Source organism: Mesorhizobium sp. WSM1293 (genome assembly GCF_000513875.1).
Lineage (GTDB): Bacteria > Pseudomonadota > Alphaproteobacteria > Rhizobiales > Rhizobiaceae > Mesorhizobium > Mesorhizobium ciceri.
Window position 1 is genome coordinate 1 of the sequence record NZ_AZUV01000019.1, and the last position, 55,845, is coordinate 55,845.

The following is a 55,845-nucleotide window of genomic DNA, read 5'->3' on the forward strand; positions in this document are numbered from 1 at the left end:
TGGCGGCACTGTTAGGCTGGGCGCAGGGCACCTTCGCCTCCAAGATCGTGCTCGACGGCGACAAGGCCAAGGTGACGCGCGAAGTCGATGGCGGCCTGCAGACGGTGGAACTGAAGATGCCGGTGATCGTCACCGCCGACCTTCGCCTCAACCAGCCGCGCTATGCCTCGCTGCCCAACATCATGAAGGCNAAGAAGAAGCNGCTCGACGAGAAGAGCCCGGCCGACTACGGCGCCGACGTCAAGCCGCGGCTGAAGGTCATCAAGACCGAAGAGCCGAGCGGCCGCAAGGCAGGCGTCAAGGTCAAGAGCGTCGCTGAGCTGGTCGACAAGCTGAAGAACGAAGCCGGCGTGCTGTAAGGAAATCCGATGAGGCCGGCCTGCAAACGGCTGGCTTCTCCGCTTCCGGTGCTCACGTACAGAAGTACGCTCCGCTCCGGTTCTCGAAACCAACCGTTTTCGACTCGGCCTGACCGGATTTCAGGGAGCCGCGAAGACGAAAGTCAGGAATATCATCAATGGCTATTCTTCTGATTGCAGAACACGACAACGCAACCCTTTCCGACCAGACCGCCAAGGCGCTGTCGGCCGCGCTGCAGATCGGCTCGGACGTGCATGTGCTGGTTGCCGGCAAGGGCGCCAAGCCGGCAGCCGACGCTGCCGCCAAGCTGAAGGGCGTGAGCAAGGTGCTGTTGGCCGAGGCCGACGAGCTTGCCGAGCGCCTGGCCGAACCGACGGCAGCGCTCATTGTGTCGCTGGCGGGCGCCTACGACACCATCATCGCGCCGGCGACCTCGTCGGGCAAGAATGTCGCGCCGCGCGTGGCTGCGCTCCTCGATGTCGCGCAGGTGTCCGAGATCATCGAAATCGTATCGCCCGACACCTTCAAGCGGCCGATCTATGCCGGCAACGCCATCCAGACGGTGCAGTCGAGCGACGCCAAGAAGGTGATCACCGTGCGCACCGCCTCCTTCCAGGCAGCCCCCGAGGGCGGCTCGGCAGCCGTCGAGACCGTCAAGGCCGCGGCCAATCCGGGCCTCTCCACCTTCATCGAGAACAAGCTTTCCGAGACCGACCGTCCGGAGCTGACCTCGGCCAAGATCATCATCTCGGGCGGCCGCGCGCTGGGCTCCTCGGAGAAATTCCAGGAGGTCATCCTGCCGGTTGCCGACAAGCTCGGCGCCGCGGTCGGCGCTTCCCGCGCCGCCGTCGATGCCGGCTATGCGCCGAACGACTGGCAGGTCGGCCAGACCGGCAAGGTGGTTGCCCCCGATCTCTACATCGCGGTCGGCATCTCCGGCGCCATCCAGCACCTTGCCGGCATGAAGGATTCCAAGGTCATCGTCGCCATCAACAAGGACGAGGAGGCGCCGATTTTCCAGGTTGCCGACTACGGCCTCGTCGGCGACCTGTTCGTCATCCTGCCGGAACTGCAAAAGGCGCTTTGACGCTTTCTGCCAAAGCGTATTAAATGGTGAGGGTGGGGTAGACGAAGTCGCCCCGCCCTTTTAGTTTGCACCGCACAAAAAGCAGGCCGCAAAGGCTGAAAGCAATCCAGCAAAGTGCGCAGCGGTTTTGCGTCCGGGATTGCGGTAAAATAAAAGGTGGAGCGCTTTCGCAGTTCAAGCGGAAGGGTTCAGGACGGGATCGGTGTAATGAGCAAGATCGAGACGATCGGCATCATCGGCGCGGGCCAGATGGGTGGCGGCATCGCCCATGTCTCCGCGCTTTCAGGCTACAAGGTATTGATCTACGATATCTCGCCCGACCGCATCGAGAAGGGCATCGCCACGATCAGCGGCAACATGGCCCGCCAGGTGGGGTCCGGCAAGCTCGACGAGAAGGTGCGCAACGATGCGATGGGCCGCATTTCGGCCGCGCCCGCGATGGCCGATCTTGCGGGTGCTGACCTGGTGATCGAGGCGGCGACCGAGGACGAGACGGTCAAGCGCAAGATCTACGCCCAGCTTTGTCCGCAGCTCAATCCCGAAGCCATCCTGGCGACCAACACCTCGTCGATCTCGATCACGCGGCTTGCCGCGCAGACCGACCGGCCCGAGCGGTTCATCGGCATACATTTCATGAACCCGGTACCGCTGATGAAGCTGGTCGAACTGGTGCGCGGCATCGCCACCGAGGACCAGACCTTCGAGGCAGCCAAAACCTATGTGAAGCAGCTCGACAAGACGATCACGGTCTCGGAGGATTTTCCTGCCTTCATCGTCAACCGCATCCTGCTGCCGATGATCAACGAGGCGATCTACACGCTCTATGAGGGTGTCGGCTCGGTCGACGCCATCGACACCGCCATGCGGCTCGGCGCCAACCATCCGATGGGGCCGCTGCAGCTGGCTGACTTCATCGGGCTCGATACCTGCCTGTCGATCATGCAGGTGCTGCATGACGGCCTGTCGGACTCCAAGTACCGCCCTTGCCCGCTACTGGTGAAATATGTCGAGGCCGGCTGGCTCGGCCGCAAGACCGGGCGCGGCTTCTACGACTATCGCGGCGAGCATCCCGTCCCGACGCGCTGAGCGGATCGTCGGCGCAAATCAGGGACAAGCCTTTCGGTTCAACGGCGACGGGTCTATCAGGAGGCCACCGCCAGTGGCTCTGTCCGGCCATCCACGATCTGTGCGTCGGGCGCCACGGAGACACAGCCACGGCCCGCCGCCTTGGCGGCATAGCAAGCCGCATCGGCCCTGGCGATGATCTCGTCGACCTCGCCACAATTGGCATTGATCGCAGCCAACCCGATGCTGGCGCCGATCACGTGAGGACGGCCGTCCCAGGTGAAGTCTAGCCCGCCGATCGCATCGATGATGGAGCGCGCCGCGATCTTGGCGCCGGCTGCCGAACCCGATTTCAAAACGACCGCGAATTCGTCGCCGCCGAGGCGAGCGACGATGTCGTCTGGACCAAGCACGCCGCGAATAGCCACGGCGACCCGCTTCAGCAGCGCGTCTCCCGCCGCGTGACCACCCGTGTCGTTGACCAGTTTGAAGTGGTCGAGGTCGATGAACATGAACTGATGTCCGGCGCCTCCGACCGACCTTGTCGTGTCGCCGACCGACCGTGTCGTGTCGGCGGTGCCGTCCTTGCGCGCCTGGCCGACGAGGTCCTCCATGGCGCGGATGAAGCTGGAGCGGTTGGCAAGGCCGGTCAGCGCATCGTGTGCCGCGGCGTGGGCGAGCTGGCGCTGCAGCGCGCGCGCATCGGTAAAGTCCTGGAAGACGATGACCAGCCCGCAGAATTCGTTGCGGTCGTTGACGATCGGCGACACCACCTGGCGAATGCTGCAGCGCGTGTCATCGCGCCGGATGAGGACGGCGCGGCTGTTCTGGTCGGCGGGCGCATGAACGCCAACCGCGGGCCGGGTCACGCCGATCCTGTGCCCCGTCTCCTCGTCGACCGCCCAGTAGACATGGCCAAGCATCTTGCCGAGAGCCTCGCCGCCGGCAATCCCGGTCAGCTTTTCGGCGACCGGGTTCATGAAGGTGATACGGTTTGCGGCATCGGTGCAGATCACGGCATCGCCGATCGATTGCAGCGTCACCCTCAGCCGCTCCTTTTCATCGGCAAGCATTGCCGCCGACACGGTGAGGCGCTCTTCGGCCTCCTTGCGGCGGGTGATGTCGGTCAAGCTGCCGATGGCCCTGATCAGCCGTCCATCCTCATCACGTTCGATGGCCTTGCCGCGGTCGAGGATCCACACCCAGTGGCCATCCTTGTGGCGCATCCTGAACTCGGCCTCAAAGAACGGTGTCTTGCCCTCGAGATGAGCGCGATCCGCTTCGGCGACAGTCTCGCGATCATCAGGATGGATCATCGTCAGCCAGCGGTCGGTGTCGCCATCGAGCTCGCCATCCGCATAGCCCAGCATCTTGACCCAGGTCGAGGAATAGGTCGTGCCGCCCTTGCGCATGTCGAGGTCCCAGACGCCCTGGCCGGCGCCGGCGAGCGCGAAATTCCAACGCGTTTCCGCTTCGGCAATGCGCGCCTCGGCCTGCTTGCGAGCGTCGATGTTTTCGATTTGCGAGACGAGATAGAGCGGGCGGCCGCTGGTCTCATCGCGAATGACCGAACCGGCAAGATGGGCCCAGACAGGCGTTCCGTCCTTGCGGAGATAGCGCTTCTCGAAATGGAAGGAATTGACCGTGCCCGCCTTCAGATCGTCCATCGTCTTCCGCCCGATCTGCTGGTCGTCGGGATGCGTGATCTGGAAGAAAGTCAGCGTCTCGATCTCTTCGCTTGTGTAGCCAAGCATGGCCGCGAAGGCCGGATTGGTCTGGCGGATGCGCCCATCGAGACCGACAACGACGATACCGATCGCTGAATCCTCCATGGCGCGGCGGAAGCGCAGCTCGCTCTCGGCGATCTGTTGGCGATCCCTGCTGATCCTGCGGATGGACAGGGCGGCGAGGAACAGCGCGCCCGCCGCCACCGCCATCGCGATCTGCAGGCAGAGTTTCAAGGCTTCGGTGCCCAGGTCCAGGTGCGACAGCAGGATCGAGGCCGCCAGCACGCCCAGGCCGGCGACGAGCAACGCCAGCCCTGCACGCCCAAGAGATTCTCGGCTGGTCAATCCTCGCCACATCACGATACGTGCCACCCCCGTGCGCAAACGCATGTTCTCGCCTCAACCTTGGCGGATCGATTTTAAGGAAAGGTTGCGTCAGGCATTCCGGTGCCATCGCTAACCGGCAAACAATTGCCGGCATGATTAAGGATCGGTATGCGCGAGCGGGCTAGCGTGGCGCAACGCTACCAGCGCACGAAAAACCGTCCGCCGAGCGCGCCAAGCAATGCGAGCGCTGCAATGGCTATCGTGTACCAGGTGGCGACGAAAAGCGGCGAATCGTCGAAGCAGTGGGCGGCATAGAAGGTTGCCGCCAGCCCGCCGGCGAGCAGGCCTGCCACCGCACCGGCAAGCACCGGCCGTGTCGGCGCCCCGTAGCGCAGCATCCACAGGAAGATGGCAAGCGGACCGAGGCCGATCAGCGGGATGAAAGCCATGCAGATCATCATGTTGGAGCCGACCATTTTGGTTCCCCACAGCGCCTCCGGCACCATGAAAAGCTCCAGAACCACCGCCACGGCTACCAGCACTGGCGCCGCAGCCATCCCAACCATTGCCCGGCCCGTTGATGCACCCGGCGTCGACAAGGCACGGATCAGGGCGAAGGCGCTGACGGCAAGCACGATGGTGAAAACAAATTTGGAAAGGAAGCGCATCGTGTGCGCGGCCGCCATGAAATCCGGACGTGGGCCGATGGTCAGCAGGAAAACGACGGCCGCGATCACCGCTGCCGCACCGGCGGCCAGCCACCAGGCCGATTGCAGCGGCATCGCCTTGCTGGTTGCATCGGCGTCCAGCGCCTTGATGAGATCGCCCGTTCTCATGTCATTCCCGCCCGAACCGCCCCTGCCCGAATCGCTTGGCTATCGCGGCAAGTCCGCGATGCAGCGACACCCGCACCGCCGTCTCGCTGATGCCGAACTTTGCCGCTGTCTCGCCGATGGACCGCCCTTCCACCGACACGGCCGAGACCACGGAGCGCTGAGCCGGCGACAGACCGTCCAATGCACGGTTGATGTCGCGCTCGCTGACGGTCTCGGTTTCCGGCTCGGCGAACGTCTCGGCGATATCGTCGACGTCGATCTCGATGCGCCGTCCGCGCCGCCTGAACGCATCGATCAGCTTGAAGCGGGCAATCGCATAGACCCACGGCAACACCGGCGCATCCTGACGCCAGGTATGCCGTTTCACATGAATGGCCAGCAAGGTTTCCTGCACGACATCCTCGGGATCGACCCCGCCCTGCACGATCTTGCGCCTGGCAAAACCGCGAACCAGCGCGGCAATCCGGTGCAGAAAGTCGGCGTAAGCCCTTTCATCTCCCGCGATCGCGGCCCGCATCAGCCGGGAAAGTTCGGCCTCGTCCTTGCCGCTCACAAGAGTTCACTCCCCGATTTTCGCGTCTCGGCGCTGATTTGTTACGTGGCCGGCGAAATAATGTCCAAGCCAAACTGTCGGCAAGTCACGAAAGTTTGCGGCACCGCCGAACCGTGAGCATCACGCGGAATTGTCCGTTCGGCACCGACCTTTGCACGTCAGCGACCGATTGAAGCACATCAACAATGTTGACTATAGCTGTCATGTATCGATAGGTGCAGCCGTGACAGACCTAGGACCCCCGAAATCGAGGACAATGCCATGAAATACGCTCTTTCCACCCTCGCCGGCGCCGCCGCGCTGGCAATCAGCCTCATCGCCGGTCCGGCAAAGGCGGAAGAGGATGGCATCATTGTCTACAACGCCCAGCACGAAAGCCTGACCAAGGCGTGGGCCGAAGGCTTCACCAAGGAAACAGGCATCAAGGTCACCGTGCGCAATGGCGGCGACAGCGATTTCTCCAACCAGATCGTCGCCGAGGGCGCTGCTTCGCCCGCAGACGTCTTCCTGACCGAAAACTCACCGGCCATGGCGCTGGTCGAAAGCGCCGGCCTGTTCGCGCCGGTCGACGCGGACACGCTGGCGCAGGTTCCCCAGGACTATCAGCCGGCCAGCGGCAAATGGGTCGGCGTTGCCGCGCGCAGCACGGTCTTTGCCTATAACAAGACCAAGCTGACTGCCGACCAGTTGCCCAAGTCGATGCTAGACCTCGCCGATCCGAGCTGGAAAGGCCGTTGGGCCGCCTCCCCCTCGGGCGCCGATTTCCAGGCCATCGTCAGCGCCCTGCTCCAGCTCAAAGGTGAAGCCGCTACCGCCGACTGGCTGAAGGCGATGAAAACCAATTTCACGGCCTACAAGGGCAACAGCACGGTGATGAAGGCGGTTAATGCCGGCGAGATCGAAGGCGGCGTGATCTACCACTATTACTATTTCGGCGATCAGGCCAAGACCGGCGAAAACAGCAAGAATGTCGCGCTGCACTATTTCAAGAACCAGGATCCGGGCGCCTTCGTCTCGATCTCCGGCGGCGGTGTGCTGGCTTCGAGCAAGCATCCGAAGGAAGCCCAGGCGTTCCTGAAATGGCTGACAGGCAAAGGCGGTCAGGACGTGCTGAAAACCGGCGATTCCTTCGAGTACGCGGTCGGCAAGGGTGCGGACTCCAACCCGAAGCTGGTGCCGCTCGCCGATCTGCAGGCGCCGAAGGTCGATGCCACGACGCTGAACTCCAAGAAGGTCACCGATCTGATGACGGCAGCCGGCTTGCTTTAGTTGCCATTCGTCCTAAAAGGACACCCGACCACGCTCCCGCGGGAATTCGCCTTCCGCGGGAGTGATTTTGTTTTTCGAGATGGCATTCGTCGATGACGACACGCTGTGTTCCCGACCGCGATCGCGGTCTTTCAATTGCTGCCGCTGGACGGCAACGGCACGGCGTCTGACCTGATGCAGTCCGCGGTCGATCTCGCGCATTCGGGCCTGCCTTCGGGCACAGGCCGAAGGGCTCGGCGACGCGCACCGCTTTGGCTGGTCCTCGCCGCCATCTTCGTTGCGCTGCTGGCGCTGGTGCCGCTTGCCTTCATCATCTGGATCGCGGTGCAGACCGGCTGGGAGACAGTCTCGGCACTGGTCTTCCGGCCGCGTGTCGGCGAGCTTCTGGTCAACACTGTCCTGCTGGTCGCGCTCTCGGTGCCGATCACCATCGTGCTGTCGGTTTCGCTGGCCTGGTTGACCGAGCGCAGCGACCTGCCGGGCGCCCGGCTCTGGGCCTGGCTGTGCGTGGCGCCGCTCGCCATCCCGGCTTTTGTGCACAGCTATGCCTGGGTCACCATGGTGCCGGGACTGCACGGCCTGTGGGCCGGCGTGCTGGTTTCCGTGATCGCCTATTTCCCGTTCCTGTATCTGCCGGTGTCGGCGGCGTTGCGCCGTCTCGATCCCGCCCTGGAAGACGCCGCCGCCGCACTCGGCCTTGGGCCCCGGCGCGTGTTCTGGCGGGTCGTGCTGCCGCAATTGCGGCTCGCCATCTGCGGCGGCTCGCTGCTGGTCGGCCTGCATCTGCTGGCCGAGTACGGCCTCTATGTCTTCATCCGCTTCGACACCTTCACCACGGCGATCGTCGACCAGTTCCAGTCGACCTTCAATGGACCGGCCGCCAACATGCTGGCCGGCGTGCTGGTCAGCTGCTGCTTCGTGCTGCTCGGCCTCGAAGTGCTGGTGCGCGGCGAGGAGCGCTATGCCCGTGTCGGCTCCGGCGCGGCGCGCCATCAGCAACGCACAAGCCTCGGACGCGCCACCCTGCCTAGCCTGCTCCTGCTTGTCGTCATCACGCTTTTGGCGCTCGGCGTGCCGTTCGTCACCATTGGCGGCTGGCTTGCCGCCGGCGGCTCCGCTGTCTGGCGCTTGGACGAGATCGGCCTGGCGCTTGGCCAGACGCTGTTCCTGGCGCTCGCCGGCGCGTTGCTCGCCACCGTCGCCGCCATGCCGATGGCCTGGATCTCGATCCGCGCGCCGGGGCCATTGCAGCGTCTTCTGGAGGGCTGCAACTACATCGTCGGCTCGCTGCCCGGGGTCGTCATCGCACTGGCGCTGGTCACCATCACCGTACGCATCGCGCTGCCGCTCTACCAGACCTTGTTCACCATCCTGGTTGCCTATGCGCTGATGTTCCTGCCGCGCGCGCTGGTCAGCCTGCGGGCGTCTATCGCGCAGGCGCCGGTCGAGCTCGAACGCGCCGCTTCCAGCCTCGGCCGGCCGCCGCTGCAGGCGCTGTGGTCGACGACGATCCGCCTGTCGGCGCCGGGCGCCGCGGCCGGCATGGCCCTGGTGGCGCTCGGCATCATGAACGAACTGACCGCCACCCAGATGCTGGCGCCCAACGGCACCCGCACGCTGGCGATGGCTTTCTGGTCCTACAGTGGCGAGATTGATTATGCCTCGGCGGCACCCTACGCCTTCATCATGGTGGCGATGTCGCTGCCCTTGACCTGGCTGCTCTATGTCCAGTCGAAACGGATGGCCGGACGATGAGCTTTCTCGAAATCAGCGGCCTGCACAAGCAATACGGCCCGGTGGCGGCCCTTGCCGGCGTCGACCTCAGCGTCGCCAGCGGCAGCCGCACGGCGATCGTCGGTCCTTCCGGTTGCGGAAAGACGACCCTGCTGCGGCTGATTGCCGGCTTCGAGGCTCCGGACCAGGGCCACATCACGCTCGACGGTGCCATATTGGCCAACGGCGGCGCTGCGGTGCCGGCATATCGCCGAGGCATCGGTGTGGTGGCGCAGGATGGTGCCCTGTTTCCGCATCTGACCATTGGCGACAATATCGGTTTCGGCATGGGCCGCGGCGAGGACAAGCGCGCTGAGCGCATCGTCGAGCTCGCCTATATCGTCGGGCTCGACAAGGCGATCCTCAAACGCCGCCCGCACGAGCTTTCCGGCGGCCAGCAGCAGCGTGTGGCGCTGGCCCGGGCCATGGCGATGAAGCCCAGGCTGATGCTTCTCGACGAGCCGTTCTCGGCGCTCGATACCGGCCTGCGCGCCTCGATGCGCAAGGCGGTGGCCGAACTTCTGGAGGCCGCCGGCATCACCACCATCCTGGTGACGCACGACCAGGCCGAAGCGCTGTCCTTCGCCAGCCAGGTCGCGGTGATGCGCGACGGCAAGTTCTCGCAAATCGGCACGCCGCGCGAGCTCTATCTCAAGCCGAAGGACAGGATGATCGCCGAATTCCTCGGCGACGCCATCATCCTGCCGGCCAAGATATCAAATGGCTTCGCCAACTCGCCGCTCGGCCGCATCGCGGTCGACACCCATGACAGCCGCGATATCGCCCGCATCATGCTTCGCCCGGAGCAGATCGCGCTGAAGAGAACGTCGCGCGAGGGTATGTCCGGCACCTCGGACATGCTGTTCGGCGAGGTGACGGAATCCGAATTCGCCGGCTCGATGTGCACGGTCGCGGTGCGGCTCTTGAACAATGCCGATCCGCCCGATGCGGCAGCGATCGGCAACACGCCGCTGGTCCTGCGCAAACCGGGCATGGACGCGCCGGCGGTCGGCGAGATCGTCCGGCTGACTGTATCGGGAAAGGCGCATGTCTTCGCCTGAACGCCGCGTGGGTGGAGCGTAGGCCTATCTTTCTGATTAGCCGACGCGCTTTCCGGCCTGATCGAACCAGTGCAGCTTTTCTGCCTTGGCAACCACGCGCAATTGGTTGCCAACCGTGGCGGTGGCGCGACCCGCGACCCGCACGACGATCCTGCTGCCACCTGCAGCACAGTGAAGGAAACTTTCGGCGCCTACCGGTTCGACTGCCTCGACCAGCGCCGGCAGAATGAGCGCGCCGGACGGTGCCTCGGCCCCGAAGGTGACGTCGGCATCCTCGGGGCGGAAGCCGAGCGTGACGGCGTTCGCAGGCGCAAATTCAATCGTCTTGCCATCAGCCAGCGCCGGACCAGCCGGGCCTTGCGAAAGGGGCAGGAGATTCATCGGCGGCGCGCCAATGAAGGAAGCGACGAAGGTCGAGGCCGGCCTTTCGTAGACGTCGAGCGGCGCCCCCATTTGCTCGACCAGTCCGGCATTCATGACGACGAGGATGTCGGCCAACGTCATCGCCTCGAGCTGGTCATGTGTGACATAGACCGACGTGACGCCAAGCGAGCGCTGCAGGTTCTTTATCTCGACGCGCATCTGGCCACGCAATTTGGCATCGAGATTGGAGAGCGGTTCGTCGAAAAGGAAAACCCTCGGATTGCGCACAATGGCACGACCCATGGCGACACGCTGGCGCTGGCCGCCGGAAAGCTCGCGCGGGCGGCGGTCGAGCAGCGCCGAAAGTTCCAGTATTTTCGCCGTCGCGCGGACCCGGCTGTCGATCTCATCTTTCGGCGTGCCGCGGTTGCGCAGCCCATAGGCCATGTTGTCGTAGACTTTCATATGCGGATAGAGCGCGTAGTTCTGGAACACCATGGCGATGTCACGCTCGGTCGGACCGGTTGAGTTTACGATCTTGCCGTCGATCGCAACTGTTCCCGAGGAGATGGTTTCAAGCCCGGCGATCATTCTGAGCAGCGTGGACTTGCCGCAACCCGACGGGCCGACCAGCACGCAAAGCTCCTTGTCGGGAACTGCGATTGAAACGCCCTTCACGGCCTCGAAACCGCTGGGGTAGACCTTCTTCACATCCTTCAGATCGACGGTCGCCATCAGCTTCTCACTTTTCGGAATCGACCAGGCCGCGAACGAACCAGCGTTGCATCAGCACCACGACCAGGATCGGCGGCACGATGGCCAGCATCGCTGTAACCATGACCAGGTGCCATTGCGTATCGGCATCGGCGAAGGAGACCATCTTTCTGAGCGCGATGACGATCGTGTTCATGTTGCTGCTGTTGGTGACGAGCAACGGCCACAGATACTGTGTCCAGCCATAAATGAAGAGGATGACGAACAGCGCCGCGATATTTGTCCGCGACAGCGGCAACAGGATGTCGAAGAAGAAGCGCCACGGCCCCGCACCGTCGACCCGCGCCGCCTCAACCAATTCGCCAGGAATCGTCATGAAGAACTGGCGGAACAGCAGCGTGGCGGTGGCCGAGGCGATCAGCGGGATGATCAGGCCCGCATAAGTGTCGATCATGCCGAGATCGACCATCACCTTGTAGGTTGGCAGGATGCGCACCTCGACGGGGAGCATCAGGGTGATGAAGATCAGCCAGAAGAAGGTCATGCGCAGCGGAAAGCGGAAGAACACGATCGCATAGGCAGACAGGATCGAGATGAATATCTTTCCCACCGCGATGCCGAGCGCCATGATCGTCGTGTTGAGCAGCAGCCTGCCGACGCTGACGCCGCCGATGCGGCCGACACCGCCGAACAATGCCTCGCTGTAATTGTTCCAGAACTGATCGCCGGGCAGGAGCGGCAATGGCGGCCTGAGGATCGTTTGCAGCGTCTGCGTCGAGGCAACGAACGTGTAGTAGATCGGGAAGGCGACGATCAATATGCCGAGGATCAGCATGGCGTGGGCGATGACGGTGCGGAGCGGTGACTGGCCGATCATCGCTCGCCCTCAGCCGTAATGGACTTTGCGTTCCACATAGCGGAACTGGATGGCGGTGAGCGAGATGACGATGATCATCAGGATGACCGACTGCGCCGCCGAGTCACCGAGGATCAGATTGACGAAGCCGTCATTGTAGACCTTGTAGACCAGCGTCTCAGTCGTCTTGCCCGGACCGCCCCCGGTGACGGCATGGACGATGCCGAACGTGTCGAACAGGGCATAGACGGTGTTGACGACCAGCAGGAAGAAGGTCGTCGGCGCAAGCAGCGGGAAGACGATGGTCCAGAATCGCTTGGTCTCGCCGGCGCCGTCCATGGCCGCCGCCTCGATCAAGGCTTTCGGCACCGCCTGCAGGCCGGCGACGAAGAACAGGAAATTGTAGCTGATCTGCTTCCAGGCAGCGGCGGACACCAGCAGGATCATGGCGTGGGTGCCATTGAGCAGTGGATCCCAGGCGATGCCGAAACTCCTCAGCATGTAGGCCAGCGACCCGATCGAGGGGTTGAAGAGGAACAGCCACAGCATACCGGCAATCGCCGGCGCCACCGCGTAGGGCCAGATCAAGAGCGTGCGGTAGAGACCTTTGCCGCGCACCACCTTCTCTGCCATGACCGCCAGCAGGAGCGCCACGCACATGGCGACGATAGCGGTCGCAAGGGAAAACACCACCGTGACCTTGACCGAGTTCAGGTAGGCCGGATCGGCAAGCACTTTCCTGAAATTGGCGAACCAGACGAACTTGGTCCTCAGCCCGAACGGATCCTGCCTGAGCATGGATTGGTAGAACGCCTGACCGGCCGGCCAGTAGAAAAAAACGAGCGTGATGGCCAGTTGCGGCGCCACAAGCAGGTAGGGAAGGACCTTGTTGGGGAACACGACGCGAGGGGTCACGGAGCCACTCCGAGGTGATGAGGCGGGGGGCACCATGCGGCACCCCTCTCCGCCAAGATGGCTTTGATGAGCGTTTCGGACTGGGCATCATCGACCATTGGCGAAATCGCAAAGGACGGCAAAACTCCCCTCACGAGGGGAGATGCCCGGCGGGACAGGTGGGTGCGCCGTAGAGCAAGGACCTGCGCTCGCTCTAATTCCCCAGCGCTTCCTTGATCGCGGCATTGCCACGCGTAACCGCATTGTCGAGCGCCTGCTGCGCGGTCTGCTGGCCGGCGAGCATCTTCTCGAACTCCTCGTTCTGGATATCGCGCACCTGCGGCAGATTCGGCAGACGTACGCCCTTGGAATTGTCGGTCGGCATCTTACCCGTCATCTGCAGGATCGGGGTCTCGCGGCCGACATTCTTGTCATAGAAACCGGACTTCTTGGTCGCTTCATAAGCCGCCAGCGTTACCGGCAGATAACCCGACTTCTGGTGCAGGTATTCTTGCACCTCGGTCTTCGACAGGTAGGCGAAGAAGGCCGCGACGCCCTTGTATTCCTCATCGGATTTGTCCGCGAAAACCCACAGGCTGGCGCCACCCGGCGTCGTGTTCTGCGGCGCACCCTTGGCGTCGCTGTCATACGGCAATTGGCCAATGCCGTAATTCATGCCGGACTTGACGATATCGCCAAGCCCGCCGGACGATTCGGTCATGATCCCGCATTCGCCCGCAAGGAAGATCTGCTTGGCTTCGGAGGTGCGGCCGCCATATTTGAAGGTGCCGTCCTTGGCGAGGTCCGCCAGCGCCTGGAAATGGTTGACGAAAATCGGCGCGTTGATCTTGAGCTCGACATCGCCGCCGGCCAGACCGTTCTGCTGGGTGGCCCATGACACGTCATTCCAGGCCGCGAAATTCTCCAGATGTATCCAGGTCAGCCAGGTCGAGGTGTAGCCGCAGGCGGCCGCGCCGCTCGCCTTGATCTTCTTGGCGTCTTCCCACACTTCATTCCAGGTCTTGGGTGGGCTATCGACGTCGAGACCAGCCTTCTTGAAGATATCCTTGTTGTAATAAAGGATCGGCGAGGAGGAGTTGTAGGGGAAGGAGAGCATGGTGCCGTCCGGCTTCGAATAATAGCCGACTATGCCTGGCAGATACTGGCTCTTGTCGAAGGTCATTCCAGCGCTGGTCAACACATCGGCTGCGGGCTTGATGGCACCTTCGGCCGCCATCATCACGCCGGTGCCGACGTCGAACACCTGGATGATGTCTGGCGCCTGGCCCGCGCGGTAGGCGGCAATGCCGGCATTCAGCGTCTCGGGATACGTGCCTTTGAACACCGGAACGAGCTCATAGTCGCTCTGGCTGGCATTGAAATCTTTGGAGATCTTGTCGACGACTTCGGCATTGGCGCCAGTCATGGCGTGCCACCAACTGATCTGCGTGACGGCAAAAGCGGAGGTTGAGGAAAGCGTCATAAAGGTAGCGGCAACACCGGCCGCGAAGCCGAAGGACTTCATGTTTCATCTCCCGTTTGTCATTGGCGAAAGGGGGCACTCCCGCGAAGGCAATATGTGTCGCTCATGACAATCAGACAACGGTTTTGTTGCAGATCGACGAACTTCACCCTTTACCTGACGCAACGCTCGCCTCCGCTTGGAGGCATGGAGAGCGATACGGTTAGCCGGCTTAGCGCGACGACAAGCGCGCCAGGAAGCACCGTCGGGACTGTCAAGCTGGCTTTCGGCGTGTCAGCCCTGATTGCAGCCGCAGCAACCCGAAGAGACACGCCAAGGTTGCAGCCGACTTTATCGATCCCTCAACGGCAACGCGCTACTCGATACTGCTGCCCTGTTTATTTCCAAAGCTCAGGTGAAATAAATGCTGACGGTCTACAATTGTATCGTCAACGAACACGATCTGAGACTGGTCGCACTCGCCGCGCTGATCTGCGGAATTTCCTGCTTCTCTGCTGTCAACCTGCTTCAGCACATAAGCCGTTCCACAGATCGGAACCGGCTTGCCTGGCTGATGATCGCGGCCACTTCGACCGGCTTTGGCATCTGGGCAACGCACTTCATCGCCATGCTCGCATTCACACCGGGCATACCCAGTGCTTATGATCCGGCACTCTCCGTGCTTTCGCTCGCTGCTTCGGTCACTTTGACGGCAGCCGGCATGTGGATCGCCACCTTGCGGGATGAGTTCGACTATCATCTCGTCGGCGGCGCCGTGCTGGGCGGCGGTATCGCAGCCATGCACTACATCGGCATGGCGGCGTTCGAGGTTCAGGGCCGTATCGAGTGGAACCTGTTGCTTGTCGCCGTTTCCCTGCTGGCCGGCGTAACGCTCGCGGCGCTGGCGCTGCGTGTCGTGCAGCGCCGCCCCTCCTTGAAGGCGACATCCGGCGGCGCGGTGCTGCTGACGCTGGCGATCTGCACTCTGCATTTCATCGGTATGGGTGCCGTCTCCATCTTCCCCGATCCCTCGATCGTCATATCCGAATACACGATCGAGCCGACCTCGCAGGCTTTCGCCGCCGCCGCCGCCACACTGGTGATCCTGGTTCTGTCGGCATCGGCGCTGTGGATCGATTTGCGCTTCCGTCGCCAGAAGCTCGAGGTCGACCGCATGCACGGCCTGGCCAATGCCGCCGTGGAGGGGCTGATCGTCTGCGACGGCAACCGCATCATCAGTGCCAATGACAGCATTGCGGCACTGACGGGCATAGCAACAGCGACGCTGAACGGAATGCAGCTTGGCGATCTCTTCGGATCCGATATGTCGGGCTTCGGCGAACAGCCGCAGGAGGCCGAATTGAGCGGTCGCGATGGCACGAGCATTCCTGTCGAGCTGATCGCCAGGAGCATCGACTACTGTGGCAAACCGCACAACGTGGTCGCGGTCCGCGATATTCGCGAGCGCAAGAAGGCGGAACAGGAGATCCTGCGGCTTGCCCATTTCGATCCCTTGACCGGACTGGCCAATCGCCGCAGCTTTTCCGGCCGGCTGGAGACGGAAATCGCTGCGATGGGCCGGACCAGGAAAGGCGGCCAGCTTGCGCTTCTGCTGCTTGATCTCGACCGGTTCAAGGAGGTCAACGACCTGTATGGGCACGGCGCGGGCGACGCCATGCTGCAGAAGGTTGCGCAGTGCGCGACCGGTATCCTTCGTCCAGGGCAGATGGTGGCGCGGCTGGGCGGCGATGAGTTCGCCATCATCGCGCCGAACCTGGCCGACCCGTTGGAGGCAGGCCGTATCGCCAACGCCGTGCTGACCGCCATGCGCGAGGAAAACCGGCTCTCGGTCGGCGGCGGCCTTGTGTCGGCAAGCATCGGCATTGCGCTGTATCCCTCGGATGCCGAAAACCAGGCCAGCCTGATAAGCCACGCCGATACGGCACTCTACCGGGCCAAGACCGAAGGCAAGGACACTTACCGTTATTTCGAAGCATCGATGGGGGCCGAGGCCCGCGACAAGCGCGTCATGGAGCACGAACTGCGCCAGGCGGTCGCACGCCAGGAGTTCTATCTCGTCTACCAGCCGCAGAAAGAGATCAGCAGCGGAAAGATGGTCGGCTTCGAAGCGTTGGTCCGCTGGCGGCATCCGACGCGCGGCGACGTGTCGCCGGCCATATTCATCCCGGTGGCCGAAGACAGCGGCGCCATTGGCCAGATTGGCGAATGGGTCCTGACGGCTGCCTGCGAGGAAGCCGCCCGCTGGGAAAATCCGCTGACGGTGGCCGTCAACGTTTCGGCGGTGCAGCTCCACAACACGAATTTCAGCCGCAAGGTCCACGAAACATTGCTGAATTCCGGCCTGGCGCCCGGCAGGCTCGAGCTTGAGATCACCGAGACGGCGCTTGTCAAGGACATGCCGCGGGCGCTGGCCACCTTGCGGCAGGTCAAGGCGCTGGGCGTGCGCGTGGCCATGGACGATTTTGGAACCGGCTATTCCTCGCTCTCCAACCTCCGCGCCTTCCCCTTCGACAAGATCAAGATCGATGGCTCCTTCATCAAGTCGGTCGACAAGAACGGCCAGGTCGCGGCGATCGTGCGCGCCGTCCTGGGACTTGGACGTGGTCTCGGCCTGCCGGTTCTGGCGGAGGGGGTCGAGACGCTCGGCGAACTGAAATTCCTGGACGCCGAAGCCTGCGAGATCGGCCAGGGCTATTATATCGGCAGGCCAGCTCTCATCGAAGAATTCGGCGATCTGACCGGTGTCGTCACACCCGCTGTCGGCAGCAAACCCGCTACCTTGCGCGACAGAAGCGTTCTGGCCTTCGCACCGGCACCTGCGCTAGCCACACGCTAGACTAGAGGCTCTCGGGCTTGAGTGCCGTCTCGACCAGCCGCCTGGCGTCCGGCCCCGACCATTCGGCCGGGCCGTTCATATGGGCGATCAGGCAGCCCTCGCCGTCGACCAGCATGGTGACAGGAAGGCCTAGCGCCAGGCCGCGCTTCTTGAGGTCGTTGAACAGCGCCATCGTCGAATCCCGGTAATAGCCAAGCGTCGCGACGCCGGTATCGCTGAGGAACTTCTTCGGCTTCACATCGTCGCCGGCATCGACATTGACGGCGATCACTTGAAAGGCGTCGCTGCCCTTTTCCTTCTGCAGCGCATCGAGCGCCGGCATTTCGGCACGGCACGGCGCGCACCATGTCGCCCACAGATTGAGCAGCACCGTCTTGCCGGCATGATCGGCAAGCGTCATCGGCTTGCCGTCCGGACCGTTGAAGGCAAGGCTCTTCAGGGATTGTGGCGGATCGGCGGGCAAAAGTGCCGCGACCTCACCGGTGGCCGAAGCCGCGACCTTCTTGGCGCGGTCGCTCTTGGCCGCGCAGGCCACGTCGTCCTTGCTCTCACCCACGGCAGCTTGTGCCGGTGCATTGTTGCCAGACCGGCTCTCGCTGACATATACCGCGACCGCGCCCGCCAGCGCGCCCGCCACCAAGGCGGCGAGGATCAGGCGCGGGGCCGGGAAGAATCTACTACCGTCTGCCATTTTCTCAAAACTGCTCCGAAGCACGGGTTATAGCCATGAGCGACAAGAAAACCAGCAACCAGATGTGGGGCGGACGTTTTGCCTCGGGTCCGGCCGCCATCATGGAAGCGATCAACGCGTCTATCTCCTTCGACCGCAAACTCTATGCGCAGGACATCAAAGGCTCGATCGCCCATAGCGAGATGCTGGCGCAAACGGGCATTATTTCGGCGGCCGATCAAGAAAAAATCGCTGACGGGCTGAACACGATCCTGAGAGAGATCGAGGCCGGCAGCTTCGAGTTCTCGACGCGGCTCGAAGACATCCACATGAACATCGAGGCGCGCCTTGCCGATCTGATCGGCCCGGCGGCCGGCCGCCTGCACACCGCCCGCTCGCGCAACGATCAGGTCGCGGTCGATTTGCGGCTCTGGGTCAAGGAGGAGTGCTTTCGCGTCGCCGAGGCGTTGAAGGGGTTGATTGAGGCGTTGCTGGAGCGGGCCGAGGAGCATGCGGCGACCGTGATGCCGGGCTTCACCCATATGCAGGCGGCCCAGCCGGTGACCTTCGGCCATCACTGCATGGCCTATGTCGAGATGTTTTCGCGCGACCTGTCGCGTGTCCGCGATGCGATCGAACGCATGGACGAAAGCCCGCTCGGTGCCGCGGCGCTGGCCGGCACCAGCTTCCCGATCGACCGCCACCGAACCGCCAAGGGGCTCGGCTTCCGCGAGCCGATGCGCAATTCGCTCGACAGCGTCTCGGATCGCGATTTCGCGCTCGAGTTCCTTGCCATGGCCGCGATCTGCGCCACGCATCTGTCGCGGCTGGCCGAAGAGATCATCATCTGGTCGACGCCGCAATTCGGCTTCGTCAGGCTGTCGGACTCGTTTTCCACCGGCTCGTCGATCATGCCGCAGAAGAAGAATCCCGATGCCGCCGAACTGGTGCGCGGCAAGACCGGCCGCGTCACCGGCCATCTGGTCGGCCTGCTGACCGTGATGAAGGGCATGCCTTTGACCTATGGCAAGGACATGCAGGAAGACAAGGAATCGGTATTCGACGCCGCCGAGACGCTCGACCTGATGCTGGCGGCGATGACCGGCATGGTCTCGGACATGACGGTCAACGCAGCCGCGATGAAGAAGGCCGCCGGCTCCGGCCACGCGACAGCAACCGACCTTGCCGACTGGCTGGTGCGCACGCTCGGCCTGCCGTTCCGACAGGCGCATCATGTCACCGGCCGGGCGGTAGCGCTGGCCGAAGACAAGAAGGTGGGGCTGGAGAAGCTTTCGCTGGAGGATCTGCAGTCGATCGATCCCGGCATCACGGCCGACATATTCTCAGTGCTGGCGGTGCAGAACTCGGTCAAGAGCCGCACCAGTTTCGGCGGCACCGCGCCGTCGGAAGTGAGGAAGCAGATCCGCGCCTGGAAAAAGCGACTGGCGAAAGCGTAATGCCGGATGTTGCGCCAGCAATATCCCGGACATGCGACCAGCAATATCCGGACGTTGCGCCAGATATTGCGACGAGCAATATCTCGGGGTGCAATGCGCCGAGAACTCGGCTAAAAGCGGCGGCTGACAAACGTTTCGGACGGATGGATCGATGACCGGAAGCAGGATTTTGGTGACGCTGACGCTGCTGGTGGCGATCGCGGCCGTCTCGGCCTGCGGCAGGAGGGGCGGTCTCGACACACCCTATGAGGCGGCCGTGCAGGCGCGCAAGGATGCCTCGAAGGCCCATCAGCCCGTGCCGCCGGAGCCAGAAAAACCGGTCAAGGACAAGAAGTTCATCCTCGACCCGCTGATCTAGGCCGACGAGAGCGGGGCCTTCCAACCCGATCTCATCGTGCCCCAACTTTCCGGAACCACTCCCGTGAACCATTTCGACTACCGCGACGGCGTGCTCCATGCCGAGGACGTGGCGATACCAGATATCGCCGCACAGGTCGGCACGCCATTCTACTGCTACTCGACGGCCACCCTGACCAGGCACTACCGGGTGTTTGCCCAGTCCTTTGCCGGGCTCGACACGCTGGTCTGCTACGCCATGAAGGCCAATTCCAACCAGGCCGTCCTGCGGACGCTGGCGAAGCTCGGCGCCGGCGCCGACGTGGTTTCGGAAGGTGAATTGCGCCGGGCGCTGGCCGCCGGCATTCCGGCCGGCAAGATCCTGTTTTCGGGCGTCGGCAAGACCGCGCGCGAAATGGACTTTGCCCTTGCCGCCGGCATCCTCTGCTTCAACGTCGAGTCCGAGCCTGAACTCGAGCTGTTGTCGGCGCGAGCCGTTGCTCTTGGCAAGGTGGCGCCGATCTCGCTGCGCATCAATCCCGATGTCGACGCCAGGACCCACAAGAAGATCTCCACCGGCAAGGCCGAGAACAAATTCGGCATCCCGTGGCAGAGGGCGCGGCAGGTCTATGCCCGCGCGGCAACGCTTCCCGGCATCAGGATCACCGGCATCGACACCCATATCGGCAGCCAGATCACCGAGCTGCAGCCCTTCGACGACGCCTTCGCCCTGCTTGTCGATCTGGTCGGCGCGCTGCGGGCGGACGGCCATGCCATCGAGCATATCGACCTCGGCGGCGGCCTCGGTATCCCCTATCGCGTCGACAACAACCCGCCGCCGCTGCCCGATGCCTATGCCCAGATCGTCAGGAAGCATGTCACCAAGCTCGGGCTGAAGGTGATGTTCGAGCCGGGCCGGCTGATCGTAGGCAATGCCGGTATCCTCGTCTCGGAAGTGATCTTCGTAAAGGAAGGCGACGCCAAGAACTTCCTCGTCGTCGACGCCGCCATGAACGATCTCATCCGGCCGACGCTCTACGATGCCTTCCACGATATCCGTCCGGTCGTGCAGCCGCCGGCGGACACGCCGCGCATGATGGTTGACGTCGTCGGCCCGGTCTGCGAGACCGGCGATTATATCGGCCTGGACCGCGATCTGCCCAGGCTGAAGGCCGGCGACATGATTGCCGTCTCCACCGCGGGCGCCTATGGCGCGGTGCAGGCCGGCACCTACAACACCCGTCTGCTGGTTCCGGAGGTGCTGGTCGACGGCGACCGGTTCCACGTCGTGCGCCCACGCCTGACCTATGACGACCTGATCGGGCTGGATTCCGTGCCCGACTGGCTTGCATAGAAGCGCCGGAAACACACCGACCCGTCACAGGGAGCAATCATGACGAACGGCATCACCGTCACACGCGAGCGCATTGCCGCGATGGAACCGCGCATCCGCCCCTATATCAGGCACACGCCGGTGCTGCGCGTCGACATGGCCGATTTCGATCGGCAGCCGCTGGCCGTAGACCTGAAGCTCGAATGCCTGCAGCATTCCGGCTCGTTCAAGGCGCGCGGCGCCTTCACCAACCTGCTGGAGCGTGCGGTCCCAAAGGCCGGTGTCGTCGCAGCATCGGGCGGCAACCATGGCGCGGCCGTCGCCTATGCCGCCATGCGGCTTGGCCACAAGGCGACCATCTTCGTTCCCGAAGTGAGCCCGGCGGCCAAGCTGGAACGGATCCGCTCCTATGGCGCCGAGCTGATCGTCGGCGGCGCCCGCTATGCCGAAGCGCTGGCCGCCAGCGAACGGTTCGCCGAGGAGACCGGCGCCTTGCAGATTCACGCCTTCAACCAGGAGGAAACGTTGGTCGGCCAGGGCACGCTTGGGCTCGAAATCGAGGCCGATTTGCCTCGGATCGACACGCTGCTGGTCGCTGTCGGCGGCGGCGGTCTGATCGGCGGCATCGCTGCCTGGTTCGCGGGCCGCATCCGCATCATCGCCGTCGAGCCGGAAGGAGCGCCGACGCTGCATCGCGCCTTCGAGGCCGGACACCCCGTCGATGCGCCGGCCGAGGGCATCGCCGCCGATTCGCTGGCGCCAAAGCGCGTCGGCGAAATGATGTTCCCGATCGCCGAGGCCTATGTCGAACGCTCGATCCTGGTCGGCGACGACGACATCGTCGCCGCGCAGAAGGCGCTGTGGAACCGAACCCGCATCATCTCCGAGCCGGGAGGTGCGGCCGCCTTTGCCGCGATCCTGTCGGGCCGCTATGCGCCGGCGCAGGGCGAACGGCTCGCCGTGCTGGTCTGCGGGGCGAATGCGGACCCCGCTACCTTCTAAAGGGCCTGCTGCCTTCTAAAGCGATGCAGGATGGAACTATAACGGTCCACTTCACGTTTTTTCGAACCGCCTCGCCTTTGCCGTGTTTGCTGGTATTCTTTGAGTCGTGAGGCGTCGGGCTATCTGCCCGCTCCACAGCATGATCCCGAAACATGGAATCCCTTTCGGAACAGATCATGCTCAAAGGGATAGGGCCGCATCCCGGTTTCGGGATGCCATAGGCTCAAGGAAGGGCCGATGACGCAACGACCCACCTTCAGCAGCGATCGCGGCCTCGCCGGGCGGCTGGCTTTGAGCAGGCTGGCCACGCGGGTCTCGATGGTGGTCGAGCGCGGCTGGCCGTTGCTGCTTCCCCTCGTCATCGTTGCCAGCCTGTTCCTCAGCATCTCCTGGCTCGGGCTATTCTCCCGGCTGCCGGATATGGCGCGCATCGGCCTGGTCGCTGCCTTTGCCATAGCAGCACTGGCCGCGCTTTATCCCCTGCGTTTCTTCCGCCTGCCGGGCGCCGGCGAAATCGACCGCCGCATCGAGGCAGCCAATCAACTGTTGCACAGCCCGGTGCTGGTGCAGACCGACCGGCCAAGCGGCCGGGAAAGCAGCTTCTCGCAGGCGCTATGGCGCGAACACCAGAAGCGCATGGCCGGAAAGCTCGACAACCTCGGCGCCGACCTGCCGCGCACGCGCGTGCCGGAGCGCGACCCTTGGGCCCTGCGCGCGGTAGCGGCCCTTTTGCTCGTTACCGCCTTCGCCTTCTCCTTCGGGCCGACGGGCGGCAGGATCAGCGACGGGTTCAATGCCCATGGCGCGCGCGATATCGTGCCGCCGCGCATCGACGCCTGGGTGACGCCGCCGTCCTACACCGGCAAGCCGCCGATCTTCCTGACGGCCGACGCCAACCAGGCCATCCCGACCTTTACGGTTCCCGAAGGCAGTGACGTTTCGCTGCGCGTGACGGGCGGCTCAGGCGAGGAAACGCTCGGCTACGCCGACAAGAATGGCAATTCCCGCGCCATCGACCCGGCTGCGCCGCAGGCCGCCGCCAAGCCGGCAAGCCCGGCGACGCCGTCCAAGGTGCGCCAGTTCACCAGCAAGCTGACCGGCGACGGCACGCTGACGCTGACGTCGGGCGAGGACCAGCTCGGCCGCTGGGCCTTCGCGGTCGTACCGGACAAGCCGCCGCAGATCCGCTTCGTCGGCGAGCCCAAGCGCGCCGCCAACGGCGCCTTCGAGCTCAACTACCAGATCGACGACGACTATGGCGCCGCCACCGCCAAGGCGGTGTTCGCGCTTGCCGATCCGCAGGCGCCGAATGCGCGTCCACTGTACGGTGCACCTGAAATGCCGCTGACGCTGCCGCGCCGCGGCGGCAAGTCGAACGCCGCCAGGACCTCGAAGGACCTGACCGAGCATGTCTGGGCCGGCAGCAGCATCAAGCTGACGCTGGTCGCCACCGACGATGCCGGGCACACCGCATCGAGCGAAACCAAGACGCTGCTGATGCCGGAGCGGCCTTTCGCCAATCCGCTGGCACGCGCCGTGATCGAACAGCGCCGCCTGCTGGCGCTCGACGCCAACGCCAAGCCGCGCGTGCTCGACCTGATGGACGCCATCACGCTGCGGCCGGAAGACACCTTCGACAACATGTCCCACTACCTGGCCATCATGAGCGCCCGCACCCGGCTGAAGATGGCCGACAGCGACGATCAATTGCGCAGCGAGGTCTCCTATCTCTGGGAAATCGCGCTCGGCATCGAGGAAGGCAATCTTTCGGCCGCCGAAAAGCGGCTGCGCCAGGCGCAACAGGCGCTGCAGGACGCCATCAAGAATGGCGCCAGCGACGCTGAAATCGAAAAGGCGATGAAGGAACTGCGCGAGGCGATGAACCAGTTCCTGCAGGAATTCGCGGAGCGCGCCAAGCAAAATCCCAACGCCCCGCAGATGCAGCAGAATGGCCAGGAACTGCGCCAGAGCGACATCGATCGCATGATGGACCAGATCGAGAACCTGGCGAAGTCCGGTGATCGCGACAAGGCCCAGCAATTGCTGTCGCAACTGCAGGACATGATGAACAATCTGCAGGCCGGCCGGCAGCAGCAAGGCGGCCAGCAGGACAGCGAGATGCGCCAGCAGATGGACAAGCTGGGCGAGATCCTGCGCCGTCAGCAGGAGATGATGAACGACACCTTCCGCATGGATCAGATGCAGCGCGGCGAGCGCCAGCGCGGGCAGAACCGTGACGAGCAGCTCGGCGAAGGCGGCCAGGATGAGGACAGACCCGGCGTCGGCGAAGACCGCGATCCGCTCGCCCGGCAAAAGCCGATGACGCCCCAGGAATTCGCCGATGCGCTGAAACAGCTGCAGCAGGGCCAGGGCCAGTTGCAGAGCGACCTCGAACAGCTGAAGAAGGGCCTCGAAGGCATGGGTATGGAGCCCAATGAAGGATTTGGCGAGGCCGGCAAGTCCATGGGCAATGCCGAACAGGCACTCGGCGAGGGCGAAGGCGATGCGGCCGTCGGCCATCAGGGCCGGGCGCTGGAAGCGCTGCGCAAGGGCGCCAAGGACATGATGAAGCAGATGCAGGCCATGCAGGGCGACCAGGGTGGCGGCGAGGAAGGCGGCCGCCAGCAGAACGCCGATCGCGATCCGCTCGGCCGGCCGCGCGCCAGCCAGGGTCCCGATTTCGGCGATTCGGTGAAGGTGCCCGACGAGATCGACGTGCAGCGCGCCCGCCAGATTCTGGAAGCGATCCGCAAGCGGCTCGGCAATGCGCTCAGCCCTGACATCGAACGCAGCTATCTGGAACGGCTGCTCGAGCTGAAATAGAGCAATTCCAGGAAATGTGTGAAGCGGTTTTCCGTCCGGAATTGCGAAAAAACAAGGGGATTGCCGCCCCCGTCCATCCCACCTGAAAACCCTCTCGCACGGTTGCACCACCATGCCCAGACTTGGCGCCGTCACACCCATCCTGCGCATCTTCGACATTGCCAAGGCGCGTGAATTCTATGTCGGCTTCCTCGACTTCAAGGTGCAGTGGGAACATCGCTTCGCCGACGACGCGCCGCTCTACATGGCGATCGGCCGCGACGGCTGCGTCCTGCATCTCAGCGAACATCATGGCGACGGTGCACCCGGCATCGCCGTGCGCATCGAGGTCGAGGACATCACGGCTCTTCATGGCGAGCTAACCGGCAAAAACTACCGCTTCGCCAGGCCAGGCGTGGAAGAGACGCCTTGGAAGACCCGCGAGGTATCGGTCGCCGATCCGTTCGGCAACAGGCTGCATTTCTACGAGGATGCCGCCGGCTGACTGAGCCTGTTGACGAAGGCTTCGCGGATCGCATCCTGCATGCCGTCGATCGCCTCGCCTGACGCGTTCGGGTTGCGGTGCATCACCACGTTCGAGGAATCGATGGCGCCGAATCCGTCCGCCGTGGTCAGTTCACGACAGCCGTCCGGAATGTTGCTGCGCGAGATCGGCGCGATCGCCAGTCCGGAGGTGACGGCGAGCTTGAGGCCGCCGGTGGTATCGCTGGTATAGGCGACGCGATAGGCAAGATCGCGCTGCTCCAACGATTTGATGGCGAAGTCCTTGCACCAGCCGGCCCGGTTGTAGAGCGCGATCGGCACCGGCTGTTCCTCATGCATGTGATGCAGGGACGATGTCACCCACACGGTCGGGTCGTGCATCAGCACTTCGCCGCCGGCGGGATCCTGCCATTCGAACACCACGCACAGATCCAGCTCGCCGGCAGCGAGCGCCGCCATCTGTGCCCCGGAATGGGCATAGCGCACGGTGACCTCGACCTGCGTATGACGCTTCGAGAAAGCGCCGAGCGCGCGCGACAGGATGGCGTGGCCATATTCCTCCGGAATGCCGATGCGCACCGGCCCGCCAAGCGGCGCTGCTGCCATCGATGCCGACGTCTCGTCGAGCAGCGAGACGATGCGGCGGGCGTTGACGATGAGTTCGCCGCCGCGCCGCGTCAACGCGACGCCGCGCGAACCGCGCTCGAACAGGCTGGCGCCGATCAGATCTTCGAGCTTCTTCATCTGCATCGACACCGCGGATTGGGTGCGGCCGGCCTGCTCCGCCGCCTTGGTGAAATTGCCGGTCTCGGCAATCGCCACGAAGGTGCGCAGGAGGTCGCTGTCGAGGGTCGGCCGCATGAAATCCGCCATAAGAGAATTTGATTGCTGGCATCATTCCAATTCGTTTGCAACATGTCAAACGGCGGATGATAGTCGCCTCACCCATTGGATATGCGGCTGCGAAATCAGCCGCGGACCAATCAAGAGTCCTCACTCGTGCCCGCTGCCCGAAACGGTGGCGGGTTCTTTTTACCCCGCAGGCGGCAGCTTCGGATCGTACGCGCAGGAGCCTGGATGCAGATGCAAAATCGGATGGTGGGCGGCATCCTGAGCCTGTGCCTCGGCGTGCTGGTCTTTTCGCTGCAGGATCCGCTCGTCAAAGCCGTGTCGAGCGGTTATCCAGTGACCGAGGTGATGGCGATCCGCTCGATCGTCGCTCTGCCGATCCTGATCGTTCTGGTGCATGCCGATGTCGGCTTGCGGGCGATCCTGTCGAAGCGATTCGGCATGCTGACGGTGCGCGCCTTCATCCAGTTCACCTCCTATACGATGTACTACCTGGCCATCGCCGCCTTGCCGCTTGCCGATGCGGTGGCGCTTTATTTCATGGCGCCGCTGTTCATCATGGTGCTGGCCGGGCCCTACCTTGGCGAGCGCGTCTCCTGGCAGACACTGGCAACCGTGCTGATCGGCTTGTTCGGCGTCCTCGTGATGCTGCGCCCCGGCGCAGGGCTGTTCGACTGGGCAGCGCTGCTGTCGCTGGGCTCGGCGGCGCTCTATGGTTTTTCGCAGCTGATGGCCCGCAAGATCGGCGACACCGAATCGTCCACCGTGATGGCCTTCTATCAGAACGGCGCCTATCTGGTTGGCGCCGCCGTGGTTGCCGGCGCGTTTCACCTTGCCGGCATAACCCACGCCGTCCACCCCAGCCTGGAATTCCTGGTACGGCCATGGCTTTGGCCGACGCTGCCGGATTTTCTCAAGATGGCCGCCTGCGGTTTCGTCGCCTCCGCCGGCATGATCCTGCTGTCGCAGGCTTACCGGATGGCGCCGGCCAACCGCGTTGCCACCTTCGAATATACCGGCATCCTGTGGTCGCCGCTGTGGGGTTTCCTGTTCTTCGCCGAGGTGCCGCGGTCGACGACCGTGATCGGTGCCGCCTTGATCATCGGCGCCGGTCTGCTGGCGCTCAGCACCGAACGGCGCAAGAGTACTCCACCTGTGCTCGCTGCTGCCGACCCAGCCTGATCAGGCGAAGCAGATCAGCGCCCGTTCGACACGCGAGCGGATTTCAGCCAGCGTGAAGGGCTTCTGCACGACATCGAGGATGATGCCGTTCAATTCCTCGGCGCGCTCGCGCTGGTCGGCATAGCCGGTCATCAGCACGATCTTGATGGCGGGAAACAATGCTGCCGCCGCTATCGCCATCTCGATGCCGTCCATCTCCGGCATGCGGATATCGGAGACGACGAGATCATAGCCGCCACGCGCGGCCTGGATCAGCGCAAGCCCCTGCGCGCCATCCGCCGCGATATCGATTGTGTGCCCGGCGCGTTCAAGCGCGCGGGCGGCCAGGGTGCGGACGGACTCATCGTCCTCGACGATCAGAAGCTTTGCCATGGCCGGCATATTTGGCCGCCAAAAGTTGACTTTTCCTGAAAGCGCTGAGGATCAGCAAACCTTTTTGATGCCGCTCAGGCATCCCCTTTGACGACACCGACAAAGGGCAACTCGCGAAAGGCATGGGCTACATCCATGCCGTAGCCGACGACGAAATAGTCGGGGCAGTCGAAGCCGACATAATCGGCATTGAGTTCGGTCTGGCGGCGCATGCGCTTGTCGAGCAGCACGGCGATCGAACAGCTCTTGGCGCCCCGCGACAGCATCAGCTCCCGGGTGAAGCTCAGCGTCTTGCCCGATTCGAGAATGTCGTCGATCAGCAGCACGTCGCGGCCAGCGACCTCATTGTCGATGTCGCGCAGCACCCTCACCTCGCCGCTGCTGGTGCCGGCGCCATAGCTGGAGATGAAGATGAATTCGACCTCCGGCGACAGGCCGACATCGTGCATGGCGCGGATGAGATCTGCGGCGAAGATGAACGACCCCTTCAGCACCGAGATCACCAGGAGGTCATGGTAGTCGTGTCCGGCAATCTCCTTGGCGAGTTCGAGATTGCGCCGCGCGATCGCCGATGCAGAAAACAGGACTTCGATGTTCTTGCCGCGTACAATTGGCATTTTTCGCCCCGCTGATTTTCTTGCCTAAACGCGTTCACGCCCAGCATGTGTTGAGATTCAGGTCAGGCTGAGTCGAAAACGGTGGTTTCCGAGAACCGGAGCGGAGCGTACTGAAGTACGTGAGCACCGGAAGCGCACGAAACCGCCGTTTGCGGCCAGTCTCACCTGAATATCAGCACACGCTATTCGGCGAAGGTGACCGATACAGTTCTTACACCGTTTCTAGGCACGTCGAGCCGGCTGGCAAAGCCGAATCTTTCGCCAGAGGCCAGCGAACGGCCGGATGTCCCCAACGTATAGCGGGTGATGTGCCCGTCATTGCCGGTCACCCGGATTTCAAGCGGCGGCAGCTGCGCCGGTTTGGCGCCGTCATTGGCGGCCTCGCCATCGACGAACAGCGCAGGGTTCGGTCCGGAAGCATCGACGCGTGACGTGACGCCCGAAATGCTGAGCGCCGACGCTTGCGCGCTGGACAGGAACGGCACCTGGCGCACCAGCGCGTGCCCGCCGGAAACCCAGAAGGCGGCCAAGGCAGCGCCGATGCCGGCGATCCAGAAGATCGGCCCGCCGCGCGAGGTTGGCGGCCGCTCCGGCGGGGCTTCGGGCTTGCGCAGCATGTCCATGCCTTCGATGGGTGGCATGACGATCGCACGCGGCAGCGGCGAAACGCTTTCCACGGCAGGCGCAAGGCGCGGCATCACCACGTAATCGGCATCGACGATGTCGGCGGCCGAACCACGCATGAACCGGTCCGCCGCGGCAATTGCCGCCGGATCGGTCATGATTTCGCCGGAAACCGGGCGCGCGGTTCGATCGTCAGCCATCATGGCCCCAGCATTGCAGCACGTGTTCGCTTTTCGTTTCTTTTGCGTAAACACAAATGGTTAACGCTTCCCCACCGGAGCCCTCGTGACGAGTCGAAAGAGCCTAGGAATTAACCGCCGGTTAACCATGCCGGCCGATGGTCTTTACCCAGAACAGGCCGGCTCACTGCCGTGCCGAATTTCAGGTCGTCGAAATTGATTCGCTTCGAAAATGTCGGCCTCCGCTATGGCATGGGTCCGGAAATCCTCCGCGACATCTCCCTGCACATTCCGGAGCGCTCCTTCCAGTTCCTCAGCGGGCCTTCGGGCGCCGGCAAGACGACCTTGCTGCGCCTGCTGTTCATGTCGCTGAAGCCAACGCGCGGGCTGATCACCATCTTCGGCAAGGATCGCTCCCGCATTTCCCGCACCGAGCTGCCGCATCTCAGACGCCGGATCGGCGTGGTGTTCCAGGATTTTCGGCTGCTCGACCACATGACCACCTATGAGAACGTCGCGCTGCCGCTGCGCGTGCGCGGGCGCGAGGAGGCGAGCTACCGCACCGATGTCACCGAGCTGTTGAAGTGGGTCGGGCTGGGCGAACGCATGCATGTGCTGCCGCCGGTTCTGTCCGGTGGCGAGAAGCAGCGCGCCGCGATCGCGCGGGCGCTGATCGAGCAGCCGGAAATCCTGCTCGCCGACGAACCGACCGGCAATGTCGATCCGCCGCTGGCGCGACGCCTGCTGCGGCTGTTCATCGAACTCAACCGTCTCGGCACCGCCGTGGTGATCGCCACCCACGACCTCGGCTTGATGGAGCAGGTCGACGCGCGCCGCATGATCCTGGCCGGGGGAAGGCTGGATATCTATGACTGAACTGTCCGCCGAACATTTTGTGGAAAGGGAGCAGGACGCCGAGGCGACCGAAGCAAAGCCGCGCGCCCAGCGCAGGATGGCGCCGATCGTGCCGGCGCAGAACATCGCCGGCCGGGCGCTGGTGCTAGTCATCGCCATCATGACCTTCCTGTCCTGCCTGACTTTCGGCGCGGTGACGCTGGTGCGCGACACAGCGTCCGTCTGGGAGAACCAGATTTCACGCGAGGCAACGATCCAGATCAAGCCGGTCGACGGCCTCGACATGGAAGCAGCCCTTACCCAGGCCTCCCAGATCGCCGGCGAATTCCCCGGCGTCAAGGCGACCCGGATCATCGACCGCGAGGCGACCGCGCGGCTCCTTGAGCCCTGGCTGGGCTCGGGCCTCAACATCGACGAATTGCCGGTGCCGCGACTGATCATCGTCACCATCGACGAGAACAGCCCGCCCGATTTCGCCGCCATACGCGCCGCGATCACCCCGAAACTGCCGAGCGCATCGCTCGACGATCACCGCACCTGGGTCGACCGGCTGGTGGCGATGGCCCGCACCACCGTGACCATCGGCATCGCCGTGCTGGCGCTGATGCTGTCGGCGACCGTGCTGACCGTGGTGTTCGCGACGCGCGGCGCCATGGCCGGCAACGGTCACATCATCGAAGTCCTGCATTTCGTCGGCGCCGAGGCACGCTTTATCGCGCGCGAATTCCGCCGGCATTTCCTGGTCACCGGCATGAAGGGAGCGGCGGCCGGCGGTGCTGCGGCAGTGCTCGTGTTCATCGTCTTTTCGTGGTGGTCGTCGCGCAATATGGCGACGCCGCAGGCCGACCAGGCGACCGCCCTGTTCGGCAATTTCGCCATCGGTTCGGCAGGCTATCTCGGTGTCGTCTTGATGGTGCTGGTGATCGGCGGACTGACGGCGGCAACCTCGCACGCCACCGTCGTTGCCTATCTCAGCGACATCGATGTCCGCCAACCGGATGCAGGCTAATTCATGTCGCCCAAAAGTGGGAACCGGTTTTGGGACAACGACATGGATAAAACAGGGTGATCACGAATAGAGAATTCGCGTAACGCAAAGTGCGTCTTTTACCTACCCAAGGCCGCATTTCAGGATTAACCATATGGCGATGGACGCGCGGGATTCGACCGGTACGGCTGGGCAGATGCCAGTGGTGGTTGCACGTTCGCATGACCGCCGCGCTGTGAGCCGTCTAAGAGCCACGTTGCGCCTATCCGCCCTCTCCGTCCTCATCCTTGCAACTTTGTTTGCCGGCGGTTTCGGTTGGTTCGCCAACAAGGTCAGTCACCTGACGACGCCCGCCAATCCGGCCAGGGCAGACGCGATCATTGTCTTGACCGGCGGCCAGTCCCGCCTCGATGCCGCGATGGATCTGCTGGCGTCCGGCAAGGGCGAACGGCTGCTGATCAGCGGCGTGCATCCTTCGGCCAGCCGTCGCCAGCTGCAGGCGGCAACCGGCGGCGACAAGAATCTGTTCTCCTGTTGCGTCGACATCGACCGCGCCGCGCTCGACACGATCGGCAATGCCGAGGAAAGCGCCAAATGGGTCGAGAGCCACGCCTATGGCACGGTGATCCTCGTCACCAACAATTATCATATGCCGCGCAGCCTGCTGGAAATGGGCAGGCTGCTGCATGGCGCCAAGCTCGAGCCCTATCCGGTGGTCAATTCCAACCTCGACAATGGCGGCTGGCTGACCAAGCCGCGGGCATTGCGCGTGCTGTTCACCGAATACAACAAATATCTGCTTGCGCTGGCGCGCGGCATCGTGCCTGTCAAGCCGACGCCCAACGGCATCGCGCTGGCCGAAACCGCGGCCGGCGGCTGATTATTCCCCTGCGGCCGCGCCCGAATTTCCCCTGAGCCGTGCGATCTCCTGCTCAAGGCGTTCGATACGCTTGTCCCGCTCGCCGAGTGCCGCCGCGACGTCGGCTGCCTCGAACCGTTGTGGAATATGCTGCGGGCAATTGGCATCCCAGGCCGAGACCGTGAACAGGACGACCTGCTCGGCGCGCGCTCTGTAGCCTTGCGGCATCAGTTTCGCCATCAGCTCGGCGTCACTCTCGACGACCCGCGCCGTGCCCCAGATCTTGATGCGCTGGCGGTGCATATAGTCGATCAGGAACAGGAACGCCCTTGGATTGTCGGCCAGATTGCCCTGCGTGATGAACTGCCGGTTGCCGGAAAAATCCGCGAAGCCGATCGTATGTTCATCCAGCACCTTGAGGAAGCCGGCCGGCCCGCCGCGATGCTGGACATAGGGCTGCCCCTCGCGGTTGGCGGTCGACAGGAAGACGCTCGTCTGCATTTCGATGAAGGCGGCAAGGTCCGGGGTGATGCCGGCCTGCCAGCCGCCACGCTCCTCGACGCGGGCGTAGGACTGACGTGAGCCTTTGCGGGCCTGGATCGCCTTGACGGTCGGCGTGAAGGCGACGTCGCTGGTGAAAGCATGCGCGTTCATGGAAAGTTTCCTTGCGGCAAGATGCTAAAGTCCGAGCTCCGACAATGTCGGGTGGTCGTCCGGCCGCCGGCCGAGCGGCCAGTGATACTTACGATCGGCCTCGCCGATCGGCAGGTCGTTGATGCTGGCGATGCGCAGACGCATCAGCCCGTGTTCGTCGAATTCCCAGTTCTCGTTGCCGTAGCTGCGGAACCATGAACCGCTGTCGTCGCGCCATTCATAGGCGAAACGCACGGCGATGCGGTTGCCGTGGAAGGCCCAGACCTCCTTGATCAGCCGGTAGTCGAGCTCGCGGCTCCATTTGCGCGTCAGGAAGGCCTGGATGGCGTCGCGCCCTTGCAGGAACTCGGCGCGGTTGCGCCAGCGGCTGTCCTTTGTATAGGCGAGCGCAACCCGCGCTGGATCGCGTGAATTCCAGGCATCCTCGGCCATGCGCGCCTTCTGCGCTGCGGTCTCGGCGGTAAACGGCGGCAGCGGCGGGCGGGCTTCGGACATGGCAACTCCTTTTCGGGCCATGCTGCAGGCAGGGCCGACAGACTGGAATATAAGCCTTCCATCATTCAAAGGCAGGTGGCATATTCGCAACTTGTCCTTCCATTTTTCGGAAGAAGCTATGGATCGTCTCGAGGCCATGTCGCTCTTTGTCGCCGCGGTGGAGGCCGGCAGCCTTTCCGCGGCCAGCCGCCGTTTCGGCATTCCGCTGGCGACGGTCAGCCGCAAGATTTCCGATCTCGAGCGCCATCTGAACACACGCCTCCTGAATCGTTCGACGCGACGGCTGACACCGACCGATGTCGGCCAGGCCTATCTTGCCGCCTGCCGCCGCATCCTGGACGACGTCGGCGAGGCCGAACGCACGGCCGCCGGCGAATACAGTGTTCCGACCGGCGAACTGGCCATCACCGCGCCGGTCGTCTTTGGCCGCCTGCACGTGCTGCCGGTCGTCACCGGCTTTCTCGCCGCCTATCCCGACGTGGACATCCGCCTGACATTGGCCGATCGCATAACCCAGTTGGTCGAGGACCATTTCGATCTCGCCATCCGCATCGGCCGATTGCCCGATTCGAGCCTGGTCGCCATCGGCGTCGGCGCGATCCGCCGCGTCGTCTGCGCCAGCCCGGCCTATCTGGCCGAACACGGCACGCCAACGACCCCGGAGGATCTGGAAACACACGATTGCATCACCTTCGAGGGGCTCGCCTCCGCCGCCAGTTGGAGCTTCATCAAGGGCAAGGCCGAAATCCCGGTTCGGGTCCGCTCGCGGCTTCAGGTCAACACCGCCGAAGCGGCCATCGATGCCGCGATTGCCAGCGTCGGGCTGACGCGTGTGCTTTCCTACCAGATCGAAGCCGCGCTGCGGTCCGGCGCGCTGCGCGTCCTGCTGCAGGAATTCGAGCCGGCGCCATGGCCGGTAAGCCTGGTGCATGCGGGCCACGGCCTGCTGCCGGTCAAGCTGCGCGCCTTCCTCGATTTTGCCGCTCCACGCCTGAAGGAGCGGCTGGCGCGGCTGATGTAGCGGAACCAGGCCACCCCATCGACGACCGTTCTTCGTCGCCAACCAAAGCGCCTGCGGCCATTTCCTTTTTTCCCGCGCTTGGTGTAACCAACGCTCACCTCCTCACCGGGCTCCCCCAATGCTCTACATCAGATCGCTGACGTTCAATTTCGTCTTTTACGTCAACCTGATCGTCCAGATGATCCTCTGGACCCCCTACTATTTCCTGTCGCCCCGGCACCGCGCCTGGTTCGTGCCGAAATTCTGGTCGCGCACCTCGATGTGGCTTTACGAGAAGATCGCCGGAACGAAGAACGAGATCACCGGCCGGGAAAACCTGCCCGAAGGCTCCTTCATCCTGGCACCAAAGCACCAGTCGTTCTGGGACGCGATCGCCTTCTTCCCCTTCCTTCAGGACCCGCTCTACATCCTCAAGCGCGAGCTGACCTGGATCCCGTTCTTCGGCTGGTACATCATGAAGATGCGCATGATCCCGGTTCATCGCGGCAGCCGTTCGAAAGCACTGAAGGCCGTGGTCGCCGCGACCAAGGAAGAGATGGCGCGCAATCCCCGCCAGCTCATCATCTACCCCGAAGGGACAAGACGCGCGCCGGGCGACGAACCGGCCTACAAATACGGCATCGTCGAAATCTACACGCAGCTTGGTGTTCCGGTGGTGCCGGTTGCCCATGTCGCCGGCCTCTATTGGCCGCGCCGCAAATTCCTGCGCTATCCCGGCACCATCAAGGCGCGTTTCCTGCCGCCGATCCCACCGGGACTGAGCAAGGACGAATTCATGGCCCGGCTGATCGGCGAGACCGAAGCTGCCTGCGACCAGTTCCTGATGGATGCGGCGCGCGGCCCGAACCCGCCTGCCTTGCCGCCGACAGCGGTGAAAAGGCTGCAAGAGCTGGACAACGCCGCAAGAACCAAAGTCTGAACCGGAAGTCTCCGGCCGGCAGTTCTCAGCCGAACACCGCCAGCGCGGTGGTCAACACCAGCGTCACGGCAAAGATCAGATTGATGATCCGCGAGGCCGCCGACCGGCGCAGGAAGCGCGCGAACCCAGCCCCCGCGACAAGCCACAGAGCGTGGATGGCAACGATCATCGGGGCGAGAACCGCCAGCGGCGGCGCCGTAGCGATCTTGAAGGCGAGATAGAGGATGTAGGCCGCGGAAGCCAAAGCCAGCAACGGCGCCAGCTTCGGCATCGAGGTGAGCACTGCCATGACCCCGGTCGCGACAACCAAAAGCACGGCGATCGTGCCCAGGATGATTCCCCAGGCATAGCCCAGGGAATGGCGCAAACCGAAGGCGGCACCAACGGCGGTGACGCTTATCGTTGCCGGCCCCGGGCTGCCCATGATGACGGCGGAGGCAAGCACGAGCGCGCACAACTGGCGCCAAAGATCCGGCTGCAAAAGAAGCGGCTCAGTCATCTCACCCTCTGTCTTGCCCCGTGCGAAGGAGGCTATGGCAAGACAAGAGGGTCGTCTTGGACGTTCGTGCGAGGAGCGGCCGCCGAAACTTCAGTCGCTCGCTTTGTCGAGTTCGGCCATGTCGGCGGCGCTCAGCTTCAGCGACGCCGCCTTGATCAGGCTGTCCATCTGCTCGGGCTTGGTGGCGCTGGCGATCGGCGCGGTGACGCCCGGCCGAGCGATCACCCAGGCAAGCGCGACTTCCGCCTGCTTGGCCGAATGCCTTGATGACACCGCGTCGAGTGCCGCAAGGATGCGCATGCCGCGCCCATTGAGATAGTCCTTCACGCCGCCGCCACGCGGGCTTTGGCCGAGATCGGCCTCGCTGCGGTATTTGCCGCTGAGGAAACCTTTGGCCAGGCTGAAATAGGTGATGACGCCGATGTCCTCGGCCACGCACAGATCGCGCAACGGCCCGTCAAAGGATGAGCGATCGTAGAGATTGTATTCCGGCTGCAGCACCTCGTAGCGCGGCAGACTGCGCAGGCTCGCCACATCGAGTGCCGCACGCAACTGGCCGGCGTCGAGGTTAGAGCACCCGGCATAGCGAATCTTGCCCTTGGCGAGCAGCTTCTCGTAGGCGCCAAGCGTTTCCTCATAGGGCGTCGCAGGATCCGGCCAATGCGACAGATAGAGATCGATGAATTCGGTCTGCAGCCGCTTCAACGATGCGTCGACGGCCTTTTCGATGTAGGCGGCGGACAGGTCCTTGTGCCCCTGTCCCATATCCGAACCGACCTTGGTGATCACCACGACCTTGTCGCGATTGCCACGGTCTTTCATCCATTTACCGATGATGGTTTCCGATTCGCCGCCCTTGTGGCCTGGAACCCAGCGCGAATAGGCGTCCGCCGTATCGATGGCGTTGAGGCCGGCGCCGACGAAGCGGTCGAGCAGGTCGAACGAGGTTTTCTCGTCGGCAGTCCAGCCGAAGACGTTGCCGCCCAGAACCAGCGGCGCGATGGACAAGTCGGTGCGACCGAGATGACGTTTCTGCAAGGCGGATCTCCGGGATGATTGGGCGGGCAAATGGCGCCCGCGGGCTGAGGGTTGGAGCCTAACCTAGGTCTTGCCTGAACGAGGTCAAAGGCCTGGCGGCCTTTTTCCGCAGAGCCAGCTTCACAAAGGCGCGACCTGCAGCGCCACCTCTTCCAGCCAATGATCGCGAATGCCCAGCGCCTCGAGATGCTCCAGCGTGCTCAGCACATAGTCCTCGTTGTTGCCGGACTGGCCGACCGCACCGCGCACCACGGCCGCCGCATCTGCAGCGTCGAGCGCTCCGGCATATTGCTCGTGCTGGCGGTCGACAATGTAAACCACCGCGTCGACCGTACCGCCGCCGTCGAGGCGAACCTTGAGCAGACGCTCCAGATAGACATTGGTGACCAGCTCGCGCTCGCGCAGATAGGCCATAACCTCGTCGCGCAAGTCGCCGGGGACGCGGAATGCGAGGCCGACGCAGGACCCGCCACGATCGAGGCCGAGCACCAGCCCCGGCCGCTCGCGCGTGCCGCGATGCACGAAGGAATAGACGCAGAGCGAGCGCCGGTAGCCATGCAGGCGGGCACGCTGTGTTTCGACATGCGCGAACCCCGGCCGCCAGATCAGCGAGCCATAGCCAAACACCCAAAAATCGCCCATATCGCCGCGCCTGATTGCAAAAGATGCCAACACCGCACCCGGACCGGTGTTTTTTCCGCCCGTCCCGTCTAACTATTCGTCTGTCCACCTGGCGGAATCGACTACCCGTCCGCAATACCCATGCGTTAACGAGAGCCAAAGCATGACGTCAAGTGACGAACGCCAGCCGAACAAACGTCGCCGCCTGATCTGGCTTGCAGCATTCATCGTCGTGCTGTTCGCCCTCTACAGCGGCGGCTGGTTCTATCTGGCTGACCGCGTCAGGAGCGAGGCCGACAAGGCGGTTGCCACGCTCAACAAGAATGGCGTCGAGGCCGGCTGCGCCAATCTCCAGGTCAGCGGCTATCCCTTGAGCTTTACCGTCTCCTGCGACAACCTCGCCTATGAGGACGATGCCAAGAACATTGCGGCCTCAGCCGGCAGTTTCAACGCAGCCGCCCAGATCATCCAGCCTCTGTCGCCGGTTGCCAATCTGCGCGGCCCGCTCAGGACCTCCGTTCCCGACATGGTGCCGCTGTGGATCGACTGGGACAATCTGCAGGCCAATTTCAAATTGTGGTGGCCGCTGCCCCGGCGGATTTCGCTGGAGGCAGAGGGCCTTTCCGGCCAAACCGATCCGGCCGACGATACCGATCCGGTGCAACTGTTCAGTGCCGGCAAGGCATCAGGTCAGTTGCAGCCCAACGGCGAGGATATCGACTATCTCGGCAGTTTCGGCGATCTCGAGGTCGACCCCGACGCAATTGGAGGGCGCGTGCTTCCGGCGCTCGATGCCAGCGGCGACGTGACATTGAAGAACGGCGTCGCACTGATCGGCACGCAGGTGAAGAGCCTTCGTGGCCAGGCGATCGAAATCCGCAACCTTGACCTGTCGTCGGGGACGGCGCGCATCACCGTTTCGGGACCGCTCTCGGTCGATGCCGAGGGCCTGGTCAACGCCGACCTGATAATCAGGTTGAAGGACCCGAAGGCGGTGGCGGCCATCCTCGGCACCGCCATACCCGAGCAGAAAAGCCAGATCGAGCAGGGTTTTTCTGCCCTGGCGGTGCTCGGCAACGAACCGTCCATGCCGCTGAAGGTGGTCAGGGGCAAGGCCTCGCTCGGCTTCATTCCGCTGGGCAAGATCAAGCCGGTCGAATAGCTCAGCCATGGCAAAACCCGTGAAGCTGCTGAGCGTTGGCGCTTTGACGCTGGACACCATCCTGCACGTCGAGGCGCTGCCCATGCATCAGGGCAAGTTCATGGCCTCCGACGGCGTCCAGATCGCCTCGGGCATGGCCACCAGCGCCGCCTGCGCCGCCCATCGCCTGGGCGCCGAAGTATCGCTGTGGGCGAGCGCCGGCGACGATGCCGTCGCCGACCAGCTCATCGCCGGCATAGAGGCCGAAGGCGTCGATTGCACCTTCGTGCGGCGCGTCAGAGGTGCCCGCTCGGCGCTGGCCTCGATCCTGGTCGACGCGCATGGCGAGCGCATCATCGTGCCGTTCTATGACAGGCTTGCCCAGGCCGATCCCGACGTCCTGCCGGTCGCCGACCTCATGGCATTCGATGCCGTTCTGGCCGATGTCCGCTGGCCGGGTGCGGCGGCACTCGCCCTGAAGGCGGCGCGCGCCATCGGCCGTCCGGCGATCCTCGATGCCGACACCGCGCCGCTGGAGGTCCTTGAGCAGTTGTTGCCGCTCGCTACGCACATCATCGCTTCGGAGCCGGCAGCGCGCATCGTCTGCGGCCAGGCGCTCGATCCGGAAACGGCTTGCGCCGATCTCGCCAGCCGTACCGACGCTTTTGTCGCAGTGACAGGCGGCGCGGCGGGCAGTTGGTGGCACGACCGTCGCGCTGGCTGCGTGCGCCATGTCGCGGCGCCGAAAATCAAGGCGGTCGACACGCTCGCCGCCGGCGATGTCTTTCACGGCGCCTTCGCCGTCGGGCTGGCGGAAGCCATGCCGGTCGAGCAGGCTTTGCGGTTTGCCAGTGCGGCCGCGGCGCTCAAATGCCTGCGCTTCGGCGGCAGGCTTGGCGCGCCGAACCGAGCCGAGACGCTGGCCATGGTTGCGCAGACCTGGCCTGCCTGAGACAGACCTAGCCCTTCGCGGGGTGCTCGACCGCCTGACGGCCGAAATCGGGAACGTCGATGTCCTGGCCGGCTTCGATGATCGAGCGGCGCACGGCGCGGGTGCGGGTGAACAGGTCGAAGAGTTTTTCGCCGTCGCCCCAGCGGATTGCGCGCTGCAGCGACGCCAGATCTTCCGAGAACCGCGCCAGCATTTCGAGGATGGCGTCCTTGTTGTGCAGGCAGACATCCCGCCACATGGTCGGATCGGAGGCGGCAAGGCGGGTGAAGTCGCGGAAGCCGGAAGCCGAATATTTGATCACTTCGGATTTGGTCACCGACTGCAGATCATCGGCGGTGCCGACGATGTTGTAGGCGATGATGTGCGGCAGATGCGAGACGATGGCCAGCGTCATATCGTGATGCTGGGGATCCATCGTGTCGATGTTGGCGCCGCAGCGCCGCCAGAACTCCGACAGCCTCTCCAACGCGTCCGGGTCGGTGTCGGGCAGCGGCGTGAAGATGCACCAGCGATTGTCGAACAGGTCGGCGAAACCGGCGTCGGGGCCGGATTTTTCTGTGCCCGCCAGCGGGTGGCCGGGAATGAAATGGACACCTTCAGGCACATAAGGCTGCATTTGCGCAATGACAGACGCCTTGGTCGAGCCGACATCGGTGAGGATCGCGCCCGGCTTCAGCGCCGGCGCGATTTCCTCGGCAACCGTGCCGGACGAGCCGACCGGCACCGAAATGATGACCAGGTCGGCATCGCGGACAGCTTCTCTCGCATCGGTGCTATAGCTATCGCCCAGCCCAAGCTCCTCGGCCCGTGCCAGCGTCGCCGCACTGCGGGTCGAGATGGATACGTGGCGGGCGAGGCCCTCGCGGCGGATGACGCGGGCCAGCGACGAGCCGATCAGGCCGATGCCGACCAGCGCGATCTTTTCAAACATCGGTGATGTCATGGTTTCTAGCTTTTCAGGAATGTCGTGAGAGCGGCGACAACGCCGCGATTGGCCTGTTCGGTACCGACGGTCATGCGCAGCGCGTTGGGAAAGCCATAGCCCGAAACGCGCCGCAATATATAGCCGCGCGCCGTCAGATAGTCGTCCGCCGCCGCTGCCGAATGTTTCTGGTCCTCGGGAAAATGAATGAGGATGAAATTGCCGACGCTGGGCGTCACCCGCAACCCAAGCTTTGTGAATTCCTCACTCAGCCAGGCCAGCCAGGTCTCGTTGTGCGCCACGCTGCGCTCGACATGGGCGCGATCGCGAATGGCGGCGATGCCGGCTTCGATCGCCGTCGCATTGACGTTGAAGGGGCCGCGCACGCGGTTGATGGCGTCGACGATGTGCATCGGCCCGTACATCCAGCCGATCCGCGCCCCGCCAAGGCCGATCTTGGAGAAGGTCCGGGTCATCACCACGTTCTCTGCGCTGCCGACCAGTTCGATGCCGGCCTCATAGTCGTTGCGGCGAACATATTCGGCGTAGGCCGCGTCGAGCACCAGAAGCACGTGCCTGGGCAGACCGGCATGCAGCCGGCGCACCTCCTGGAACGGCACATAGGTGCCGGTCGGATTGTTGGGATTGGCGAGGAACACGATCTTGGTACGCGGCGTGACGGCGGCCAGGATGGCGTCGATATCGGCGCGCTCGTCTGTTTCCTTGATCGTCACCGGAACGGCGCCCGCCGACTGGATGTAGATCTTGTAGACCATGAAGGCGTGCTCGGTGATGACGGCCTCGTCGCCGGGCGCCAGATAGGTCTGCGCCAGCAGGCCGAGGATCTCGTCGGAGCCGTTGGAGCAGATGATGTTCTGCGGGTTGAGGCCATGCACCTCGGCGATCGCTTCGCGCAGCCGCCTGGCGGTGCCGTCTGGATAGACGTCAAGCTTTCCGGCAATCTCGCGCGCGGCTTCGATCGCCTTCGGCGAGGGCCCGAGCGGGTTCTCGTTGGAGGACAGCTTGTGGACCTTGGCGACGCCGGCAGGCGCCGTGCTCTTGCCCGGCACATAGGCGTCTATGTCCATGATGCCCGCGCGCGGGGTTGGACGTGCCTGGTCCGGTGTCTGGCTCATGTCGCAAAATCCGTCGAGAACGCTTCCTGAGGGAAGCCGCAGCGGAAATACAAGCCGTGGCCTGCAATGTCGAGAGGCGACAGCCTCCCGCCCAAGGCAGGCCGTTGACGCCGGCGCGCCACAGCCCTAGAAGGGGAGCGAACTTCCGTGGTGATTTGGCCGGTCGGCTTGCAGCCACGTTAAACAACTTGCTAAAGGGCCGTTTGCATCCTGTAACCGGCTTTGCGACCGCAATGCCGGTTTTTTGTTGTCCGCGCCGGCCGGACACCCGTATCGGCATCGACTTTCGACGAGTGCGATGCGTGGGCTCAAAGTGTGAGATGGATGTCATGGCCGTTCTGCGTGCCCGCAAAACCAACAACGAGGTCGACCAACCGTCGAGCCCGGTTTTGCGTTTTGGATCCGACAAGCCGCTCAAGCTGGACGCCGGTACGCTGCTGTCACCGTTCCAGATCGCCTACCAGACCTACGGCACGCTGAACGATGCCCGCTCCAACGCCATCCTCGTCTGCCATGCGCTGACCGGAGACCAGCACGTCGCCAGCACCAATCCGGTGACCGGCAAGCCTGGCTGGTGGGAAGTGCTGATCGGCCCCGGCAAGATCATCGACACCAATCGTTTCTTCGTCATCTGCTCCAACGTCATCGGCGGTTGCCTTGGGTCCACCGGCCCGGCCTCGACCAATCCCGCCACCGGCAAGCCCTATGGGCTCGACCTGCCGATCATCACCATCCGCGACATGGTGCGGGCGCAGCAGATGCTGATCGACCATTTCGGCATCGAGAAACTATTCTGCGTGCTCGGCGGCTCGATGGGCGGCATGCAGGTGCTGGAATGGGCGTCGAGCTATCCGGAGCGCGTCTTCTCGGCACTGCCGATCGCCACCGGCGCGCGCCATTCCTCGCAGAACATCGCCTTTCATGAGGTTGGCCGGCAGGCTGTCATGGCCGATCCGGACTGGCATGGCGGCAAATATTTCGAGCACGGCAAACGCCCGGAAAAGGGCCTGGCGGTAGCCCGTATGGCCGCCCACATCACTTACCTGTCGGAAGCCGCCCTGCACCGCAAGTTCGGCCGCAATCTGCAGGATCGCGAAGCGCTGACCTTCGGCTTCGACGCCGACTTCCAGATCGAAAGCTATCTGCGCCATCAGGGCATGACCTTCGTCGATCGCTTCGACGCCAATTCCTACCTCTACATGACGCGGTCGATGGACTATTTCGACCTCGCCGCAGACCATGGCGGCCGGTTGGCCGATGCCTTCGCCGGCACGAAAACCCGCTTCTGCCTGGTGTCGTTCACCTCGGATTGGCTGTTCCCGACCGAGGAGAGCCGCTCGATCGTGCATGCGCTCAACGCCGCCGGCGCATCGGTATCCTTCGTCGAGATCGAGACCGACCGTGGCCACGACGCATTCCTGCTCGACGAGCCGGAACTGTTTGCCGCGATAAACGGCTTCATCGGCTCGGCGGCCCGGGCGAGAGGGCTGAGCGCATGACCCGGAAAAATTGCAGGCTTTTTGGATCGGGATCATGCGCCAGGCGGGAGGCGAAGCCATGAGCGTCAACCGCGACCAGCGCGTCGACCTCGAAGTCGTCGCCAACCTCATCCCGCCACAGTCGCGCGTGCTCGATGTCGGCTCGGGCGACGGCTCGCTGCTCGAACTGCTGCAGGACACCAAGCAGGTCGACGGCCGCGGACTCGAGCTGTCGCAGCGCGGCGTCAACGAATGTGTGGCGCGCGGCCTCTCGGTCATCCAGGGCGACGCCGACAAGGATCTCGAATTCTATCCCGACAAGGGCTTTGACTTCGTCGTCCTGTCGCAGACGCTGCAGGCCACCCGCAACCCGAAGCTGGTGCTCGACGAACTGCTCAGGATCGGCAACCGCGCCATCGTCTCCTTCCCCAATTTCGGCCATTGGCGTGTGCGCCTGTCGCTGTTCCTCAACGGCCGCATGCCGGTGACCAAGGACCTGCCCTATTCCTGGTACGACACGCCCAACATCCACTTCTGCACCATCCGCGATTTCGTCAATCTGTGCGACGAACTCGGCGCGACAGTCGAGAAGGCAACCGCCCTCGACGCCGCCGGCCAGAAGATCGGCCTGTCGATGCCGTGGTGGTTCTGGAATTTCTTCGGCCAGCAGGCAGTGTTCTTGCTGAAACGGTAATTTCCGCACCGATCAAAGACCCGACTCGCCAAGCAACAGTGTGTTTGGCGCCGAGCAAAGTCGCCCTGTATGACGATCGCGAACCAGTGTAAATGGTGTCGACTGTTTGACAGCGGGCTAGTGCGGCTATAGCCACACTGACGGCTCGGGGGGGGCAAAAATGGTCGAAGAACGCGCAACTTACTCACTCGTTGTGGAAATGGAAAACGCCAGGTCCATCGACTGGGACGAGATCGGCGTTGGGATGAAGGCCTTGGCTCGGGAAATCTCATCGGTTTCAGCAACCGGTTCAGCGCGACCAAGGATCGTCATCTCTCACGGCGGAGCAGAGTCGGACAAAGAGGCGTTGCGTCGTGAGATTTCGAATGAGGCCCCGCAGCTCGGTCAGGTTGCCGAACTCGTCTTCACAGCTTTCCCTGGTGGCCGATATTACGACCTGAAGAACAACGGTATGCTGGCATCGGACGGAGATATCGTCATCTTTCTGGATTCCGACGTGGTCGCGGAACCAGGATGGCTATCAGGACTGCTTGAACCCTTTGAAAACTCTGAAGTTATCTGCGCAAACGGATATACATACCTTTCATACGACGACTTCTTTTCAAGAACCTTTGCGTTGATCTGGTTTTTCCCGATGGCCCGTGGTGACGGGCGATTTGCCTCGAAGCGAGCGATCAACGCCAACAATGTAGCGTTTCGACGCGAGTGGATCCTCAGCCATCCTTTTCCAAAACATAATGGCTTCAAGGTTTCCTGCACTTTGCTGATGCGCGAACTGCTGCGGGAGGGCCACAAAATTCATAATGTCAACGCACGCGTTTATCACTATTCGCCGCGGGGCTGGCGGTTCTTTTACTGGCGCGCCCTGGTTACAGGTCGCGACGCCGACCGGAAGTTCGTTGCGCTCAATTCGCCGAGCCGCACGCGACGGATAGTCAAGTCCTTCAGCCGGTGGCTCACCATGTCATGGCGCACGACACGACGGATCGTAGGCCATGCCCGGGAAACCGGGATGCCGCTTTGGCAGGTTCCCTTTTCTCTTATTGTCGGTCAGGCATTTTATGGTTTGGCGTTTTGGGGCCAGTTCAGTTTCGCAACTGGCATGGTTCGCGACAAAATCGAAACGGTGCCAGACTATGTTGGGCATAGCTAGACGCTGTACCGCCATTCCTTGAACCGCAGTTCAGCGTCCAATTGATCCTTGATCCGGCGATTGCTCCAGAATATCCGTGGCCTTGTGCGGATGTTCGACGCCGTCGACGAACACCACATCGGCCTCCGAATTGTCCGTGCGCAGCGCCAGTATCGCTTGGTAGGCCGGCGAATTGTACCAGCCATGCACATGCTGCCTGTCGGGAAATTCTATGATGATCAGATGGCCAGGCCAGTCGTTCTCGATCACCTCCACATCGCCGCCATGGACCAGAAAACGGCCGCCGAAAGGTTCCAGCGTGGCATCTATCCTATGCAGATATTCGACGATCTGCGGACCCATTGTGGCTTGGCGCATATGGGCGACGGCGTAAGCGGCCATGACTGAACTCCTTTGTCATCGAAGCCGAGTTGCCGGCCTCTGCATGGGCAATCTGACCAAAGGCCGAGCGCTAAGCGATTACGTCTGAGGTAATGAGATGTATGCTATCTGTCATGATGGGTTGCTTCCATGGTGATTCGTAATGCTATGTGCGGCGGTGCTGTTGCAATTGGAACGCTAAGAGCGGGGATTCGTTGTCTCGCCTGGATTGAGTACCGGCACGGTGGGTGACAGGGGCAGTCGTTTTTTATAGCGTCGCGCCGACTGTGATGTGGTGTAGAGAAAGGGAAGTCCAATCCATTCGACCGTTCTGAAAATCGAAAAGTCCTGGACAGACGCGCAACCCTGCGCAGGAAACAGCTGACAGACATGGCCGGGATCGATCCAGTACCTCTCATCACGGTCATTACGCCGACCCACAACCGACGCGAAACAGTGTTGCGCGCCGTGGAAAGCGTATTCTCCCAGAGCATGTCGAGGTTTGAGCACATTGTCGTCGACGATGGTTCGACCGATGGGACCGAAGCGGCGCTGGCCCGCATCCAGGACCCGCGGCTAATCTATGTCGGGGCGAAATGGCGAGGCGCCAACGCCGCCAGGAATGCCGGCATCGAGCGGGCGCGGGCACCGTTGGTGACGTTCCTCGATTCCGACGACATCTACATGCCGCACCGGCTTGAACGAACCCTGACCTGGTTCGATGAAAATCCTGCACTGCAAGTGCTGATCAGTTCGTTCGTGTCCCTGAAGGGCAATCGCATCACAAACTGCGCCAACCCCGAGGCATTCGTGAGCCCCGCAATGCTTGAGCGGACGCTGGTTGGGCAGACCATCTTCATCGCCGGCTCCGCGATCACTGCTCGCCGTGAAGCCTTGCTGGCCATCGGCGGCTACGACAGCGACATCACCCGCATGCAGGATCGCGAATTGCTGCTGCGCCTTGCCCGGCGCTTCGGTGCGCAACTGTCCGACGACCTCGACTGGACGAAATACAATTCGGAGAACTCGATTTCCGGCCGCCGTGACGGCTATGTCGAGGCCTATGCGAACCTGATGGGCAAACATCCTCATATTGCCCACGCCTACCCGCACATTCCGCCTTACATGATCTCGCGGCAGCTCATCGCCGATATCCTGCGAGGCAGGATACCGGAGGCATTCCAGGGCTATATGGCCAACCGTTCGTCGAAAGCGCTTGGCTACTCGCTGCCGGAATTGATGCAAGGCTATGTCCATGGCCGACGCTGGCGCCGCGATCTCTCCAACGAGTTTCGCAACCAATGTGGCGCCCGGCTCGCCTGAACCCAGAGCAACTCCAGGAAAATCGTGGAACGGTTTTCCCTCCGGATTGCGTGAACCGCACTATCGAGAGCTCAGCGGTCAAGTTCGGGAAAATACGGATCCGATAAAAACCGCCTGTCCCGTTCGCCCTGCAGGCAGTCTATCGGCTTGGCCGCGTCGACGCGGGTGATTCTCGCCTTGTCCCGAATGCCGCTCACTTCGAGGATCAGCTTGCGCCGGATGGCTGTCGAAAACTCCGCGGCGGCATAGATGGGCAGCACGAAGGAACCGGGCCCGCCGGTCACGCATTGCGCGTAATACTGGTCGAGATGGCTGAAGGTGGGCGACGGGCTGATCAGGATCGGCAGGCCGTTGATGACGATGCCTTTGGCAGTCGCCGCATCACGCGTCGCGGTGACTGGCGGCCCGATATTGTTCGGTCCGTCGCCCGAAATGTCGATGACGCTACGTTCGCCCTGGAAAGACGTGCGGTCGAAAAGCTCGGCACCGAAGGCCAGCGCGCCGGAAATCGAAGTGCCGCGAAAGCTGCGGAACGGGCGCGCCGCGACCTCGTCGGCAAAGCTGTTGGCGCTCTCGGCACTATCGATGATCTGCCAGCCGATCACCGCGTCGTCGCGCACCGTGCCGGCCCACTCGAAATAGGTCAGCGCTATGCGGCCCGTGGCGCCGGCGCGGACAGCCTTGATGAAGTCGGGATGCCGCAGCGCCTCGACATAACCGGCGCGCTGCAGCGCGAACTCCTTCTCGTCCATCGACAGCGAGATGTCGACTGCCAGCACCAGCTCGACGTCGACGGCGAGCGCATCCCGCGGCGAGGCGGCGGGGGCAGCCTGGGCGCAGGCAAGACAGGCAAGCAGGCGCAGAGCATCAAGCATGGCCGTCGCCCGGTTGTTCTCCCGAAGAGCTTCCCTCGCGATCACGGCAAAATAAAGCTTTGCTTCCCCGTCCGGATATCAGCTCATTTCTTGCCGCGGGCGGCGACTGGCGGCGGTTCGATCGCGCCGGCTCTGACGCGGGCGGGCTTCAGCGCTGGCGCACCGGAATCCTTGACGATCGTCAACGCGCGCGGGAAGAAGTGGTCGTTGTGCTGGCCGCGCCCGATGTTGAGGATCGCTGTCGCCGGCAAACGCTTCTCGAGCATCGACAGCACGCGTCTTAGCGATGGGCCGTCGAATGCATCCAGCGCCTCGTCGATGATCACCCATTTCGGCTGCCGCAACGCGAGCCTGGCGAAGGCCAGCGAGCGTTGTTCGTCATCGCCCAACTCATGGTCCCAACGCCCGGCGCGGTCGAGCGATGAGGATAGCCGTCCCAGACCGACCTCGGCCAGCACCGCCGAAATGTCGGCATCGTCCGCCGGCGCGGGGCCGTTCGGGTGATCGAGGACTTCGCGCAATGTGCCGACCGGAAAATAAGGCACGCGCGGCACGAATATGGGGGTTTCTCCCGCCGGCAGGCCGATCCGGCCGCTTCCCCATGGCCACAGGCCGGCAATGGCACGAAAGAACAGCGTCTTGCCCGCACCGGGATCGCCGGTGATCATGACGCGCTCGCCGGGGCGGATTTCGACATGCGGGTCGGCGAGCCTGGTGCAGCCCTCCGGCGAGGCCACTTCGAGCTTCTCGAAAGTCAGGCTGCCACTGACGTTTTGGCCGAAGGCGATGCGCTTTTCGGTGTCGTGCAGCGCATCGGTTTCATCGAGCGCGATGCGGAAATCGGCCACGCGCATCAGCGTGGCGCGCCAATCGGCAATGCTGCCGATGTTGTTGATGAACCAGCGCAAGGAGGAGTGGACCTGGTTGAATGCGCCGACCGCCATCATCAGCCCGCCAAAGCTGATATCACCTGAGAAATAGACAGGCGAAGCAACCAGTATGGGCGCCACGACGGTGATCCAGCCATAGGTGTCGGTCACCCAGGACAGGTTGATCTGGGCGGTGTAGATGCGCCGCATGGCGCCCAGCACCGTGCCGAGATCGAGTTCGAGCCGCCGCCTGGCGTCGGCCTCGCCATGATACAACGCAATGGCATCGACATTCTCGTTGACGCGCACCATCGAGGAGCGCAGCTCGGCTTCGCGTGTATAGCGGTCGCTGTTCAGGCGGATGAGCGGCCGCCCGACCAGCCAACTCAGCCAGGAGGCGATACCGGCGTAAAGGATGGCGGCCCAGACCATATAGCCAGGTATGGCCAGCGAGGTCCCGCCGATGTGGAACACGAAGCCCGAGGACAGCTCCCACAGCACGCCGACGAAGGACACGAGCAGGATGCACGACTGCAGCAGGCCGACGCCGAGATCGGTTGACAGATCGGACAGATGCGCGGCGTCCTGCTGCATGCGCTGGTCGGGATTGACGCCGATGGCGCCGGCATTGGCCAGCCGGAAGGCGCGCGCCGGCCGCATCCATTGATCGATCAGATCCAGCGTCAGCGCCTCGCGCAGCTTGAGCCTGATCATCTGGTTGAGCCAGGTCTGGCCGATATTGAGCACCAGAAGTCCCCCGGCTATGGCCGCGAAGACGAGGAGCTGGTGCAAAAAGGCCGCCATGTCGCGGCGGGCAAGCGCATCGTAGAAAGGCTGGTTCCAGCGGTTGAGCAGAACCTGGCCGATCGACGTTGCGATGATCACGGCCATGATGCCGACCGATGTCCACAGCAACCATCTGCGAACCGGCGATCCCGCAAGCGCCCGCCGGATCGTCATCACCTGATCGTGCAGGCTGCTGGCCTCGACCGCCACGGCAACCGGCTGAACGGCGGCGGCATTGTCCGGTTGATCAGCCATGGCCGAGGTCCTTGCGTCAGTGCTACAACCGGATGGAGAAACTTGACAGGCGTTCGTATGGGCTGCCGGATGGGCTGTCGGTCTGCTTGCGACAGATAGGCAGGGAAACGACGTCAGGCACGCTTGCCGCGATCACGAAGCCGTCACCCGCGCAGCCAAGGGCTTGGCATCCGCTTTGTGACGGCCAAGCCGGGTGGCGCCATGCGGCGACAGCACCGGCACGAAGACGCGGCGCGATGCGCGCTGCGCCACCGGCACGCCTTGATAGAGCCGCTTCTGCGCCTCGACCACGATGACCCCGGAAAAGATCGGCCACAGCCGCCGGCCGGCGCGCTCCAGTACATTGTGGAAGCGCATCATGAAACGGCGCCGCGATGGCGGAAAGAACAGCGCATCGGACCAAGCGGCGGGCGTGAAATTGGCCTCGCGCAGCAGTTCCGTAAGCTGGCCGCGCGAAAAGGGCCGGCCGTTGCCGAATGGGGTGTGCTCGAAGCGCGCCCAGACACCGCGCCGGTTGGGCACGACGATGACCACCCGGCCGGCCGGCGACAGCACGCGCCAGATCTCGTTCAGCGTCTCACGCGGGTTCTCGACATGTTCGAGCGAATGGACGAGCAGCATGCGGTCGATGCAGGAATCGACCAGCGGCAGTTCCTCGTCGAAGACCAGTGCCGTCGCCGTCGGCCCCGTCGCCGGCCACACCACCGCGCCTTGCGTTGCCGGCATGAAGGCGAAGACCCGCTCGGCGTCGCTGCCGAACCGCTCCAGCCACGGCAAGGTGTAGCCCAGACCAACCAGCCGCTCGTTGGGAACGGCCGCCCATATCGACGACAACGCCATGGTGATCGAACGCTCGGCGAACCGGCCGAGCGTTGTCGAATAGAACGAGCGAAGATCGACGATGTCGGAATGCATGGCAGGGATGTAGCCGTGATGTCGCCAGGTTTCAACAAAAGGCCGCGACGACCCGACATTCCGGGAATGTCATTCGACATCCGGGATGACATCGACCCGCAAGCGCCCTATGTCTGCGGCCATAACGGAGAGATGTGATGCCGGTCGAAATCGAACAGTTCATGTGCCGCAGCGACAATTTCGGCGTGCTGGTGCATGACCCCAAAAGCGGCCAGACCGCGATCATCGATGCGCCCGAGGAAGCGCCAATATTGGCCGCGATAAAGCGCACCGGCTGGACGCCGACGATGATCCTGACCACACATCACCACATGGATCACGTTGAGGCCAATCTGACGCTGAAGGAGCGCTTCAAGCTGCGCATCGTCGGCCCGGAGGCCGAAAAGGCCAAGATCCCCGGCATAGACGAGACCGTCGAAGACGGCTCGGTTCTCCATCTTGGCGATGAAAGGATCGAAGTCATCGCCACCCCCGGCCACACTGCCGGCCACGTTTCCTATTATTTGCCGGCCTCGAGCGTGGCGTTCACCGCCGACACGCTGTTTGCGCTGGGTTGTGGGCGGCTGTTCGAATGCAAGCCGCCGGTAATGTATGATTCGCTGAAGAAGCTGGCTGCACTTCCAGCTGAAACGGCCATCTATTGCGGCCACGAATACACGCTCTCCAACGCCCGTTTCGCGCTGACCGTCGACCCGTCCAATTCAGCATTGAAGGAACGCGCCGCCAGGATCGAAAAGCTGCGCGCCGAGAACAAGCCGACGCTGCCGACGACGATCGGCGAGGAACTGTCGACCAATCCCTTCCTGCGCTGGCACGATCCGGCGATCCGCAAGCATCTTGGGCTGGAGAAGGCTTCCGACGCCGAGGTCTTTGCCGAAATCCGCAAGCGCAAGGACAACTTCTAGAGCCCGTGATATCGTCGACGCCATGACCAGCTCCGCCGAAATCATCGCGACGCTCGGGCTGAAGCCGCATCCGGAAGGCGGCTGGTATGCCGAGACCTTTCGCGATGGCACTGGCGGCGCGCGCGGCCATTCGACCGCCATTTATTTCCTGCTTGAGGAGCATCAGGTTTCGGCCTGGCACCGGGTCAAGGACGCCGCCGAGGTCTGGCATTTCCATGCCGGCGCCCCGCTGGCACTGGCAATGTGGGAAGAAGGCAGCACCGTTGTGGAGCAGGTGCTTGGAATCGATCTCGCAGCCGGTGAGCGGCCGCAGATCGTCGTGCCGGCGGGCCGGTGGCAATCGGCGCGCAGCCTCGGCGAATGGACGCTGGTCGGCTGCACCGTCGCGCCGGGCTTCGAGTTTGCCGCCTTCGAACTGGCAGCACCCGGCTGGCAGCCGAAACAACCGTAGCTCAATAAGAGCCCGGATATAGCAGGGACCCAAGCGTGATCGCGAGTTGGGCGGCGTAGTACAGCGCCCAGACGGCGAAGCGCACCCAGGCGCGGTGCGGCGAGATGGCGGCCACCAGGAATTTCTCCGTGGCGAGCAGCCCGTCGGATGCCATGAACAACAGCGCGCCGCCGATCACGGAGACGTTGCTGGTGGTCAGCGCCGAGATACCCATTGCCAGGATCGCAGCGACATAGACGGCGATCGGGATACGCAGGCCGGGACCGACGCGCCGCCACAGCGCCGCCAGCATGACGGCCGCAAACACCGCCATGGCGAGCGCGATCGCTCCGCGCCACGACTCGGCGCCAAGCACCCCCAACCCGCCACCGCTGCGCAGGAACAGCGCGACATAGACGATGTGGGCGACAAGAAAACTGGCCAGCCCGCCGAGGAAGGCCTTTTCACCGTCGCGCGACAGGAATGCGTCGCCAACGGCGCTGAGGGCGAGCGCGGCGGCCAGCAGCAGCGGGCCGCCCTGCAGCCCGGCCAGCACGGCAAGCATCGCCACGGCGAGCGTCTTTGCCGCCGAGCGGGCGAGCGTTGGTGGCATGCCAAGCGTAAAGGCGTAGATCACCGCCGCCGCCAGCGAAAAGATCAGTGTCGCATTGGCATTTGCGTCGATGCCGCCGGTAAACGGCATCGTCATGCCCCGGCTCCGCTTTGGGATGCCCTGGCTCCGCTCTCAGCCGCCGGTTTGCGCAGGAACAGCGACTTCGCTGCAAGTGCGGCCCCGCCGGTGATGAGCACGCAGGCGGCGAGGATGCGCAGCGACGGCTCGGCGACGCCGGCCGCGATCAGCACCAGCGTCGACAACAGCGGCGCGGCGTAGCTTGCAGCACCCAGCACCTGGATGTTGCCGCGCTTGACGCCGATGTCCCAGGCATAGAAGGCCGCCCCCACCGGCATCAGGCCAAGGCCGAGCACGGCCAGCCACTGGCCGGGACCGTCAGGCAGAACCGTCTGTTCCAGCGCCAGGTGGCAGGCGAGCGACAACACCGCGGTCGCTGCGCAGAACCAGGTGACGATGCTGGTCGGCACCGACGGGAAGCGCCGCGACAACAGCGAATAGGACGACCACAGCACGGCACAAACGGCGGCCATCGCATAGCCGAAGGCGTAACGGGCGTCGAAGGCGAGGCCCCCGCCCTTGGTGACGATCAGCACGGTGCCGGCAAGGCCGAGCAGCGCGCCGACGACATGGTTCCAGGCCAGTTTTTCGCCCGGCATCAGCGCCGAGCCGAGCACGATCAGCAAAGGCCATAGATAGGCGATCAGGCTCGCCTCCACCGCCGGCGCATTGCGCAGCGCGGTGAAATAGAAAAAGTGGTAGCCGAACAGCCCGGCAATGCCGATCAACCACACCTGCGGCGGTATCTTCTGGCTCTTGTCGGGTGCCGGCATGAACAGCCGCGCGACCAGCCCGACACCGGTGCCGATCGAGAAGGTGATCGCCGACAAGAGGAACGGCGGCACCTGGCCCGACGCATCGGTGAGCAGTGCGAGCAGCGCCCACATGGCGACCGCCGAAAAGCCGATCAGTGTTGCGCGCCCCATTCTGTCTCCAGTGGCGCGCCAATTCTGCGCCTGGCTATTGTACCGCTTCGAAACGTCCGGCGCTGATGGTCAAGGTGCCGATCTGCGTGCCCACCGTGGCATGGATCGGCGCATATACGCCGGTTTGGCCGAGCGGTGCAAACGTCACCATCATGCGGCTTTTGCTCTTGAGATAGTTGAGCGCCTTGCGGCCCTTGCGATAGCCAGCCACCGGCTCGAAGCCCATCCGGCAGGTAACCGTGTCGCCCTTGTAGCCCGGCACCGAGATCGTGCCCTTCGAAGCGTAGGTCAGCGTCAGATCGGCGCGCATCTCGCCGTCGTAGAACTTTACCGTGCGGCCGCAGACCTGGTCGAGGCTGTCGGCATGGATGACGGTGGCAGCCATCGGATCGAGCACCGATGCCAGGTCGCCGGCACCGAGCGGCACCCAACTCTTGGGGTCGCGCCTGCCCGGCGCCGGGACGACCTGCGTCGAGGTGACCCTGCCATTGGCAAAGCGGATGTCGACCACCGATGCCTTCTTGCCGGAGGTGTAATCGGCGCGGAATGCCTGCGGCACCATCCTCTTGCCCGCAATCGTGCCTTTGGACGAGATCGTGCCACGCGTGTCGTCGAACAGTTTTGCCAACCCTGCCGCGCTGACGCTGCCTTCGATCGCGTAGGCGCCGTTCTCATAACGGCTGGAAAACGTTGATTTCGCTATCGAAAGTCCAAGGAACGACACCGTATACTCGCCCTTGAACGACTGCGGCGAGGCAGCAGACGCGGCGGACGGCAAGGCTGCGGCAAGCATGGCGGCAAAGGCATGTGACGAACGAAGCATGGCGGGATCGGGTCCTTGATTTTCGGCCGGAGGCGGGCAACTCCGGTCTGGCATGTCCCTATGAGACCGCTTATAGGATGAATTCCGGCCTTAATATGAAAATGCCGGGCGCGCCGTGGGCAATGCAGGAGCTTGACGCCTCGGCGAAATGCAACTATGGAACGCCAACTTTTTCCATAAGGCCGCCTGACCAGAACCGCGCGCCACCCGGCGTGGGCTTGAGTGTTTGGCAGACCCCGAGAACTGAAGGTTAGAACAATGTCCCGCACCTGCGAACTCACTGCCAAGGCAGTCATGTCCGGCAACAATGTGAGCCACGCCAACAACAAGACCAAGCGTCGCTTCCTGCCGAACCTCGTCAATGTGACGCTGATTTCGGAAGCGCTGAACCAAAATGTGCGCCTGCGCATTTCGGCCAACGCACTGCGTTCGGTCGAACATCGCGGCGGTCTCGACGCCTTCCTGGCCAAGGCCGACGTCAAGGAATTGTCGCAGCGCGCCCGTCTGCTGAAGAAGCAGATCGCCAAGAAGACCGCCGAGCAGGCTGCCGCTTAAACAGTTCAAAGGCGGGGGACGACCGCCCTGGCCAACATCTTGTTGGCCTCTGGCCAACATCTTGTTGGCCTTGGGGCATCGGATCGAAGCCGCAAGGTTTTGGCAATCCGGTGCCCACATATGAAGGCGAGCATCGCCCGCATGGGCATGATGCTTGGCTGGTTCCATTACCCAGGATAAAAAAATGACTTCCTTCTCGCGGTATTTGCCCTTCGTGGCCGCCATGGCGCTTGTCGTCGTGGCATCGAACATTCTCGTGCAATTCCCGATGCAGGGCCAGATCGGGGGCCTCTCGCTGGCCGACCTTCTGACTTGGGGGGCCTTCACCTATCCCTTCTCGTTCCTGGTCACAGACCTCGCCAACCGCCGCTACGGACCCACTGTGGCGCGCCGGATCGTCCTTGTCGGCTTCATGACGGCGGTGATCTGCTCGATCCTTGTCCCGCCCTTCCTGTTCCGTCACGGCCTGATCGAATTCGAGACCGCCGCCGACCGGCTGGTGCGTATCGCGGCCGCGTCCGGAGCGGCGTTCCTTTCCGCGCAACTGCTCGACGTCACCGTGTTCAACCGGCTGCGCCGGCAGAGCTGGTGGCGGGCGCCGATCATCGGCACGCTGGTCGGGTCGGTGTTCGACACCGCCGTGTTCTTCACCGTCGCTTTCTCGGCTGCCTTTGCCTTCGCCGGACCAAACGACGGCTTTGCGTTGGAAAACGCACCCTTGATGGGCGTCTTCCATGTCGAGGCGATGCGCTGGATCTCCTGGGCGCTTGGTGATCTCTCGGTGAAACTGATCATCGCCGTCGTCGCACTCATCCCCTACCGGCTGCTCGCCGCCCGCTGGAGCCAGCCCGCGGTTGCGGCTTAAACCATGATCCCGAAAAGTGGGACCCAGTTTTCGGAAAAGATCATGGTCGGACAAAGATCATGATCCCGTGGATCCAGCTCGATTCAGCGAAGACCCCAGACGGCGGACAAGAACTTCGCCTCAAGCGGCGCGGCACCGAATTCTCGATCATGCTGGGCACCAACGAGCTCATGAACAGCCGCCTCAGCGGTTCCGAGGAAGCGCTGGCAAAACTGTCCTGCGGGCGGATTGCCGGCCATAGCCAGCCAACAATCCTGATCGGTGGGCTTGGCATGGGTTTTACCTTGCGCGCCGCGCTTGCAGAATTGGCCAATGATGCCGGAATCGTCATCGCTGAACTGGTGCCGGCCGTTGTCGCCTGGGCGCGCGGTCCGATGGCCGAAATCTTTGGCGGCTGTCTCGACGATCCGCGCGTCACCATCCAGGAGACCGATGTCGGGCAGCTGATACGCTCGCAGCCCGCGGCCTGGGACGCCATCCTGCTCGATGTCGACAACGGCCCGGAAGGCATCGTCCACAAATCCAACGACGCGCTCTACAGCCTGCAGGGCCTCGCAGCCGCACGCAACGCCCTCAAGCCGGGCGGCGTGCTGGCGGTGTGGTCGCAAGGCCCCGACATCGGCTTCACGCGGCGGCTGAAGCAGGCAGGCTTCGGGGTCGAAGAGGTCAGTACGCGCGCCAACGGCAAGCGCGGCGCGCGCCATATCATCT

At 63.4% G+C, this 55,845-nt stretch carries 55 protein-coding genes, 1 pseudogene and 1 riboswitch (1 of these 57 only partly in view); of the genes and pseudogenes, 30 read left to right on the plus strand and 26 right to left on the minus strand.

Annotated elements, in window-relative coordinates; genetic code table 11:
- The 3 genes and pseudogenes from M729_RS0122185 to M729_RS0122195 all read left to right on the plus strand — a co-directional run.
- Window positions 1-359: pseudogene (locus M729_RS0122185) on the plus strand (electron transfer flavoprotein subunit beta/FixA family protein); the annotation flags it as partial.
- Between the two features lie 158 nt (window positions 360-517).
- Entirely contained in the window at window positions 518-1,447 is a 930-nt protein-coding gene (locus M729_RS0122190; RefSeq protein ID WP_027162891.1) for an electron transfer flavoprotein subunit alpha/FixB family protein, read from the plus strand.
- Window positions 1,448-1,654: 207 nt separating this feature from the next.
- Window positions 1,655-2,533, plus strand: a complete 879-nt coding sequence (locus M729_RS0122195; protein WP_013529423.1) for a 3-hydroxybutyryl-CoA dehydrogenase — start codon at window positions 1,655-1,657, stop codon at window positions 2,531-2,533.
- Window positions 2,534-2,589: 56 nt separating this feature from the next.
- Here M729_RS0122195 and M729_RS0122200 read toward each other — a convergent pair whose 3' ends face one another.
- From M729_RS0122200 to M729_RS0122210, 3 genes are all read right to left on the minus strand, one after another.
- Window positions 2,590-4,629 carry a PAS domain S-box protein gene (locus M729_RS0122200; protein ID WP_027162892.1) on the minus strand — a complete coding sequence of 680 codons (2,040 nt, stop codon included), beginning with the start codon at window positions 4,627-4,629 and terminating at the stop codon, window positions 2,590-2,592.
- 134 nt (window positions 4,630-4,763) lie between these two features.
- The gene (locus M729_RS0122205) at window positions 4,764-5,402 is read right to left on the minus strand and encodes an NrsF family protein (RefSeq protein WP_027162893.1); all 639 of its coding nucleotides are present in this window, start codon (window positions 5,400-5,402) and stop codon (window positions 4,764-4,766) included.
- A gap of 1 nt (window position 5,403) precedes the next feature.
- Window positions 5,404-5,955, minus strand: coding sequence for a sigma-70 family RNA polymerase sigma factor (locus M729_RS0122210; RefSeq protein ID WP_013529420.1), 552 nt, complete (start codon window positions 5,953-5,955; stop codon window positions 5,404-5,406).
- Window positions 5,956-6,216: 261 nt separating this feature from the next.
- On the opposite strand from M729_RS0122210, the gene M729_RS0122215 reads away from it, so the two are divergent.
- The 3 genes from M729_RS0122215 to M729_RS0122225 all read left to right on the plus strand — a co-directional run bounded on the left by M729_RS0122215 (window position 6,217) and on the right by M729_RS0122225 (window position 10,058).
- Window positions 6,217-7,224, plus strand: a complete 1,008-nt coding sequence (locus M729_RS0122215; protein WP_013529419.1) for an iron ABC transporter substrate-binding protein — start codon at window positions 6,217-6,219, stop codon at window positions 7,222-7,224.
- Between the two features lie 174 nt (window positions 7,225-7,398).
- Window positions 7,399-8,979, plus strand: coding sequence for an iron ABC transporter permease (locus tag M729_RS0122220; RefSeq protein WP_024503777.1), 1,581 nt, complete (start codon window positions 7,399-7,401; stop codon window positions 8,977-8,979).
- On the plus strand, window positions 8,976-10,058 hold the full coding sequence (locus M729_RS0122225; RefSeq protein ID WP_013529417.1) for an ABC transporter ATP-binding protein: 1,083 nt from the start codon (window positions 8,976-8,978) through the stop codon (window positions 10,056-10,058). The genes M729_RS0122220 and M729_RS0122225 overlap by 4 nt, the downstream gene beginning before the upstream one ends.
- A gap of 36 nt (window positions 10,059-10,094) precedes the next feature.
- Here the strand turns inward: M729_RS0122225 and M729_RS0122230 are convergent, their stop codons facing one another.
- From M729_RS0122230 to ugpB, 4 genes are all read right to left on the minus strand, one after another.
- Window positions 10,095-11,156 (minus strand): sn-glycerol-3-phosphate import ATP-binding protein UgpC, encoded by a 1,062-nt coding sequence (locus tag M729_RS0122230; RefSeq protein WP_013529416.1) that lies wholly within the window; start codon window positions 11,154-11,156, stop codon window positions 10,095-10,097.
- A 7-nt stretch (window positions 11,157-11,163) separates the two neighbouring features.
- Entirely contained in the window at window positions 11,164-12,012 is an 849-nt protein-coding gene (gene ugpE, locus M729_RS0122235; protein ID WP_013529415.1) for a sn-glycerol-3-phosphate ABC transporter permease UgpE, read from the minus strand.
- A 9-nt stretch (window positions 12,013-12,021) separates the two neighbouring features.
- The gene (gene ugpA / locus M729_RS0122240; protein ID WP_050596316.1) at window positions 12,022-12,942 is read right to left on the minus strand and encodes a sn-glycerol-3-phosphate ABC transporter permease UgpA; all 921 of its coding nucleotides are present in this window, start codon (window positions 12,940-12,942) and stop codon (window positions 12,022-12,024) included.
- Window positions 12,943-13,099: 157 nt separating this feature from the next.
- The gene (gene ugpB / locus M729_RS0122245) at window positions 13,100-14,410 is read right to left on the minus strand and encodes a sn-glycerol-3-phosphate ABC transporter substrate-binding protein UgpB (RefSeq protein WP_027162895.1); all 1,311 of its coding nucleotides are present in this window, start codon (window positions 14,408-14,410) and stop codon (window positions 13,100-13,102) included.
- Window positions 14,411-14,771: 361 nt separating this feature from the next.
- Here ugpB and M729_RS0122250 point away from each other — a divergent pair, with 361 nt between their 5' ends.
- Window positions 14,772-17,204, plus strand: coding sequence for an EAL domain-containing protein (locus M729_RS0122250; protein WP_027162896.1), 2,433 nt, complete (start codon window positions 14,772-14,774; stop codon window positions 17,202-17,204).
- Between the two features lies 1 nt (window position 17,205).
- On the opposite strand, the gene M729_RS0122255 is transcribed toward M729_RS0122250, so the two are convergent.
- Window positions 17,206-17,895, minus strand: coding sequence for a TlpA disulfide reductase family protein (locus M729_RS0122255; protein ID WP_027162897.1), 690 nt, complete (start codon window positions 17,893-17,895; stop codon window positions 17,206-17,208).
- A 35-nt stretch (window positions 17,896-17,930) separates the two neighbouring features.
- Between M729_RS0122255 and argH the strand changes: the two genes are divergently transcribed.
- From argH to M729_RS0122285, 6 genes are all read left to right on the plus strand, one after another.
- Window positions 17,931-19,331, plus strand: coding sequence for an argininosuccinate lyase (argH, locus tag M729_RS0122260; RefSeq protein WP_032809132.1), 1,401 nt, complete (start codon window positions 17,931-17,933; stop codon window positions 19,329-19,331).
- 151 nt (window positions 19,332-19,482) lie between these two features.
- A complete protein-coding gene (locus tag M729_RS0122265) occupies window positions 19,483-19,689 on the plus strand; it encodes a lipoprotein (RefSeq protein WP_013529409.1) in 207 nt (68 codons plus the stop codon).
- A gap of 63 nt (window positions 19,690-19,752) precedes the next feature.
- Complete coding sequence (gene lysA / locus M729_RS0122270) at window positions 19,753-21,021, plus strand: diaminopimelate decarboxylase (RefSeq protein WP_027162899.1); 1,269 nt, start codon at window positions 19,753-19,755, stop codon at window positions 21,019-21,021.
- A 39-nt stretch (window positions 21,022-21,060) separates the two neighbouring features.
- A complete protein-coding gene (locus tag M729_RS0122275; protein ID WP_027162900.1) occupies window positions 21,061-22,002 on the plus strand; it encodes a threonine/serine dehydratase in 942 nt (313 codons plus the stop codon).
- 237 nt (window positions 22,003-22,239) lie between these two features.
- Entirely contained in the window at window positions 22,240-24,825 is a 2,586-nt protein-coding gene (locus M729_RS0122280) for a TIGR02302 family protein (protein WP_027162901.1), read from the plus strand.
- Window positions 24,826-24,937: 112 nt separating this feature from the next.
- Window positions 24,938-25,309, plus strand: a complete 372-nt coding sequence (locus tag M729_RS0122285) for a glyoxalase superfamily protein (protein WP_027162902.1) — start codon at window positions 24,938-24,940, stop codon at window positions 25,307-25,309.
- Here M729_RS0122285 and M729_RS0122290 read toward each other — a convergent pair.
- Window positions 25,288-26,169: a LysR family transcriptional regulator gene (locus tag M729_RS0122290; protein WP_024503767.1), complete on the minus strand. Its 882-nt coding sequence runs from the start codon at window positions 26,167-26,169 to the stop codon at window positions 25,288-25,290. The two genes, M729_RS0122285 and M729_RS0122290, sit on opposite strands and share 22 nt — an antisense overlap.
- A 222-nt stretch (window positions 26,170-26,391) precedes the next feature.
- Here M729_RS0122290 and M729_RS0122295 point away from each other — a divergent pair, with 222 nt between their 5' ends.
- The gene (locus M729_RS0122295) at window positions 26,392-27,339 is read left to right on the plus strand and encodes a DMT family transporter (RefSeq protein ID WP_024503766.1); all 948 of its coding nucleotides are present in this window, start codon (window positions 26,392-26,394) and stop codon (window positions 27,337-27,339) included.
- Here M729_RS0122295 and M729_RS0122300 read toward each other — a convergent pair whose 3' ends face one another.
- The 3 genes from M729_RS0122300 to M729_RS0122310 form a co-directional block, all read right to left on the minus strand.
- Window positions 27,340-27,711, minus strand: a complete 372-nt coding sequence (locus M729_RS0122300) for a response regulator (RefSeq protein ID WP_024503765.1) — start codon at window positions 27,709-27,711, stop codon at window positions 27,340-27,342.
- Between the two features lie 74 nt (window positions 27,712-27,785).
- Complete coding sequence (gene hpt / locus M729_RS0122305) at window positions 27,786-28,328, minus strand: hypoxanthine phosphoribosyltransferase (RefSeq protein WP_027162903.1); 543 nt, start codon at window positions 28,326-28,328, stop codon at window positions 27,786-27,788.
- 182 nt (window positions 28,329-28,510) lie between these two features.
- Window positions 28,511-29,155: a hypothetical protein gene (locus M729_RS0122310; RefSeq protein ID WP_027162904.1), complete on the minus strand. Its 645-nt coding sequence runs from the start codon at window positions 29,153-29,155 to the stop codon at window positions 28,511-28,513.
- Between the two features lie 192 nt (window positions 29,156-29,347).
- Here M729_RS0122310 and ftsE point away from each other — a divergent pair, with 192 nt between their 5' ends.
- The 3 genes from ftsE (at window position 29,348) to M729_RS0122325 (ending at window position 31,854) form a co-directional block, all read left to right on the plus strand.
- Complete coding sequence (ftsE, locus tag M729_RS0122315) at window positions 29,348-30,007, plus strand: cell division ATP-binding protein FtsE (protein ID WP_010911739.1); 660 nt, start codon at window positions 29,348-29,350, stop codon at window positions 30,005-30,007.
- On the plus strand, window positions 30,000-30,995 hold the full coding sequence (locus M729_RS0122320) for an ABC transporter permease (protein ID WP_013529399.1): 996 nt from the start codon (window positions 30,000-30,002) through the stop codon (window positions 30,993-30,995). Before ftsE ends, M729_RS0122320 begins: the two co-directional genes overlap by 8 nt.
- 133 nt (window positions 30,996-31,128) lie before the next feature.
- Complete coding sequence (locus M729_RS0122325; protein ID WP_024503762.1) at window positions 31,129-31,854, plus strand: YdcF family protein; 726 nt, start codon at window positions 31,129-31,131, stop codon at window positions 31,852-31,854.
- On the opposite strand, the gene M729_RS0122330 is transcribed toward M729_RS0122325, so the two are convergent.
- Complete coding sequence (locus M729_RS0122330; protein ID WP_027162905.1) at window positions 31,855-32,487, minus strand: pyridoxamine 5'-phosphate oxidase family protein; 633 nt, start codon at window positions 32,485-32,487, stop codon at window positions 31,855-31,857.
- 24 nt (window positions 32,488-32,511) lie between these two features.
- On the minus strand, window positions 32,512-32,982 hold the full coding sequence (locus M729_RS0122335) for a DUF1348 family protein (protein ID WP_013529396.1): 471 nt from the start codon (window positions 32,980-32,982) through the stop codon (window positions 32,512-32,514).
- A 118-nt stretch (window positions 32,983-33,100) separates the two neighbouring features.
- Here M729_RS0122335 and M729_RS0122340 point away from each other — a divergent pair, with 118 nt between their 5' ends.
- Together M729_RS0122340 and M729_RS0122345 are read left to right on the plus strand one after the other, a co-directional pair.
- Window positions 33,101-34,003, plus strand: a complete 903-nt coding sequence (locus M729_RS0122340; RefSeq protein WP_027162906.1) for a LysR family transcriptional regulator — start codon at window positions 33,101-33,103, stop codon at window positions 34,001-34,003.
- A gap of 118 nt (window positions 34,004-34,121) precedes the next feature.
- Window positions 34,122-34,922 (plus strand): 1-acyl-sn-glycerol-3-phosphate acyltransferase, encoded by an 801-nt coding sequence (locus tag M729_RS0122345; RefSeq protein ID WP_013529394.1) that lies wholly within the window; start codon window positions 34,122-34,124, stop codon window positions 34,920-34,922.
- 25 nt (window positions 34,923-34,947) lie between these two features.
- On the opposite strand, the gene M729_RS0122350 is transcribed toward M729_RS0122345, so the two are convergent.
- The 3 genes from M729_RS0122350 to M729_RS0122360 all read right to left on the minus strand — a co-directional run bounded on the left by M729_RS0122350 (window position 34,948) and on the right by M729_RS0122360 (window position 37,101).
- Window positions 34,948-35,421, minus strand: a complete 474-nt coding sequence (locus tag M729_RS0122350; RefSeq protein ID WP_032809136.1) for a LysE family transporter — start codon at window positions 35,419-35,421, stop codon at window positions 34,948-34,950.
- A 90-nt stretch (window positions 35,422-35,511) separates the two neighbouring features.
- On the minus strand, window positions 35,512-36,459 hold the full coding sequence (locus M729_RS0122355; RefSeq protein WP_027162908.1) for an aldo/keto reductase: 948 nt from the start codon (window positions 36,457-36,459) through the stop codon (window positions 35,512-35,514).
- A 120-nt stretch (window positions 36,460-36,579) separates the two neighbouring features.
- A complete protein-coding gene (locus M729_RS0122360; RefSeq protein ID WP_013529391.1) occupies window positions 36,580-37,101 on the minus strand; it encodes a gamma-glutamylcyclotransferase in 522 nt (173 codons plus the stop codon).
- Window positions 37,102-37,243: 142 nt separating this feature from the next.
- On the opposite strand from M729_RS0122360, the gene M729_RS0122365 reads away from it, so the two are divergent.
- Entirely contained in the window at window positions 37,244-38,242 is a 999-nt protein-coding gene (locus M729_RS0122365; RefSeq protein WP_027162909.1) for a DUF2125 domain-containing protein, read from the plus strand.
- Window positions 38,243-38,249: 7 nt separating this feature from the next.
- Complete coding sequence (locus tag M729_RS0122370; RefSeq protein WP_027162910.1) at window positions 38,250-39,173, plus strand: sugar kinase; 924 nt, start codon at window positions 38,250-38,252, stop codon at window positions 39,171-39,173.
- Between the two features lie 7 nt (window positions 39,174-39,180).
- Here the strand turns inward: M729_RS0122370 and M729_RS0122375 are convergent, their stop codons facing one another.
- Window positions 39,181-40,116: a prephenate/arogenate dehydrogenase family protein gene (locus M729_RS0122375; RefSeq protein ID WP_027162911.1), complete on the minus strand. Its 936-nt coding sequence runs from the start codon at window positions 40,114-40,116 to the stop codon at window positions 39,181-39,183.
- A 5-nt stretch (window positions 40,117-40,121) separates the two neighbouring features.
- Entirely contained in the window at window positions 40,122-41,231 is a 1,110-nt protein-coding gene (gene hisC / locus M729_RS0122380) for a histidinol-phosphate transaminase (RefSeq protein ID WP_027162912.1), read from the minus strand.
- Between the two features lie 137 nt (window positions 41,232-41,368).
- A riboswitch (SAM riboswitch) is annotated at window positions 41,369-41,446 on the plus strand.
- A gap of 114 nt (window positions 41,447-41,560) precedes the next feature.
- On the opposite strand from hisC, the gene M729_RS0122385 reads away from it, so the two are divergent.
- From M729_RS0122385 to M729_RS0122395, 3 genes are all read left to right on the plus strand, one after another.
- Entirely contained in the window at window positions 41,561-42,730 is a 1,170-nt protein-coding gene (locus M729_RS0122385) for a homoserine O-acetyltransferase (RefSeq protein WP_013529386.1), read from the plus strand.
- 58 nt (window positions 42,731-42,788) lie between these two features.
- Window positions 42,789-43,403 carry a methionine biosynthesis protein MetW gene (gene metW / locus M729_RS0122390; protein WP_013529385.1) on the plus strand — a complete coding sequence of 205 codons (615 nt, stop codon included), beginning with the start codon at window positions 42,789-42,791 and terminating at the stop codon, window positions 43,401-43,403.
- A gap of 160 nt (window positions 43,404-43,563) precedes the next feature.
- On the plus strand, window positions 43,564-44,556 hold the full coding sequence (locus M729_RS0122395) for a glycosyltransferase (protein WP_027162913.1): 993 nt from the start codon (window positions 43,564-43,566) through the stop codon (window positions 44,554-44,556).
- 30 nt (window positions 44,557-44,586) lie between these two features.
- Here M729_RS0122395 and M729_RS0122400 read toward each other — a convergent pair whose 3' ends face one another.
- Window positions 44,587-44,937: a DUF1330 domain-containing protein gene (locus M729_RS0122400; RefSeq protein WP_027162914.1), complete on the minus strand. Its 351-nt coding sequence runs from the start codon at window positions 44,935-44,937 to the stop codon at window positions 44,587-44,589.
- Window positions 44,938-45,306: 369 nt separating this feature from the next.
- Between M729_RS0122400 and M729_RS0122405 the strand changes: the two genes are divergently transcribed.
- The gene (locus M729_RS0122405; RefSeq protein ID WP_027162915.1) at window positions 45,307-46,239 is read left to right on the plus strand and encodes a glycosyltransferase family 2 protein; all 933 of its coding nucleotides are present in this window, start codon (window positions 45,307-45,309) and stop codon (window positions 46,237-46,239) included.
- A gap of 71 nt (window positions 46,240-46,310) precedes the next feature.
- On the opposite strand, the gene M729_RS0122410 is transcribed toward M729_RS0122405, so the two are convergent.
- The 3 genes from M729_RS0122410 to M729_RS0122420 all read right to left on the minus strand — a co-directional run bounded on the left by M729_RS0122410 (window position 46,311) and on the right by M729_RS0122420 (window position 49,939).
- Complete coding sequence (locus M729_RS0122410; protein WP_027162916.1) at window positions 46,311-47,114, minus strand: DUF1194 domain-containing protein; 804 nt, start codon at window positions 47,112-47,114, stop codon at window positions 46,311-46,313.
- An 83-nt stretch (window positions 47,115-47,197) separates the two neighbouring features.
- Window positions 47,198-49,024, minus strand: coding sequence for an ABC transporter ATP-binding protein/permease (locus tag M729_RS0122415; protein WP_027162917.1), 1,827 nt, complete (start codon window positions 49,022-49,024; stop codon window positions 47,198-47,200).
- Window positions 49,025-49,156: 132 nt separating this feature from the next.
- A complete protein-coding gene (locus tag M729_RS0122420) occupies window positions 49,157-49,939 on the minus strand; it encodes a methyltransferase domain-containing protein (RefSeq protein ID WP_013529379.1) in 783 nt (260 codons plus the stop codon).
- A gap of 137 nt (window positions 49,940-50,076) precedes the next feature.
- On the opposite strand from M729_RS0122420, the gene gloB reads away from it, so the two are divergent.
- Together gloB and M729_RS0122430 are read left to right on the plus strand one after the other, a co-directional pair.
- On the plus strand, window positions 50,077-50,844 hold the full coding sequence (gene gloB, locus M729_RS0122425; RefSeq protein ID WP_027162918.1) for a hydroxyacylglutathione hydrolase: 768 nt from the start codon (window positions 50,077-50,079) through the stop codon (window positions 50,842-50,844).
- 22 nt (window positions 50,845-50,866) lie between these two features.
- A complete protein-coding gene (locus tag M729_RS0122430; protein WP_024503746.1) occupies window positions 50,867-51,295 on the plus strand; it encodes a cupin domain-containing protein in 429 nt (142 codons plus the stop codon).
- A 1-nt stretch (window position 51,296) separates the two neighbouring features.
- On the opposite strand, the gene M729_RS0122435 is transcribed toward M729_RS0122430, so the two are convergent.
- The 3 genes from M729_RS0122435 to M729_RS0122445 are packed head-to-tail and all read right to left on the minus strand — an operon-like array spanning window position 51,297 to window position 53,714.
- Window positions 51,297-51,983, minus strand: coding sequence for a lysoplasmalogenase (locus tag M729_RS0122435; protein WP_027162919.1), 687 nt, complete (start codon window positions 51,981-51,983; stop codon window positions 51,297-51,299).
- Window positions 51,980-52,891, minus strand: a complete 912-nt coding sequence (locus M729_RS0122440) for an EamA family transporter (RefSeq protein ID WP_027162920.1) — start codon at window positions 52,889-52,891, stop codon at window positions 51,980-51,982. Before M729_RS0122440 ends, M729_RS0122435 begins: the two co-directional genes overlap by 4 nt.
- Before the next feature lie 34 nt (window positions 52,892-52,925).
- A complete protein-coding gene (locus M729_RS0122445) occupies window positions 52,926-53,714 on the minus strand; it encodes a DUF3108 domain-containing protein (protein ID WP_027162921.1) in 789 nt (262 codons plus the stop codon).
- Window positions 53,715-53,972: 258 nt separating this feature from the next.
- Here M729_RS0122445 and rpmB point away from each other — a divergent pair, with 258 nt between their 5' ends.
- The 3 genes from rpmB to M729_RS0122460 form a co-directional block, all read left to right on the plus strand.
- Window positions 53,973-54,269: a 50S ribosomal protein L28 gene (gene rpmB / locus M729_RS0122450; RefSeq protein WP_013529373.1), complete on the plus strand. Its 297-nt coding sequence runs from the start codon at window positions 53,973-53,975 to the stop codon at window positions 54,267-54,269.
- Window positions 54,270-54,453: 184 nt separating this feature from the next.
- Entirely contained in the window at window positions 54,454-55,134 is a 681-nt protein-coding gene (locus M729_RS0122455) for a queuosine precursor transporter (protein ID WP_024503743.1), read from the plus strand.
- A gap of 59 nt (window positions 55,135-55,193) precedes the next feature.
- Window positions 55,194-55,845: the 5' portion of a hypothetical protein gene (locus M729_RS0122460; RefSeq protein ID WP_027162922.1), read on the plus strand. The gene runs 20 nt beyond the window's last position; 652 of the gene's 672 nt are visible here — the first part of the coding sequence; the start codon lies at window positions 55,194-55,196; its stop codon lies beyond the right edge, outside the window.

Coding starts and splice junctions, on each gene's coding strand:
- M729_RS0122190 (WP_027162891.1), top strand. CDS start 518: ATGGCTATTCTTCTGATTGCAGAACACGACAACGCAACCCTTTCCGAC.
- M729_RS0122195 (WP_013529423.1), top strand. CDS start 1,655: ATGAGCAAGATCGAGACGATCGGCATCATCGGCGCGGGCCAGATGGGT.
- M729_RS0122200 (WP_027162892.1), bottom strand. CDS start 4,629: ATGCGTTTGCGCACGGGGGTGGCACGTATCGTGATGTGGCGAGGATTG.
- M729_RS0122205 (WP_027162893.1), bottom strand. CDS start 5,402: ATGAGAACGGGCGATCTCATCAAGGCGCTGGACGCCGATGCAACCAGC.
- M729_RS0122215 (WP_013529419.1), top strand. CDS start 6,217: ATGAAATACGCTCTTTCCACCCTCGCCGGCGCCGCCGCGCTGGCAATC.
- M729_RS0122220 (WP_024503777.1), top strand. CDS start 7,399: ATGCAGTCCGCGGTCGATCTCGCGCATTCGGGCCTGCCTTCGGGCACA.
- M729_RS0122225 (WP_013529417.1), top strand. CDS start 8,976: ATGAGCTTTCTCGAAATCAGCGGCCTGCACAAGCAATACGGCCCGGTG.
- M729_RS0122230 (WP_013529416.1), bottom strand. CDS start 11,156: ATGGCGACCGTCGATCTGAAGGATGTGAAGAAGGTCTACCCCAGCGGT.
- ugpE (WP_013529415.1), bottom strand. CDS start 12,012: ATGATCGGCCAGTCACCGCTCCGCACCGTCATCGCCCACGCCATGCTG.
- ugpA (WP_050596316.1), bottom strand. CDS start 12,942: ATGGTGCCCCCCGCCTCATCACCTCGGAGTGGCTCCGTGACCCCTCGC.
- ugpB (WP_027162895.1), bottom strand. CDS start 14,410: ATGAAGTCCTTCGGCTTCGCGGCCGGTGTTGCCGCTACCTTTATGACG.
- M729_RS0122250 (WP_027162896.1), top strand. CDS start 14,772: ATGCTGACGGTCTACAATTGTATCGTCAACGAACACGATCTGAGACTG.
- M729_RS0122255 (WP_027162897.1), bottom strand. CDS start 17,895: ATGGCAGACGGTAGTAGATTCTTCCCGGCCCCGCGCCTGATCCTCGCC.
- argH (WP_032809132.1), top strand. CDS start 17,931: ATGAGCGACAAGAAAACCAGCAACCAGATGTGGGGCGGACGTTTTGCC.
- M729_RS0122265 (WP_013529409.1), top strand. CDS start 19,483: ATGACCGGAAGCAGGATTTTGGTGACGCTGACGCTGCTGGTGGCGATC.
- M729_RS0122275 (WP_027162900.1), top strand. CDS start 21,061: ATGACGAACGGCATCACCGTCACACGCGAGCGCATTGCCGCGATGGAA.
- M729_RS0122280 (WP_027162901.1), top strand. CDS start 22,240: ATGACGCAACGACCCACCTTCAGCAGCGATCGCGGCCTCGCCGGGCGG.
- M729_RS0122285 (WP_027162902.1), top strand. CDS start 24,938: ATGCCCAGACTTGGCGCCGTCACACCCATCCTGCGCATCTTCGACATT.
- M729_RS0122290 (WP_024503767.1), bottom strand. CDS start 26,169: ATGCGGCCGACCCTCGACAGCGACCTCCTGCGCACCTTCGTGGCGATT.
- M729_RS0122295 (WP_024503766.1), top strand. CDS start 26,392: ATGCAAAATCGGATGGTGGGCGGCATCCTGAGCCTGTGCCTCGGCGTG.
- M729_RS0122300 (WP_024503765.1), bottom strand. CDS start 27,711: ATGGCAAAGCTTCTGATCGTCGAGGACGATGAGTCCGTCCGCACCCTG.
- hpt (WP_027162903.1), bottom strand. CDS start 28,328: ATGCCAATTGTACGCGGCAAGAACATCGAAGTCCTGTTTTCTGCATCG.
- M729_RS0122310 (WP_027162904.1), bottom strand. CDS start 29,155: ATGATGGCTGACGATCGAACCGCGCGCCCGGTTTCCGGCGAAATCATG.
- M729_RS0122320 (WP_013529399.1), top strand. CDS start 30,000: ATGACTGAACTGTCCGCCGAACATTTTGTGGAAAGGGAGCAGGACGCC.
- M729_RS0122325 (WP_024503762.1), top strand. CDS start 31,129: ATGGCGATGGACGCGCGGGATTCGACCGGTACGGCTGGGCAGATGCCA.
- M729_RS0122330 (WP_027162905.1), bottom strand. CDS start 32,487: ATGAACGCGCATGCTTTCACCAGCGACGTCGCCTTCACGCCGACCGTC.
- M729_RS0122335 (WP_013529396.1), bottom strand. CDS start 32,982: ATGTCCGAAGCCCGCCCGCCGCTGCCGCCGTTTACCGCCGAGACCGCA.
- M729_RS0122340 (WP_027162906.1), top strand. CDS start 33,101: ATGGATCGTCTCGAGGCCATGTCGCTCTTTGTCGCCGCGGTGGAGGCC.
- M729_RS0122345 (WP_013529394.1), top strand. CDS start 34,122: ATGCTCTACATCAGATCGCTGACGTTCAATTTCGTCTTTTACGTCAAC.
- M729_RS0122350 (WP_032809136.1), bottom strand. CDS start 35,421: ATGACTGAGCCGCTTCTTTTGCAGCCGGATCTTTGGCGCCAGTTGTGC.
- M729_RS0122360 (WP_013529391.1), bottom strand. CDS start 37,101: ATGGGCGATTTTTGGGTGTTTGGCTATGGCTCGCTGATCTGGCGGCCG.
- M729_RS0122365 (WP_027162909.1), top strand. CDS start 37,244: ATGACGTCAAGTGACGAACGCCAGCCGAACAAACGTCGCCGCCTGATC.
- M729_RS0122370 (WP_027162910.1), top strand. CDS start 38,250: ATGGCAAAACCCGTGAAGCTGCTGAGCGTTGGCGCTTTGACGCTGGAC.
- M729_RS0122375 (WP_027162911.1), bottom strand. CDS start 40,116: ATGACATCACCGATGTTTGAAAAGATCGCGCTGGTCGGCATCGGCCTG.
- hisC (WP_027162912.1), bottom strand. CDS start 41,231: ATGAGCCAGACACCGGACCAGGCACGTCCAACCCCGCGCGCGGGCATC.
- M729_RS0122385 (WP_013529386.1), top strand. CDS start 41,561: ATGGCCGTTCTGCGTGCCCGCAAAACCAACAACGAGGTCGACCAACCG.
- metW (WP_013529385.1), top strand. CDS start 42,789: ATGAGCGTCAACCGCGACCAGCGCGTCGACCTCGAAGTCGTCGCCAAC.
- M729_RS0122395 (WP_027162913.1), top strand. CDS start 43,564: ATGGTCGAAGAACGCGCAACTTACTCACTCGTTGTGGAAATGGAAAAC.
- M729_RS0122400 (WP_027162914.1), bottom strand. CDS start 44,937: ATGGCCGCTTACGCCGTCGCCCATATGCGCCAAGCCACAATGGGTCCG.
- M729_RS0122405 (WP_027162915.1), top strand. CDS start 45,307: ATGGCCGGGATCGATCCAGTACCTCTCATCACGGTCATTACGCCGACC.
- M729_RS0122410 (WP_027162916.1), bottom strand. CDS start 47,114: ATGCTTGATGCTCTGCGCCTGCTTGCCTGTCTTGCCTGCGCCCAGGCT.
- M729_RS0122415 (WP_027162917.1), bottom strand. CDS start 49,024: ATGGCTGATCAACCGGACAATGCCGCCGCCGTTCAGCCGGTTGCCGTG.
- M729_RS0122420 (WP_013529379.1), bottom strand. CDS start 49,939: ATGCATTCCGACATCGTCGATCTTCGCTCGTTCTATTCGACAACGCTC.
- gloB (WP_027162918.1), top strand. CDS start 50,077: ATGCCGGTCGAAATCGAACAGTTCATGTGCCGCAGCGACAATTTCGGC.
- M729_RS0122430 (WP_024503746.1), top strand. CDS start 50,867: ATGACCAGCTCCGCCGAAATCATCGCGACGCTCGGGCTGAAGCCGCAT.
- M729_RS0122435 (WP_027162919.1), bottom strand. CDS start 51,983: ATGACGATGCCGTTTACCGGCGGCATCGACGCAAATGCCAATGCGACA.
- M729_RS0122440 (WP_027162920.1), bottom strand. CDS start 52,891: ATGGGGCGCGCAACACTGATCGGCTTTTCGGCGGTCGCCATGTGGGCG.
- M729_RS0122445 (WP_027162921.1), bottom strand. CDS start 53,714: ATGCTTCGTTCGTCACATGCCTTTGCCGCCATGCTTGCCGCAGCCTTG.
- rpmB (WP_013529373.1), top strand. CDS start 53,973: ATGTCCCGCACCTGCGAACTCACTGCCAAGGCAGTCATGTCCGGCAAC.
- M729_RS0122455 (WP_024503743.1), top strand. CDS start 54,454: ATGACTTCCTTCTCGCGGTATTTGCCCTTCGTGGCCGCCATGGCGCTT.